Below are 57671 nucleotides of genomic sequence, written 5' to 3'. Positions count from 1 at the left end.
TACTGATCAATTCAATCACTCCTATTTTTAGTTTCGGATGTTTTATTCCTCATCTTAACAGAGAGTAAATTCCTTCTCCCTATAATAAAAGCCTCCCACAAATGATAGGAGGCTGTAAAGAAATATGTACTAAGAAAAATCTTTGATTGATTTTTTAGCTTTTAGAGAGATTTAAAAACGTATATTGCCTTCTGTAAACTCTATTTCAATTAATCATTTGGAAGATTAATTTGCCACGATACACCAAATTTATCATTCACCCAGCCAAACTTCTTACTAAAACCATAGTTGTCTAGTGGCATTAACGCTTCTCCATCTGCAAGTAGATTTTCATAAAGATATGTCAGCTCGTCTTCCGAATCACACGTAATGAAGATAGAGAATGAGGGTGTAAAAGTAAAATTGTGGACAGGCGCACTATCAATGCACATGAACTCCTGTCCCTTTAATGAAAATAATGCCTGCATCACGGTTCCCTCTTCCCCATTTTCGCCTGGGCCATACCGAACAATACTTTTAATGGAGGAATCCTCAATAAGTGAAGTGTAGTAATTCATTGCTTTCTCTGCTTTGCCACCTTGGAACATTAAGAATGGAGTTACCTTTTCCATTTAGATCAACCTCGCTTTGTAATTAGTTTCATACTGCTTAACCCCTATTGCTTCTTAAAAAGACAATAAGCTATCTTTCGCCACTATAAATAAAAAAACCTCCTATAAAAATATAGGAGGCTTTTAATAATCGTTCTATTATTTTTTCAAGTTATAGAATGATTTAATACCGTTGTATTGAGATGTACCAGCCAATTGATCTTCGATGCGAAGTAATTGGTTGTATTTCGCAACACGGTCTGTACGAGATGGTGCGCCTGTTTTGATTTGACCCGCATTTGTTGCTACAGCAATGTCAGCGATTGTTGTATCTTCAGATTCGCCTGAACGGTGAGAAATGATAGCTGTGTAGCCAGCACGTTTCGCCATTTCAATCGCATCTAAAGTTTCTGTCAATGTACCGATTTGGTTTACTTTGATTAGGATTGAGTTGCCTACGCCTTCTTCAATACCGCGAGACAATTTTTTCGTATTCGTAACGAATAGATCGTCACCTACTAATTGAACGCGGTTGCCGATGCGTTCAGTCAACATTTTGTGACCTTCCCAGTCGTTTTCATCAAGACCATCTTCAATTGAGATGATTGGATATTTAGATGTTAATTCTTCATACCATGCAACCATTTCTTCTGATGTTTTTGTCACACCTTCACCAGCTAAGTGATATTTGTTGTCTTCGTCTGAATATAGCTCAGATGATGCAACGTCCATCGCAAGCATTACTTCTTCGCCTGGTTTGTAGCCAGCGCGTTCAATCGCAGTCACGATTGTAGATAATGCTTCTTCATTTGAAGAAAGGTTTGGTGCAAAGCCGCCTTCATCACCTACGGATGTGCTGTAGTTTGATTCTTTCAAGACTGCTTTCAAGGAATGGAAGATTTCAGCACCCATGCGTAATGCGTGGCGGAATGATTCAGCGCCAACAGGCATAACCATGAATTCTTGAATATCCACATTATTGTCCGCGTGTTCTCCACCGTTTACAATGTTCATCATTGGTACTGGCAATTGTTTTGCATTCACGCCGCCGATGTATTGGTATAGAGGCATATCAAGGTAATCTGCTGCTGCGTGTGCTACAGCTAGAGACACGCCTAGGATTGCGTTCGCGCCTAATTTACCTTTGTTTTCTGTACCGTCTAAAGCGATCATGTGCTCATCCACAGATACTTGGTCAAGCACTGAATAATTACCGATTAGTTCTGGTGCAATGATGTTGTTTACGTTGTCTACAGCTTTTAAAACACCTTTGCCAAGGTAGCGGCTTTTGTCGCCATCGCGCAATTCTACTGCTTCATATTCCCCTGTAGATGCGCCAGATGGAACGATTGCACGTCCGAAGGCGCCTGATTCTGTAAATACTTCTACTTCTACTGTTGGGTTACCGCGTGAATCTAATACTTCACGAGCTTGTACGTCTGTAATAATTGGCATTTTTTTACTCTCCTTGGTTTTAAAATAATGGTTTTCCTGTCATCTCAAGTGGTTGGTCCACTCCTAGTAATTTTAACATGGTCGGAGCCAAATCTGCCAAAATTCCGCCACTTCTTACAACAATATTTTCTTTTGTCACAATCACAGGGACTGGATTTGTTGTGTGGGCTGTCATTGGCATGCCTTCTAGCGTTACCACTTCATCTGAATTACCGTGATCTGCTGTGATAATCGCAGCGCCACCTTTGGCAAGAAGTGCATCCACTACTCGTCCTAAGCATTCATCCACAGCTTCAATGGCTTTGATTGTCGGCTCAAGCATACCACTATGACCGACCATATCTGGATTGGCGAAATTCAAGATGATGCCGTCAAAACGATCCGCTTCAATTGCTTCTACCAATGCGTCTGTTACCTCATAAGCGCTCATTTCAGGTTTCAAATCATATGTCGCTACTTTTGGTGAGTTGATTAAAATCCGTTCTTCCAGGCCGAATTTCTCTTCTCGACCGCCGCTCATAAAGAATGTAACATGCGGATATTTCTCTGTTTCCGCAATACGCAGTTGGCGTAGGTTGTTGTTAGACAATACTTCACCAATCGTATTTTTCAAATCGATGCTATGGAATGCTACTTCAGCAAGTACTGTATCGCTATAATGCGTGAAAGAAACAAATTTCAAGTTTTCAGGATGATTTTTGCTTCGTTCAAAGCCGTCAAACAACGGATTTGTTAGCGCTGTTGAAAGCTCAATCGCACGGTCTGGACGGAAGTTAAAGAAAATCACCGCGTCATTGTCTTCAATGGTTGCGACAGGTTGTCCTTCTTTTTTAATCACGAATGGCACTACGAATTCATCTGTGACATCGTTTTTATAAGAAGCTTCTACACCTGCAACAGCAGATTCTGCTTCGACGCCTTCTCCATCCACTAATGCTTCGTAGACTTTTTCTTCACGGTCCCAGCGGTTGTCGCGGTCCATTGCATAATAACGACCACTAATCGTTGCGAACTCGCCGACACCGATTTCAGCCATTTGGCGTTCTGTTTCCATCACGTATGTGACAGCTGTTTTCGGGCCCACGTCACGGCCATCAAGGAAACCATGGACGTATACTTCATTGATCCCTTGGTCTTTGGCTAATTTCAGCAAAGCGAATAGATGTTCATAATGGCTGTGTACGCCGCCATCTGATAACAGTCCCATGAGATGGAGTTTAGATTGCTTTTCTTTTGCAAAACTTATCGCATCTAAAAGTGCACTGTTTTCAAAGAAGTCGCCTTCTCGGATTGACTTATCAATTCTTGTAAGACTTTGATAAACAATTCGACCTGCACCAATATTTAAATGGCCGACCTCAGAGTTCCCCATTTGTCCTGCAGGAAGACCCACTGCTTCACCTGAAGCTGTCAGCATATTATGCGGAAATTGATTCCAATAACGCTCAAAGTTTGGTTTTTTCGCTTGTGCCACGGCATTCCCGAATACTTCATCACGGAAGCCGAAGCCATCAAGAATAATTAATGCTACTGGTCTGTTAGGCATTTGCACCCGCCTCCAATAATTGCAAATAAGAATCTGGCTCTAAACTTGCACCGCCGACTAACGCACCGTCGATATGTTCCATTGAAAGCAATTCTTTGATGTTTGCAGGTTTTACACTACCACCATATTGAATGCGAACTGCTTCTGCAGCTTCTTCACCAGCGATGTCTGCAACTGTTTTACGGATTCCTTCACATACTGTGTTGGCATCTTCTGAAGTAGCTGTTTTACCTGTACCGATTGCCCAGATTGGTTCATACGCAATCACAGTTTTAGCGACTTGGTCTTTTGTAAGACCTTTTAATGCAGCTCCAACTTGTGATGACACTTTCACCATCGTATGGCTTTTTTCCCGGTCATCCAATGTTTCACCAACGCAAATGATTGGTGTCATGCCATGTTCAAATGCAGCATGCACTTTTTTATTGACGCTTTCATCTGTTTCATTATTGTATTCACGGCGCTCTGAGTGCCCTAAAATCACATAGTTTACTTTCAAATCTTCTAATTGGGCTGGACTAATTTCGCCTGTAAATGCACCTTCATTTTCAAAATGCATCGTTTGAGCACCAATCTCAAGTGCTGAACCCTCTGCCTCTTTTACAAGTGATGGCAAGAATAATGCTGGTGCGCAGATTACTGCGTCTACCTTTGTACTCTCAGGAATGGATGTTTTTACTTCTTGTACGAACTCCACAGCTTGCGATAAAGTTTTATACATCTTCCAGTTACCTGCAATAATTGGTTTTCTCACACTAATCGTCCTCCAATTTGTTTTTACTATTTATCATTTAGCGCTACAACGCCTGGCAATTCCTTGCCTTCCATAAATTCTAATGATGCACCGCCACCTGTTGAGATATGGTCCATCTGATCTGCTACATGGAATTTTTCAACAGCTGCAGCAGAATCACCGCCGCCGATAATTGTATAGCCGTTTGTCTCTGCCATAGCTTTGGCTACGCCTTTTGTGCCGTTTGCAAATTTGTCCATTTCAAAGACACCCATTGGCCCATTCCACATAATCAGCTTCGAATTTTTGATTACGTCTGCATATTCTTCAACTGTTTTCGGTCCAATATCTAGTCCCATCCAATCGCTTGGGATCTGGTCAATGTCGACAACCTTTGTTTCTGCATCCTTCGAAAATTCGTTTGCTACCACAGCATCTACAGGCATATGTAATTTCACACCTTTTTCAGCTGCTTTTTCGATAAATGATTTAGCTAACTCAATCTTATCTTCCTCTAACAATGAAGTGCCGATTTCATAGCCCTGTGCTTTGATGAATGTGTATGAAAGACCACCGCCAATAATTAAATGATCTACTTTTTCAAGAAGATTTTCAATTACGCCGATTTTATCTTTTACTTTCGCACCACCGATGATTGCTGTGAAAGGACGTTCAGGATTAGATAAAGCTTTGCCTAATACCTCTAATTCCTTCTCCATTAACAATCCGCTTACGGCTGGCAAGTATTTCGCAATACCTTCAGTAGATGCGTGTGCGCGGTGAGCAGCGCCGAATGCGTCATTCACATAAACATCTGCTAACTTCGCAAAGCTTTCTGCAAGTGCTGGATCATTCTTTTCTTCGCCTTTATGGAAGCGAACATTCTCAAGTAAGATAACGTCGCCATCTTGCATAGCTTCTACTGCTTTCTCAACAGTTTCGCCAATAGACTCATCTAATTTTTGAACGTTTTTGCCTAGTAATTCAGAAAGACGTTCGCCAACAGCTGTTAGACGGAATTCGTCTTTTACTTCGCCTTTTGGGCGACCCAAATGGCTTGCTAAAATAACTTTTGCACCTTTTTCTACTAAAGCTTGAATCGTTGGTAATGCTGCTTTAATACGTGTTTCATCTGTGATTTTACCGTCTTCCATTGGTACGTTGAAATCAACTCGGACAAATACGCGTTTCCCTTGTACTTCTACATCATTCATTGTCTTTTTTTGATTCATTTTGCCAATCCTCCAATTATCAAATGATTGAATAAAGCGCTTACTACATTCGCAAAAAAAGGAGAAGTCAGATAATACGCTTCTCCTTTTTTGCCATAATCCATTATAAGTGAAACTTGACACAAAGGGGATATTTTTTATCTCCTTGTCTTTCGTTTCGATAATTTGCACATATACGGGCAGTTGTCTCCCACTAGTTTTTCTTGTTTATCTATAAGTTTGTAGTGGTTATGCTGCCCGTTCATGCAGGATTACGCACAGTGTCATTTGACGATTAGTTTGACTTAGAAGCCTTGTTTAGCCATGTATTCCGCTAAGTCCACTACGCGTGTAGAATAACCAGATTCATTATCATACCAAGCAAGTACTTTTACTAGGTTGCCTTCAAGCACCATTGTAGATAGGCTATCTACTGTAGATGAAGAAGTATTGCCGTTGTAATCGATTGATACAAGTGGTAATTCAGAGTAAGCCATTACGCCTTTTAGTTCATTTTCTGATGCATTTTTCAATGCGCTGTTGATTGATTCAGGTGTAGCATCTTTTTCTAACTCAACAACTAAGTCAACTAGAGATACGTTTGGTGTTGGGACACGAATCGCCATACCATCTAATTTGCCTTTTAATTGTGGCAATACTTTTGCTACTGCAACAGCTGCACCAGTTGTTGTTGGAATCATAGATTGCGCTGCTGCACGTGCACGGCGGTAATCTTTGTGCGGTAAATCCAAGATACGTTGGTCATTTGTATAAGAGTGGACAGTTGTCATCATGCCACGTTTAATACCAAATTGTTCATCCAACACTTTTGCCACTGGAGATAGGCAGTTTGTTGTACATGAAGCGTTTGATACAACTACATCTTCTTTTGCATTGTATTGATCATTGTTTACGCCCATTACGTATGTCGGCATGTCTTTACCAGGTGCAGAAACGATGACTCTTTTAGCGCCTGCTTCCACATGTTTATGAGCTGAATCATAATCAGTGAAACGACCTGTAGATTCTACAACGATATCTACATTCAAATCACCCCATGGAAGTTTTGCAGGATCTGTTTCAGCGTAAACGCGAACTTTTTTGCCATTTACAACTAGATCATCGCCTTCAGCAGAAACTTCTGCATCTAAAATACCGTGTACAGAATCATATTTTAGAAGGTGTGCAAGCATAGCTGAATCTGTTAAGTCATTTACTGCTACGATTTCGATATCTTGTCGTTTAAACGCTTCGCGGAATACCAATCGGCCAATACGTCCAAAACCATTAATCGCTAATTTTAAAGTCATTTTTATTTCCTCCAGTTAAATTGTTATTTTAGTAAGTGAAGCATTTCCTTCGCTGCGGCAGAATCTGTGACGAGAATCGTCTGATTTGCTCCCTGTTTAAAGTATGAAAGAATCGCTGCTGCTTTATTCTTCCCACCTGCTACCGCAATAATACTTTTACACCTATTTACTTGTTCGCGTTGGATCCCTACAGTTTGAATCCTTTGTACAGCTTTACCCGATTCGTCGAAGTAATAACCAAAAGCTTCACTGACAGCGCCATGCTCGAGAAGGTTACTTTTCTCTGTTTCTGTGGAATTTCGCCTTGACGCCATTTCGATCGCCGACCCGATGCCGTGAATAACAACATCTGTCCGATCATATAAATCAATCATCTCTTTGACCATTGGTTCTTCAATGATTGCTTTATAAGCTGTCTCGCTTAAATGCTCTGGCAAGTACAACGTACGATAGGCATTACCTGAGTTGTGGGCAAATGTCGCTGCAATCGTGTTGGCTTGTAGTCTCATATCATCGACGCCCATGCCGCCTCTTGCTGCGATAAAAGTCAAATTGTTCGGCTGGTCAGACGGGGTTACACTGTCTGCGATTGCAGCTAATGTACTTCCACCTGTCACAGCGATGATTTCCTTCTCTTTCGCAACCTTGCTCAGCACTTTGGCCGCTTCTAATCCAAGAAGGATTTTAATAGAAGGCGTTTCATTGATATCACCATCTACAATAAGCACTCTTTGTATGCATAATTTTTGAGTCAGTTGTTTTTCCATTACAGAAATGCCTGACCATTCATAGACAAGAGGCTTTAGAATCTCTAATACTTCTTTACCCGATTCGGATATTCTCATGCCGGAATGGCTTGCAATAATCAAGCCTTGTTCTCGCAGCAAATCCGTTTCTTTGCGGGCTTCTCTTTCTCCAACAGAAAGATTCTCTGCAAGACCTCTTCGGCCTACAGGACCCAACATATCAATCATTTGTAAAAAACGATAACGCGTATGAAGAAGTTCAGACATTTCCGGCATTATTTTTAATTGAGCTTCAGATACTGTAATAATGTCCTTTCTCTCTCCTCTCATACTAACGGGACTAATTTTGTCCCAGCACTTTAAAAAATGTCCCACTTACTACAAAAAAATTTACTTCCTGAAATAAGTATACATTTTGTGAACGTTACTTGCAAATTTTTGAACTATATAATGATTTTTCACCAGAAGATGCTCTTGCAAGAAAAATGTACCTGTTGATTTCTGTTCCAGACGGATGGCAAGCCTTCTCACTTTTCCTCCGCAGTCTTCTCTTATATTTATATGCAGAAGTGGGAATAGCTGATCTTCCGCGGACGAGCGACGATTTTCCTCACTGAGAGGTCTCGTCTGTCTCGCTTTCCCGCAGAAGTCTTCGCTATTCCCATTTCAATTGAGTGACTTATTCTATTGTAAAATCATTTCGATACGCTTATTCCTGTATACCTTCACGCAATGTTACATAATCAAGCTGGCCATACTGAATGATTTCATTGTTTTTCATGACGACAGGGATCATTAGCATATATTTCTCATGAATTTCTTCATCTTCTTCAATATTAATTTCATTGAGTTGGAAGGGAAAATCTTCACATACTAGCTTTAACAGCAATTTCCCTTCTTCACAAAGACCACAATTGGGCCTGCTGTAATACGTGATTTCCATAGTTATCCTCACTACATTCATTTTTTAAACTGTGTTACCATTTGCGGCCTGCACCGCCGCCTGCGGATGAGCCTCCGCCAAATCCGCCGAAGCCACCACTGCTACCTCCACCGGATGAGCCATTTCCAAATCCGCCGAAGTTTCCAAAGCCTCCAGGGAAGCTACTGTCATCAAAGCGTCCTCTTCCACCAGGTCCACCTGGGCCGCCTCCTCCGTTTCCTTTGGAGAAGAAAGAGAAAATGATGAGGCCGACAATAACTAAAATAATAATCGTTGTCGTCGAAAGACCGCCTTCCTCTTCTTCCGGTTTTTGAGGGTTATCTAACTGCCCGTTCCAATCATATTCTTTGGCTATTTCGTTATATACTTTGATGAAGACGGAACGAAATGCTTCATCGTAATTATCCTGGGCTAAATAAGGATACATGTAGTCATCAAGTATTCGTCCAATTTTGCCGTCTGGTAATGCGCCTTCAAGGCCTTGGCCGACTGAAATGTATGCATCCCGTTCTCCCTTTTTTTGTGCAAAGCTTGCAAATATTAATACGCCATTGTTTTTCTGCTTACTGCCGATTCCCCATTTGCGGATTACCTTGGTGCCATACTCTGGCGCCTCGTAGCCATTCAAGGTATCTGTTGTAAGAATGACAATAGAGGCACCTGTTGCTTTATTTAGTTTTTCCGCCAACGTATTTAATTCCTGCTGTGTGTCATCGGACAATTTATGCTCGAAATCCTGCACATATGGTGTGTCATCATAATAATCCATTTCAGGCAGTTGTCCCTTAGCCTGAGAGGTTGCTGAAAAACTTAGTAAGGCGATTAGCGCACAGACTGCCCCTAAAAGGAATCTGCGCTTTTTCATTGATTATCGTCTCCAAAATCAACAGTTGGTGCATTTTGTGCATTGGCACTTGCTTTAAAGTATTCCCGTTTATCGAAATTAAACATGCCTGCGACTAGACTTCCTGGGAACTTGCGTACAAGACCATTGTATTCTTTGACGCCTTCATTATAATCTTCACGCGCAACAGCTAATCGATTTTCTGTGCCTGCAAGTTCATCCATTAACTGGCGATAGTTTTTATCCGCTTTTAGGTCTGGATACTTTTCACTGATAACAAGCAATCGATTCAAATTGCCGGTTAATTCATCATTGGCATTCGCTTGGTCTTGCGGTGTTTTGGCTGATGCCAATCTTGCGCGAGAATCAGCGATGCTTTTCATTATGCTTTCCTCATGTTTCGCATATCCTTTTACTGTATTCACTAAGTTTGGAATCAAATCTACCCTTCTTTGCAATTGGTTCTCTACTTGTGCATATTTGGAATCCACTTGCTCATCCATCGAGACAAGCTTGTTATATCGTGGCACTAGCATCGCAGCGATGAGTGCAATTACAGCAATAATGATAATAATAGGTGCTAAAAGTTTCTTCAATTCATTCCCTCCTGTCTTCTTACTATATTATTTCTCCTTAATAAAAATTATAAAACATTCTTCTGGTTAGGTGTACCGAAACGGTTGGCGATTTTGAATGTATGGAAGCATTGAAGCAGTCCATACTATTTCTGCGTGAGAGCGCGAAAAAAAGGAGGTACTAATTTGACAAACCAACAAAACCAATCAAACGAAATGTATCATGTGGATTCAGCAAAGTACAACCATGGCGCACATGAAGTAATGGACATGCATGAAACATTATCAACTGTAATCGGCGGGTTAGACCAATGCGTATTGCTACGCGATCAAATTCAAGATCCTGAGCTACGCAACATGATGGACCGTCAATATCAATTCTGTGTTGACGAATACAATACCCTGGTGGAATGCTTCAAAACAGGACGTGATCCATCACAACCAACAGGCCATTATGAAATGACTGAAAACAATAAATTTACTTATGGCATTAAACCAGGCCAACCGAAAAAGCCAATTACACAAGCTAGCGAACTCAATGACGAGATGATTTCAGGCTATTTATTGAGCTCACATAAAGCTACTGCAACAGCTAAATTAGCTGCCTCTCTCGAAACAACAAACCCTGTTGTACGCCGCGTGTTAGCAGATTCAATCCCTAACTGCATTGAAATGGCGTACGAAGTCTCCATTTACCAAAACCGCAAAGGCTACTACCAAGTACCTCAATTATCATCACAAGATACGGTGACAATTACAAATTGCTACGACACTACAAGTAGTCAATTGCAATAAGGTGAAACTTCACGGGAGATAGGGATTTTCTTCAATCATCCGTCTTTAGTGAGTTGAGCAAATGTTACTCCCATTATGCGGGATAAAAACAGCATACAAAAAGCGCTTTTGGTATCATCACCAAAAGCGCTTTTTTCATGCTTATTTTTGTTCCATTTCTGGTTTGTTTATTTTATCTACACGTACACGTTTTAGGAATATTGATAGCACAAGAGCTACAGCAGAAATGATGGTTGCAACCATAAATGTATAGTTGATACCATCTAACAATGCTGTTTGTGTAATTTGGGCTTTCAATTTTGCTAATTGTTCCGCTGTTGGAGAAGAAGGTGTAATTCCTGCTTCAGCCGCTTTTTTAGCAGCTTTTACAGCTTTTGCTTTCGCTTCAGCTGCTAGTTCTGTTGCACTTGATTTGATGTGGTTATTCATAACAGTTACTAAAATCGCTGTACCGATTGCACCAGAAACTTGTTGAACAGTATTGTTGATCGCTGTACCATGTGGGTTTTTCAACATTGGCAAGCTGTTCAAACCGTTTGTCATAATCGGCATCATTACCATAGACATACCGAACATGCGGACGGTATAAACAGTAATAATATAAGTGTAAGATGAATCTACTTCTAATTTAGTTAAGAAATACGTAGCCACAGTTGTAATCGTTAAACCAATGAAAGCTAATATCCGTGGACCAAATTTATCAAATAGCTTACCTGTAATCGGAGACATGAATGCCATCACAATTGCACCTGGAAGCATCATTAATCCAGCGTGGAATGGCGAAATGCCGCGAACTTGTTGTACATAAGCTGGTGTTAAAATCATACCAGAGAACATCGCTACAGATACTACTGCTGAGATGATTGATGCTAATGCAAACATTGGATATTTGTAAATACGAAGATCTAAAAGCGGTTCTTCCATGCGAAGTTGCTTAAAGATAAAGATAATAAGCGCAATCGCTCCGATTGTAATCGTACCGTAAACAAGTGGATCGCTCCAGCCTTTATCACCGGCAGAACTAAAGCCGTATAAAAGGCCACCAAATCCGATTGTTGAGAATACTAGAGATAGATAATCTAGTGATACTTTTCTTGTATCCATTACGTTTTTCAATTTCCAGATACCAAACAAAAGACTTAGTACTGCAAATGGAATAATCATTTCAAAAAGCATACGCCATGAATGATGCTCGACAATATAACCAGATAATGTCGGACCGATTGCTGGCGCTGCGATCATTACTAAACCGAAGATACCCATAGCAGAACCACGTTTTTCAGCTGGGAAGCTGACAAGCATTACATTCATAAGAAGTGGTGACATTGCAGCAGAACCTGCAGCCTGTACCATACGACCTGCGATTAAAACACTAAAGTTTGGCGCTGCAGCGGCGATAATTGTACCAATCGTAAAGATAGACATCGCTGCAATAAACAAATGGCGGTTCTTAAAGCGAACGACAAAAAATGCGGATGCCGGTATTAACACACCGCTCACAAGCATATATCCTGTTGACAACCATTGAACTTGCGAGTAAGTAACATCGAAGTCTGTCATGATGGTCGGCAAGGCAACGTTCATTAAAGTATTATTTAAAAAAGAAACAAAAGCACCAACAAATAGAATAGCTATCATTCCATAAGGTGGTTTTTGTTGATTACTCATATTTTCCCCTCACTCTTCTTTATATCTCATTTTTATTGGATGTTTATTATTTTATACCGCTAGTTCACTTTTTTCAACTAAAAATTATTAACCTCTCAAAAACATTGATATGAAAGCGTTTTTGGTATAGACTACTGGTATAATTTAAAATCATTTATGACGAAAAGGTGACTAAATGAATACGCGAAAAAGAAAAGTTCTTGATGTGGCGAGGCAGCTTTTTATTGAAAAAGGCTTCAAAGAAACTTCTATAATGGACATTATCCAGGGAGCCCAGATTTCTAAAGGAACCTTCTATAACTATTTCCCTTCAAAAAACGATTGCCTCATCGCCATCTTGCGTGAAAGCCGAGAAGAAACGAGTATCCGACGCCATGAATTAATCTTCGGCCAGGATATAAAGGATATTGACATACTGGCTAAACAAATAGCCGTCTTGATGCAGATTAATCGTGAGCAAAATTTAATGCGAATTTTTGAATCTGTTTCAAATTCACAGGATGAATCATTACGAATGGCCCTAATGAGCCACCATCTCCAAGAACTTGAATGGCTAGCCAAAAGACTTGTCGAAGTATATGGTGATGAAATCAGCATTATGAGCTATGAATGTGCCATCCAAGTATTTGCGATGATTCAGCATACTCTCCGTATTTTAATTTTTGCAGAAGACCGCTATGTAGAGCCAGAAGCTATCATCAAAATGTCCCTTCGCAATATCGATGCTATTATCCCCCGTATGCTTGAAACGAAAGAAGTCATTATCGGTATTGAGACTATACATTTTATAAAGAATAATGTAGAACATCATATCATGAGTCAGGAGATGGTAACACAACAGCTTGATGGTTTCATTAAGGGATTAGGACCATGTGATTCCAAAAAGGGTCTGGAATATGCAAGCTATTTGTTAAGCGAATTAAGCGAATCGAATCCTAAATACTTCATTATCGAGGCGCTTTTAACACCGTTTCGTAAAGCTTTCGCCAAAACAACTCATGCAGCGGAAGCAAGGGAAATCGCCAACTATATTTGGCGGCTTGTCCGAATTGAACAGAACGACGAACAATTTTGAAACCAAGCAGTTCATTCATTTACCATTGGATGAACTGCTTGGTTTTAGTATTGTCTAAATTTGCATTAGGTACACGTTTATTTAAAATCATGTACCTATTTTTCAAGCGAAATTCTAAAATGTTGTACATCCGCCCTGCCCTTCATTTTTTTTATGAATATGCAATATAAGAGGGGAGGTGGAATAGTTGTTTAAGAAAAATCGTGAGGAGTTATACAGCCTTTCAAATCAATTTATTGAAATATTCATAGCGGATATTTTTTCAAAGAACAAAGTCAATATGGATGAAATTAGGGAAAAGGTGTCAGATGAGCAGCGGGAAAAATTAAAAAGTACTGTGAATCAACTAAAAGAGCAGGTCGAGGAGTTCCTTCAGTCACAAAACACAAAAAAAATTACTGAAAAAGAGACTAAGGAAGAGCCCTCAAGCCCACTTAGAGAAAAACTCAAGAAGACTAAAACAGATAATGAAGATAAGGAAAAGTAAAATTTATTCCTTACCCATGTTCTTTGTCTATACAAGAACAGTCATAAAAGCATCTACTATAAAAGGATGAAAGGAGGGGTGAAAAATGAATGAATATGAAGCTTCTCATAACAAATGGACTGCACATGATCAAAACATGGACCATCCGTGTGATCCTTGCCGCGATAACAACGGAGACATAGATAATAATGCCGCTGAAATAGCGGATATTGATCAATCCTCAAATGAGATTATTATTATCCGTGACTCTTGTGATATTACTGTGGAAACAACTGATACACAGGTAGCTGTTTCGCTACAGGCAGCTTTACAAGTTGCTATAGCTATTGTAGTTAATATTACAATCGCAGATAGTTCGCGTGCAGAAACGGTGACACAAGAGTTATTACAAAGAGCACAAATTCGTCAAGCGAATCGCCAAAAACTTGTCATCGTTAACTCCCGTTCTGTAAATGTAACAACAACAGATACAGACGTTGCAATTTCCCTACAATTACTACTTCAAATTCTAGTAGCTCTGGTTGCACAATTGGATATTCTATAGATAAAACAACTCCATACTTCCTATACAAAATAAAAAGACTGCAACCAATAGTTTACCTATGGTTGCAGTCTCTCTTATTATTTTAGCTCGTTGCGTTCCATAATGTGGTCGATCAAGCCGTAATCTTTGGCTTGTTCAGCGCTCATGTAATTATCACGATCTGTATCGCGCGCAATAACCTCAATTGGTTGGCCAGTGCGTTCAGATAAGATTGCATTTAATTTTTCGCGTGTTTTAAGAATATGTTTCGCAGCAATTTCAATTTCAGTTGCTTGCCCTTGTGCTCCACCTAAAGGTTGGTGAATCATCACTTCGCAGTTTGGCAATGCATAGCGCTTGCCTTTAGCGCCTGCTGTTAGCAAGAATGAGCCCATAGATGCACACATACCCATACCAACTGTTTGGACATCTGGTTTGATGAATTGCATTGTGTCATAGATTGCCATGCCTGCAGTAACGCTTCCGCCTGGAGAGTTGATATAAAGGAAGATATCTTTCTCAGGGTCTTCAGCTTCTAAGAATAGCAATTGTGAAACGATTGAGTTTGACACATTGTCGTCGATTGCACTGCCTAGCATGATGATACGGTCTTTCAATAAACGTGAATAAATATCGTAGGCACGTTCACCGCGGTTTGTTTGTTCAATAACTGTAGGTATTAAGTTCATAAGAAATAGCCTCCTCAATTAAAAAATAGAATACATAATGACATTTGCTGAGCTTCTTCTTCAGCTGTACCATTATATTACACATTATGGTCAACAAAGGTCAAATGTTACGATTGTTTTTTTCCTCTATTGATATTTGTTTGTTTTATCTGTATAATAAAACAGTCGTTAAGTATATATGCCCTCGTAGTTTAACGGATAAAACATAAGATTCCGGTTCTTAGGCTGGGGGTTCGATTCCCTCCGAGGGCGTTATTGAAATCCTCTTAAGCGTTGCTGCCAACTTTGGCGGGCAGCGTTTTTTATTTCTCCACTTATGTCTATTGTAGCTAAAAAGGAAGAAACAAAAACAACGCACAAATCCAAGAAATGAGGATCTGTGCAATAAGGGAGAACTATACTATTTATACCCAATTCGGTATAAAAAAAATCACCTCTATTCAATTTTTGCGAATAGAGGCTTTTTTCAGTAGTTGATTGTGTTACTCTTCAACTTCAATAAGTTGGATTAGATTAGAAAGAGCTTGATCCTCATCATCTCCGCTTGCGCTTAAAATAACAGGTGTTCCGTGTGCTAGCGCCAAACTCATAATGCCCATTATACTTTTGGCATTTACTTTCTTATCGTCTTTTTGCAAGAAAATATCAGCTGCATGGCGGTTTGCTTCTTGAACAAATAAAGCGGCTTGCCTTGCTTGCAAACCTGATTTCAAATTTACTTTTGCCTGTTGTTCTACCATTCAATCATCCAATCCTTCCAGTAAGCTTATTTTATACTTTCGCTGTCTCGCCGCCTCTAAGTGAGTCTGCAATCGCATCAATCTTACGCAAACGATGATTGACACCTGATTTGCTGACTGTGCCTGTCGAGACCATTTCCCCTAGCTCTTTTAGTGTCACATCTTGATACTCTACTCGAAGCCTAGCAATCTCCTGAAGTTTTTCAGGCAATTGATCGATCCCGATTGCTTGATCAATAAAGCGTATGTTTTCCACTTGTCTAATAGCAGCGCCGATTGTTTTATTTAAATTGGCTGTTTCACAATTCACTAGACGATTCACGCTATTGCGCATGTCTCTAACAATCCGAACATCCTCAAATTTCAACATCGCTTGATGAGCTCCCACTAGACTTAGAAAATCGGAAATTTTCTCTGCTTCCTTCAAATATGTGACAAAGCCCTTTTTCCGTTCGATTGTCTTGGCATTCAGCTCGAAGACATTCATCAGTTCCATCAATGCATCACCGTGTTCTTTATAAAGAGAATACACCTCTAAATGATACGATGATGTCTCCGGATTATTAACAGAGCCCCCCGCTAAAAATGCGCCGCGCAAATAAGCTCTTTTTTCATCGGGTGTAGGAATGATTTTTTCTTCGATATCATGATGAAACAGAAAATTCCCTGTCACAATCTGCAGCTCTTCTAGCAATTCCTTTGCACCTTCGCGTACACGGCAAATGTAGACATTATTCTTTTTCAGCCTCATTTTTTTCCGCACCAAAAGCTCTATTCGATAGTTGTAAAATTTCTTGATGATTGTATACATCCTACGAGCAATAGCAGCATTTTCTGTTTGGACATCTAGGCTCAGTTGTCGATTGGCAAACGATAATGAACCGTTCATTCGAATGAGGGCAGAGAGCTCCGCTTTTAAACTGCTATCCTTTGCTTCCACTTGTGTAAGCTCTTTTTTCGTCTCAGAAGCAAATGACATAGCGATCCCTCCTTCCTTGTTATATTTTAGACGCTAATTCGCCGAAGATTGCTTTTTTTGTTGATAATTTGTTGCATATTCTACAATCCATGCTGCTACATTATTGGCATCATGCCGCACTACGCCATCATGAATGGATGCTATATCCTTTTTAATGACCTCTAGCCCCATTCCTTCAAGTCTTGGCACATCAAACCTGACAGGCTCCGCTAATTCTTTGCTGTATGCTTCTCGAATTGACAGTGGAAGCTCTTCTTTGTTAATCAAGATGGTATGAAGGAAGTTCGCACCCACATGATCGATTAGCGCTTGGACATGATCTGCGGCAGAATAATGAGAGGTTTCACCTGCTTGCGTCATCAGATTGCATATATAAATTTTATGGCCTTTTGCATTCAATACAGCTTCACGAATACCATTTACCAATAAATTAGGCAAGATGCTTGTATAAAGGCTACCAGGACCAATAATAATGATATCAGCACTCTCAATAGCGCTCACTGCTTCCTGCACCGGCAACACATCCGCCGGCGATAAAAATACACGCTGAATTCTTTGATTATACGAAGGGATTTTAGATTCCCCTTTGACAATCGTTCCATTTTCAAGCTCAGCCATAAGCGTGATTCTCTGATTGGCTGCAGGCAACACTTTGCCATGTACATTTAATACTCGGCTCATTTCGGCGATTGCATGCGAAAAATCACCCGTTATAGCAGTTAACGCTGTAAGCATCAAATTCCCTAGAGAATGGCCCCCTAGCTCTTCTTTTCCTTGAAAGCGATATTGGAACATTTCTTCTACCAGCGGTTCAACCTCTGATAACGCAGCGATTACTTGGCGAATGTCGCCGGGCGGTGGGATTTGAAAATCATCTCGGATTCTCCCTGAGCTACCGCCATCGTCTGCTACTGTTACGATTGCCGTTAAATCAATGGGACATTTTTTTAAGCCTCTAAGCAATGTAGATAATCCAGTGCCACCGCCGATAATAGCAACACGCGTAAGTGCTTTTTGCATAGCATTATTCCTTTCTCTTCGCTATATCGCGGTGGGTAATAACAGTTGGAGCCTGTTCGTCCAAAAGATGGCCAAAGTACTCTGCTAATGTAACCGAGCGATGTTGGCCGCCAGTACATCCAAACGCAATAACTAGCTGCGTTTTCCCTTCTTTTTGATAAAGCGGAATCATAAATTGGAACAAATCTGTTAGCTTTTGAATCAATGCTTTTGTATCGTCATATTTCAATACATATGAAGAAACATCTTCATCTAATCCAGTTTTTGGCCGAAGCCCTTCGATATAATAAGGATTTGGCAAAAAGCGTATATCAAACACGAGATCCGCATCAATTGGCATGCCATGTTTAAAGCCAAATGACATGACGTTCACTGTAAATTGACGTGAATTCACTTCTGAAAATTGGGCACGGATGCGTTCGCGAAGCTCTCTAGGCTTCATGCTCGTTGTATTATAAATATATTGCGCACGTTCTTTGACATCTGCCAAGAGATCCCTTTCACGTTGAATCCCCATCAATGGCAGTCCATTATCCGCTAAAGGATGGGTACGCCTTGTTTCTTTATAGCGTCTGACAAGCGACTCGTCATCCGCATCTAAAAACAGAATCTTTGTCGCAACTAAATCTTCTTTTTCAATCTGCTCTAGCGCTTCGTTCAATGCGGAGAAAAAATCACCGCCGCGTAAATCCATTACGGCTGCAATACGTGATATCTCCTTTTTGGATTCTTTCATTAGATTAAGGAATGTTGGCAATAAAGCAGGTGGCAAATTATCAATACAATAAAAACCCAGATCCTCAAAGCTTTGAATAGCCAAGGTTTTTCCTGCACCAGACATTCCTGTGATAATAATTAATTCGTTTACGGCGTTTTGATTAGACATGATCATCATTCCTTTCAGAGGACATTTGAATGCGCTCCTCCAGCAATTGGAAGTCTTCTGTATATGTAAACGTTCCATATTGAGTACCAGTCTGTTCAACAGCATAAAGCAAATTTGTACGGTCACCTTCTGCCATAGGCAATGTTTTTAATTCTTCAACGGGATGCCACTCAAGTATCCCTTCACGTGTTTCCTTATATGGGGCACCTTCTAAATCTTGAGCCACAAAGGTAAAGAGCATCCACTCATTCACGATCTCTTCATCTCGTTTAATGACCATTGTATATACACCTTTTAGATGGGGGTGAATGGCAGTAGCGCCTGTCTCTTCATAAAATTCTCTGCTCGCCGCTTCAAAAATCGACTCGCCGCCCTCTACTTTACCGCCCGGTGCTACATACCAGCCGCGTCGTGGCTTCTTTAATAATAGTACTTGATCGTCTTTCATCACTAATAAATTGGCGATTCTTTGCACACACGACACCTCGTTTCTCTTTGTCCATATAATTATATTATACAGGCTACTGCACCATGAGTACAAAGGAATTAACATCCGCTCAGTTTACCCCATCGGACAAAGCCTGTCTATAACTCTTCCTAGTAAAAATATCGAAAAAAAAGCTGACTCTTTCGCCTAAAAAAACGAAAAGAATCAGCCACAAGAAATATTAATCTTATAAGGGGTTATGCGAATATTATAGCCCTTTTATTTAACAGAGAGATGTCAACAATGTAGAGTTTATATTACAATTATTGAACCTCAAATTTTTCTTTTAATTCTTCTACATAATGTTGGACTGCTTGCGCAGCGATACTGCCATCGCCTGTCGCTGTTACGATTTGGCGCAATGATTTTTCTCTTACGTCACCTGCTGCATAAATGCCTTTAATAGAAGTTTCCATTAAGTCATTTGTTTCAATATAACCAGTTTTGTTTAAGATGCCTAAGTCTTCAAACGGTTTTGTTAAAGGCAGCATTCCGATATAAACGAATACACCATCAATTGGCATTTCTTGTTCTGTACCATCTACTGTAGATACAAGCGTTGCGCTGCCAACTTTTCCATCGTTTTCATGGATTTCTTTTACTGTATGGTTCCAAATGAAATCAATTTTTTCATTTGCAAATGCACGGTCTTGAATAATTTTTTGCGCGCGCAATTGATCACGGCGATGCACGATTGTCACTTTGTTCGCGAAACGTGTTAGATAGATTCCCTCTTCGACTGCAGAATCTCCGCCGCCAACTACAATCAAGTTTTTATTTTTAAAGAATGCTCCGTCACAAACAGCGCAATAGCTGACGCCACGGCCACCAAGCTCTTTCTCGCCAGGTACACCCATTTTTTTGTATTCAGCACCTGTAGAGATAATGATTGCACGTGTTTTGAATTCTTTAGAAGTTGTTTTGATTGTTTTATACTCTTCGCCATCAACGATTTCTGTTACGTCGCCGTAAGCATATTCTGCACCAAATTTTTTGGCGTGTTCAAACATTTTAGTCGATAATTCAGGTCCTAAAATGGAATCAAAACCAGGATAGTTTTCGACTTCCTCCGTATTCGCCATTTGTCCGCCTGGAATACCTCTTTCTAACATCAAAGTAGAAAGATTACCGCGTGATGTATAGACTGCTGCTGTCATTCCGGCAGGTCCTGCACCAATAATCACAACATCATAAATTTTTTCTTCTGACATGTTTGCTCCTCCTAGTTGGATCTATTTCATTAGTTCTAATCTTAGAGGATATCCTTTCATTATGACAAGATATCTGCTTGCAGCATGCCTCTATTGATCAAATAAAGGCAAATACTGAATAAGTTCATTCACATATTTCGTTAAAGTCTGTGAAGATATACCATAGTACTTAGCAATCTCTTTTTTTGTGATATCCTTCGTGCGCGACGATTTATACATATATTCAGTTGCCGCTGCAAGAGCTTTAGGATTTTTAAATAGATACTCTTTTTCCCATGCTCGTTCAAAAAGAACAAACCACATTTGGAATATAAATGTGTCGTGTAGCTTCAGTGGCTTGAATTCCTTATATAGAAGTTCTGCTACTTCAATAGCTTTCAAAAACACTTTTATACGTTCGCCGTCTCCTAAAAAGTCTTGATCTAGTGCATAAGCCAAAAATAATTTTTCGATAGTGGTGTATTCATCTACATTGATAATGCTAGGATGGCCGACGATTTCTTGCTGGTACGGCGATTTGCCAAGCAAAAATAAACCAAGCAGCCTCTCGCTACTATAGCCACTTTCTAATTTTTCAATAATGAAATTCCGATTGTTTTCAATAGCTTCTTCATCTTCCAGCGCATTATTGATCAGCCAAGGTTCAAACCCTTTCTTTTCTGGATCAATGGCAATCAGCTCATCCCATGTTTCTCTCGCTTCTTCTTCATGGCCAGTAAAATATGAGGCATGTGATAGCCAAAAGTAAAAGCCAGAGTCTCCTTGAAAGCCTTGCACTTTCATACTATGTAGCCAATGGTATGCTTCTTTATAACAGCCGATTAAAGCTAATGTCGCACCCAATTTATAGCGCTGTTCAAAGGAATATGGGCAAAGCTTCACAAGCAATGACTTTAATTCTTCGACCTCGCTATCATCTTTTTCATAATAGGCCATGACCGTTAGATTGCATAATGCAAACAAATTGCCATAATTCCCTTTCAACACTTGGTACAACAAGGCTCTTGCTTGTTCTGCATCACCTTTATAAAAGTAGGCAAGTGATAGATTGTTGTATGCAGGCCAGACATCTGGATGATCTGCAATAATTTCTTCTAATATGGTAATAGCTTCATCTAATTCGCCAGTTTCCATATACTTTCTGGCTTTTTCCTGCAAATAAGCAACCTCACGTTCCACTGGTTGAAGTGAAAAGCCGCTCTCTTCCATTGACGTAGCAAACTCAATAATATCAATGGCTTCTTCCGCATATTCACCCATTTCATCAAGGCGAAGATATTCTTCTGCATAATATTTGGCATCATCTGTAAAGCCAGCTTGCGCAGAAGCTTCTGCTAAAAAGAGGAGAATCTCGGGCTCATTGGGATCAATCTCATTTGCTTTTTTCAATAAATCTAAGGCATGGTCAAGCTGCCCCGCTTCCAATTCGAGAATAGCGTATTGCAATAAAATAAGAGAATCATCTGGGCTAAGCTCCACTGCCCTTTTTAAATATTTATGCGCTTTCCCTTCTTGATCTCGATTTAGTGCTTGTACAGCTTTTTTATAGTAAAATTCTCCGCTAGGAATAAAGGAAACAACATTTTTCCGCGTATTATGTTCACTTTTCATATCTTGAAATGATCCTCCGAAATAAAATAAGGAACGCTTTCATACGTTCCTTAAACATAGTATCCACCATTATATCATATAATTGTTCATTTCATACGTATAAAATCTTCCCTCATCTACTTAGCGAGAAGTTAATCGGAGCTCCAATCAGCGATACATTGTGTTGTCTCGTTGAGTGGAGCTCCCTCGCATCTCTACTTATTTAGTAGTATCTGGTCCATCAGAGGCTTTGTTTTCCTTTGGATAAATAATCCTCATTGGATTGCCACCTACAAATGCGCCTGCTGGCACATCTTTGTTTACAAGTGTCATAGCTGAGACAATCGCATCGTTGCCAATTTCAACTCCTGGAAGAATAGTCGTGTTGGCGCCAATCATAACACGATCCCCAATGATAACATCGCCTAAGCGATACTCATTAACTAAATACTCGTGAGCGAGGATGGTTGTATTAAAGCCAATAATGGTATCGCTGCCTACCTTTATCCGTTCAGGAAACATTGTGTCTGGTGTGACTTTCAATGCAAAAGAGGTTTTTTCTCCGACTTCCATTTTCAAGAAAGTCCGATACAACCAATTTTTCATAGAAAGGAAAGGGGTATAGCGAGCGATTTCAATCACGATAAAGCATTTGGCGACTTTCCAAAAAGAAACGGTTTTATAGATTTGCCAAAGAGAGGTAGACCCTGTAACAGGGTACCTCTCTGTTCTACGCATGCACAGACTCCTCTATTATAGCTAATAAGTCAGTGATGTGGTGTAGCATATAATCCGGATTGAAATTCATCAAGAATTCTTCTCCTTTTGCAGACCAGGCAACACCTGCCGTTTTGACACCTGCGTTTTTCCCACCTTCAATATCATGGGAGTTGTCTCCAATCATTATTACTTCATCTTTATTAAGGTTCATTTTGTTTAGGGCTAATAGGATTGGCTCGGGATCTGGCTTGGCATGTGTTACTTCATCTATGCTGACAATTACTTCAAACAAATGTTCAACCCCTAGCAAACGAAGACCCTTTAATAATGGATCTCTTCTTTTTGTTGAGACAATTGCTAGTCGAATTCCTTTCTCATAAAGCAATTCCAACGTTTCTTTTACACCATCAAATTCCTTTGCTAGCTCATCATGATGTTCTTCGTTCCAAACGCGGTATTTCAATATCCAATCTTCAGCCTTTTCAGCATCTATGGATGAAAATGACTCGATTAATGTCGGCCCGATAAAAGGAAGCATGTCGTCTCTTGTAAATTTCCCGGGAAATTCCGCATCTAACACATATAAAAATGTTTGGATTATCAGTTCATTCGTGTCTAGCAATGTTCCATCAAAGTCAAAAAGCAATCCTTTAAATTTTGTATCTGTCATTTTTTACATACCCCTTTTCCTGTCCAATAACTTCTCCTAATCCTTATAGCGCACGGGTTTTTTTATTGTTACCCTGCGGTAAATAATTAGGATGGCGCCCACGATTAAACCAATTAGCGATACAATTTGGGCCATTCTCAAATTACCGATCAACAAACTGTCTGTACGCATTCCTTCGATGAAGAAACGACCAAACGAATACCACATTATATATGTAAGGAATATTTCCCCACGCCGTAAGTTCACTTTACGAAGCAATAATAATAGAACCAATCCTACTAGATTCCATAACGATTCGTATAAAAATGTAGGATGATGATAGAAACCATTTACATTCATTTGTTCAATTAACCAATTTGGCAAATGCAAACTCTCTAAGAATGAACGGCTCACAACACCGCCATATGCCTCTTGGTTCATAAAGTTTCCCCAACGGCCAACGATTTGTCCGATAATAAGTGAAGGGGCCAAGATATCAGCTACCTTCCAGAAGCTAACGCCTCGTTTACGTGTGAAAATAATCGCCGTGATGAATGCACCGATTAATGCTCCATGGATGGCTATGCCTCCATGCCAAATTTGTATAATTTGATCTGGGTGTGAAGCATAATATGGCCATTCAAAAATGACATAGTAAATTCTCGCGCAAATTATAGAGATGGGCACTGCCCATATTAGTAAATCGGTTAGAAAATCTTCATTAAACCCTCTTTTGCGCATTTCGCGTTGTCCTACGATATAGGCTATTACAATACCTGTTGCAATAATGACTCCATACCATCTGACCGAAATAGGGCCGAGCTTAAGTGCCACAGGATCTATGGCTAATAAAATTGAATCAAACACATTTGTTGCTCCTTCCATTCCATCTGCTTTACTTTAATCCTGATTCATCTTTCTCTTCAATCACTCGATTTAATCTTTTAGAGAATTCTTCTGCTGCGTTAACGCCTAGCGTTTTCAAGCGGTGATTCATAGCAGCTACTTCAATAATATCAGATAAATTTCTTCCCGGCCTTACAGGGATTGTTAGCTTAGGTAATTCTGTATCAATAATTTTCAGTGTTTCGGTTTCAAGGCCTAGCCGATCGTAGGTTTTTTCAGAATCCCAAATTTCTAAATCGACAACGAGAGAAATACGTTTATGCTTGCGAACAGCGCTCGCCCCAAATAACGTCATAATATCGATAATACCTAGTCCACGAATTTCTAATAAATGATTGATTAAAGGAGGGGCACTTCCAATTAAGCTTTCTCCTTCTTGGCGAATTTCTACACAGTCATCCGCAACAAGACGATGCCCTTTTTTTATTAATTCCAGCGCTGTTTCACTTTTGCCCACACCACTTTTCCCTGTAAGCAGTACGCCAATGCCATAAATGTCGACCAGTACGCCATGCATAGCTGTAGAAGGCGCTAAACGACTTTCTAAATAATTGGTCAACTGGCTCGAAAAACGGGTTGTTGGCAGTTTTGTTGTTAACACTGGGACTTGATGTTTTTTAGAGGCTTCTACAAGAGCCTTTGGCACTTCCATATCATGTGAAACAATGATTGCGGGTGTCTCTTTTGAACAAAGCTTGTTCATTCGGTCAATTTGTATTTCCTCTGACAACAACTCATAGAAAGACAGCTCCGTTTTTCCTAATAGCTGTACGCGTTCTGCCGGATAATGCGTAAAATATCCCGCCATTTCTAGGCCTGGACGTGATATATCACTTGTTAAAATATGGCGGCCAATTCCTTCTTCACCGCTAATTAACGTCAGATGTAATGCTTCAATAATGTCCTTTGTACTCACTTGGTCTAATGCCATCTTTCTGACCACCTTTTCAAATCTCTATGCTATCAACATTCTAACATAAGTATATAGAAGAACATATCATGCAACTTTGCTTGGTTATGTATAGTATTTATTTAAACAACAAAAAAACTAGCTCCCTTAGATGAAAGCTAGTTTAAATCATTATTTTTTCTCAGATAGCCATTTTGCAACAGCATCTAGTTCATCGCCTTCTACTAGACCAGCTGGCATGTTGCCTTTACCGTTTTTCAAGACATCTTTAATTTGATCTTCAGATAGCTGTGAACCAATTTTTCTTAGGTCAGGACCGACTGCACCTTGTAATTCATTGCCGTGGCATGAAATACATTTTTGTTGTGTAACCGCTTCTGCATCAACTTTTGCTGTTGAGTTAGAAGTAGACTCGTCAGTCTTATTGTTGTCTGCGGTATTATCCGTCTTATTGTTTTCAGTTGTTGTAGTATCAGTAGCGGATTTGTCTTTATCGCTATCATTTCCGCCACCACAAGCACCTAGTACAAGCGCTGAACCGAACAACATTGCTAATAAAGCTTTTTTCATCATCATACCTCCTAGGGATTGGGATTAGTACGCTTACACAGTAAGTATACCAAAGACATTCACAAATTAAACATGGTGATATTATTTAATTGTGACGCTTTCATGCAATTAGAACTATAAAATAATAGCCCTTTATTTATACCCGTATTTTTTCTTTTTAAACAATAATAGTTCATTTTTTAGCAAATAGTATTAACCCACTTGGCAGAAGCTTTCGAAATAGAAACAATGGAATCATACGGGATCTCTAAATCGTCAGCTAATACACTGACTTGCTCTAAATGCATTCTCTCTATGGCGATGGCTAGCTGAAGAAACGGCTGCATATCCGTATCCCCACCGCAGATTGTCTCTGCTACTTCGTCCGTTAAAGGCATATGCTGAAGGATTGTATGGATAGGCCTTTGTAGTATGGCATCTATTAACGAAAACATACCTATCAAGAAATACTCAGACATATTCTTTTTTCTAGTATGTTTCGCTAATAACTCACATGTTTTAGCACGTACTAAAGAGGTTTTCATCAATTCATCAAATGTGCCACCTGTATTAAACTTTTGTGATTCACGATAAATTAAGATATACACCCATCTTTTCAGATCCTCTAGACCTAGGAGCAGTATCGCTTGTTTGATCGATCTGATTTTGGATTTTGTGCGTTTAGCGGAGGAATTGATTAACTGTAGAAGCTTGTACGATAATGCAATGTCATGTTCAATATTCTCGCTAATTTGGTTGATATCAGGCTCTTCCGCTCGTAATAATGCAATTACCTGATAATAATGCAATAAATTAGCAGGCACATCCTGTCCTTTAATAATTTGCGGTTGCATAAAGTAGTAGCCTTGAAACAGTTTGTATCCTTTTTTTAATGCTTTTTCATATTCTTCTCTTGTTTCAACCTTCTCTGCCAAAAGCGTGATATGTGGAAACTTTCGTTTGACCAGCATTTCAATTTTTTGCCGGTCCTCCTTTTTAGTATTCAAGAAGTCTACCTTAATGATATCTATATATGTAAATAATTCTTCGTAAGTCGCAGAGAAATCATGCAAAACAAAATCATCAAGCGCTATTCGGTAGCCCTTTACTTTTAATTCTTTTAAACGACGGATTAAAGACTTCGTTATAGGGATATCCTCCAGTATTTCGATAACAAACTGCACAGGATTTAAGTGGTCAAAAATATCGCTCATCAATAAATTTTCTGTAAAATTGATAAAACAAGGCTTTCCATTCGACAGGACATCCATCCCGATAGAGAAGAGCGAATTAACAATCACATCTACTGTTGCTAAATCAGCATCAATGGAAGGGAATCTATTACTCTCACTCCCGCTTCTATATAACAATTCATATGACTGAACTTGATCAAAGCCATTAAATATAGGCTGCCTACCAATAAAGACTTCCATTTTGACGCCCCTCCGCTTTACGCTACTTTTATCTCTTTTTAACTTGGTTTTGATCCCACCCATATGTAAATAAATTGATAAAATATTGGTGAGAATCCTTTGCCTTTAACGCCCGATTAGTCAACTAACACTCGGTAGAATTTCGTTTGAGCGAAGTTTCACTTTTATTCAATATTATAACATTTATTTCAATAATATCTGTAAAAAGTTATAAAAACCTTTTTAACCGACAGAAAGCATCCCTTATAAATATTTATCTTTTACAAGGGATGCTTTCTTATACTTTTATTTTTTTTTAAACCTCGGAGCGATCAAACCAATAATGGCTGGCAGAATTGAAACAAATACAATTCCTAAAATGAAAACAGAAAAGTTATCTTTCACAATTTTGATGTTTCCAAAGAAGTAACCACAAAAGACTGCGATTAGTACCCACAGCAATGCACCTGCCACGTTGTACATAATAAAGTATGGATAACGCATTTTGCTGGCTCCTGCCACAAATGGAATGAACGTACGAATTAATGGCATAAACCGAGCGATCATAACGGTTTTACCGCCATGTTTTTCAAAGAAGGCATGCGCTTGATCCAAATTTTCTTTTTTTATAAATCGACCAAAAAAGCGGTGGTTTGAAATAGCTCCGCCCACTTTCTTACCGATTTCATAGTTCAATGAATCGCCCAATACGGCTGCTACAAAGAATATGCCAAGAACAGTCCATAGGTTTAAACCACCAATGGCAGCCATGGCTCCAGCCGCAAATAGTAATGAATCGCCCGGCAAGAATGGCATAATAACAACACCAGTCTCCACGAATACGATTAAAAATAGTATTCCATATACCCACTTTGGATATTGGCTGACTATACTTTTTAAATGTTCGTCAATATGCATAATAAAATTAAATAACCCTACTATTAGATCAATCATTCTTTCACTCTCATTCTATAGTATCATCTTAACCATCATACATTTTTCTCGAAATGATGTCACTGTTTAGAAGTTTATATACAATACAAACGATTGCTTCAATAGAAGGTTTCGGAAAAATTTTATTAACATCAACGGACTACTTAACTTATATCTTTTATATAAAGATTGAAATACTTGAATTATGCCCTCTTATAAATATTTCTTAAACCAATCTAAGATTTGCTCTAGTCTTTGAATTCTTAAATTAGGCAATCCTGTGCGTGATAAGTTGTGTTCAGCTTTTGGAAAACGGACAAATTGTGTTGTTTTGCCCATCGACTTTAAAGTAATGTATAGCTGTTCTGCTTGCTCAATCGGACAGCGATCATCCTCTTCCCCGTGCAATATCAAAAGTGGTGTTTCGATGTTTTGACTGTATTTTAATGGTGAATGGTGCCAAAGTTTTTCTACATCCGTCATGTCAGCACCAATCTGCCATTCAGAGAAATAGTAGCCGATATCTGAAACGCCAAAGAAGCTTACCCAGTTTGAAATAGAACGTTGTGTGACTGCTGCCTTAAAACGATTTGTATGACCGACAATCCAATTGGTCATAAAGCCGCCATAACTGCCACCTGTCACGCCTAATCTGCTCGTATCAATCCAATTATAGTTAGCCAGGACATGGTCAAGTCCTGCCATTATATCTTCATAATCCCCTTCACCATAATGATTGCGACACCCATCAACGAACTGTTGACCATAACTATGGCTACCTCGTGGATTCACATATAACACTCCATAGCCTTGTGCTGCTAACAATTGCAGCTCATGGAAGAACGTATTGGCATACATAGTATGCGGTCCACCATGAACTTCGACAATGAGCGGATATTTCTCGCCTTCTTTAAAAGTAGCAGGCTTCATAATCCAGCCATTCACAGTCCAACCTTCATCACCCTCATAGCTTATTTTTTCCGGTTGTACAAGCGTTGTTTCTTCAAGCCATGCATCATTGTAATGTGTGATTTGTTCTCTTTTCCCAAGTGTAATCTCATACTTGAAAAGCTCTCCAGGAAACACAGGGTTGCTTACAGCCAGAATAGCGGTTTTTCCGTCTCTTGATACATCAAATCCATAGATATGCTCATCTTCAGGGCTTGCAGGATAAATCGCTCCTTCTAGAGTTGCATAATAAAGTCTTACATCGCCAAATGTGGATAAGACAAAGTACAAGTCATTATGCTCAGTCCACACTACTGTTTTGAGCTCTGCATTTTGCTGCACATCGCCAACTGATAAGTCACCTACTGGCAAATCAAGCGCTTGTGTTAAATTCCAAGAATGCTTGCTTTCTATATCATATATAAAGAGATTGGCTTGCGCTGCATTTTTATATGCAAAATCACTACCTGAATAGGCAATATACCGATCATCAAATGAAAAGGCAGCAGATCCGTAATATCCTTCCTCTTCAACTATGATTTCCTCTTCTTTGGTCTTTAGATCGATCAAAATAATAGGTGAACGCCAATCATTATCTGTGTTCTCTACGCGATTCACTGAAACAATTAAGCTCGACCCATCATGAGAAATATCTTGCAAGCTATAATCATATGTATCAGTAAATAATCGGTTGATTGTCTTACTATGAATATTAATTTGCCCAATTTGGCTATGTGTTTTTTGCGGAAGTAATCCTACGCCGTTGAGCTTATATTTCATTCCGTCTACTACATAAGCTTCGGGTAACTCTTCTTTTTTCTCTTCCTTTTTATCAGTAAATTCTTTTCCGTCTTCTACGCGTGCAGAAAACCAAATTTCTTCATTAGACGGGGCCCATAGAAATGAGTCGACACCCTTGTCGAACTCAGTCAATTGTTTTGCTTCTCCACCACCAACAGATAACACAAATAACTGGTTTTTTTCTTTTCTTGTCGACAAGAAAGCAATGGAACGTCCATCATTTGACCATTTAACAGAAGAAATACGCTCTTCTCCAAATGTCCATGGCACTACATCGTTCGTATCCAAATCGATATGGATTAAATACGAAAAATACTTATTCTTTTCTTTATCCATCTTTGTTTGTATCGCCACAGCCTCTTTCCCACTAGGTGATAAAACAGGTGCCCCTACTGAAGTCAATTGAAACAAGTCATGCGTTTGAATCGTTTTTTTCATATTTAACACTCCTTATTTTCAGATTATTTATACTATAACTTATTTCGTAATACTAAGGAAATGTTTTTATTGCTTTTTTACTTATATAGTAACAGAATTCAGATTATTCTTTTTTATCTAGTCCTTAATATGGTATGATGCTAGAGTAAATATTATTTTAAGGATTGAAGGAGTTTTACTTATGAGCAAAAAACCACATCTTCAACGTGGGTTGGAGTCCCGACATATCACCTTGATGTCGCTTGGCGCTGCTATTGGAGTTGGATTATTTCTAGGTTCAGCAGGCGCTATTCAGTTAGCTGGTCCCTCTATTTTAATCGCCTATGCTCTCGGAGGGATTGTCATTTTCATCATCATGCGAGCACTTGGTGAAATGGCTGTCGAAAATCCAGTCGCCGGTTCCTTTAGTCGTTATGCCCAGGATTATCTTGGACCAATGGCAGGATTTATTACTGGCTGGAACTATTGGTTTTTATGGATTGCCACTTGTATGGCGGAAATCACAGCAGTCGGCATTTATATGCAATTGTGGTTCCCTGATTCTCCGAAATGGGTCTGGGCGCTAGCAGCTTTAATTCTCATGACAATCATTAATTTAATTGCCGTTAGTGCATTTGGCGAATTTGAATTTTGGTTTGCCTTCATTAAAATATTTGCTATTGTCGCAATGATTGTATTGGGCCTAGGTGTTATCCTATTTGGAATTGGCAATGGCGGAATTGCAGTCGGCATTAGCAATCTCTGGAGTCACGGCGGTTTTATGCCTCACGGTGTAAAAGGAATATTCTATTCGCTCCCAATCGTCATGTTTGCATTCCTAGGCGTGGAAATGATTGGCGTTACAGCAGGTGAAGCTAAAAATCCGAAAAAAGTGATTCCTAAAGCGATTGACACTGTTTTATGGCGAATTTTGCTCTTCTATATTGGTGCGTTGACTGTTATCATGTCGATTTATCCATGGAACGAGATAGATACCAATAATAGCCCATTTGTATTGATGTTCGATCAAATAGGATTACGCTATGCAGCAGGGATTATCAATTTTGTGGTTTTGACAGCTGCTCTATCTAGTTGCAATAGTGGTATTTTTAGTACAGGCCGTATGTTGTTCAATCTAGCTGAACAAAACCAGGCACCTGCCCTATTTAAGAAGGTAAGCAAAGGCGGTGTTCCGTCAGTTGCAATCATCGCTTCAGCATTCGTTTTGCTGATTGGTGTACTTCTAAACTATGTGGTAGCAGAAAAAGTTTTCGTTTGGGTGACAAGCATCTCTACGTTTGGCGCTGTATGGACATGGATTGTCATATTGATTAGTCAAATGAAATTCCGTAAATCCTTATCCGAAACTCAAGTTTCTAAATTGAGCTATAAAGCGTTTTTATATCCATTCAGCTCATACCTTGCTATTGCTTTTTTAGTGTTAGTCGTATGCTTAATGGCTGTGTTCCCAGATACACGCGTCGCACTTATAGTCGGTCCGATTTGGATCGTTTTCTTAGTCGTTTTATATCTCGTAAAATACAAAAAAGCATAAGAGGCATAAAAAAGATGGTTTTGGGAGACAACCCCAAACCATCTTTTTGTATTCCTTATGCACGAGACAATGCTTGGCTTTTTAAATTTCTACGCAGTATTTTACCTGTTGTATTTTTTGGTAGCTCTTCTAATAGTATAATTTCTTTTGGACATTTGTATTTTGCTAGATGCTCTTTACAATAGGTATGCAATTCATCTTCCGTAATTGAAGGGTCCTTCAATACAACATATGCTAATACTTCTTCTCCTAAGTTAGGGTCTGGAATGCCCACTACTGCTGCTTCCAGAACTCCAGGATGGCCATAGAATACTTCTTCTACTTCCCTCGGATAGACGTTATAGCCACCGACAATAATCATATCTTTTTTACGATCGACAATATAGAAGTATCCTTCTTCATCCATTCGCGCCAAATCTCCGGTATACAGCCAACCATCACGAATGGCCACAGCTGTTTCTTCTGGCATTTTATAATATCCTTTCATTACATTCGGTCCTTTTACAACAAGCTCTCCGACTTCTCCGACCGGCACTTCTTCTCCTAACTCATTGAACACTTTATTTTCAACATTTACGATATTCGTACCAATAGAACCTGCCTTGCGTTCCCGATCTAGTGGGTTAAAACAAGTAACTGGTGAAGCTTCCGATAATCCGTAGCCTTCAGAAACGCGAACATTGAATTTCTCTTCGAAGTTATGAAGCAACGCGACCGGCATAGAAGAACCCCCGGAGATTGCGAGTCGCAGGGATTTTAAATCCTCTGGGTTTCCTTCTGGATATTGATAAAGGAAGTTGTACATAGTTGGAACACCAGCAAAAATAGTTGGCTTGAATTCTCTTCCAATACGGAAGATTTCTTTTGGACTGAAAGTAGGTGTTATGATCAACTCGGCTGATGTTAATAATGGTGCATTTACTACAACGGAAAGCGCGAAAACATGAAATACAGGTAATGTAGTGATCACGCGGTCTTCCGCAGTGAATGTTAAATAGTCTGCAATGTCCCGAGCATTTGAATAAAGATTACCATGCGTCAACATCGCACCTTTTGGGCGCCCTGTTGTACCCGACGTGTATAAAATAACAGCCGTGTCATCACTATCAATCTCCATCGGCTTTACAGAAGGTGAAGATTCTTTCATAATTTGTCCAAATGAATGGACTCTTTCTTTTATATTTGGCGGTAATGCTTTCAGTTTTTCGATTGTATTTTCATTTGTTTCACAGACAATATATGTTTCTACTTCTGGGAAAGCCTTTAAGCCAGCCTCTACGAGCGGAAGCAAAGCATCTAACGCGATGATCGCTTTCGCATCTCCATTTCGAACAATATATGTAATCTCATCCGGCGTATACAGTGGATTCACTGGAATGGCTGTAGCTCCAATACGCATTGTGGCATATAAAGAGATAATAAAATGCGGTGTATTTCCTAATAAGAAAACCACATGATCCCCTTTTTCTACCCCTAAATCCTTTAATGCAGTAGCAAGCTTCGAAACGGACTCTTCAAACTCCCCATATGTCGTATCTTTTCCCCCAAAATGATACGCAATCTTGTCGGCTTGCTTTAAAGATGTGTTATAAATCTCTGACACTAAATTCATATTCCCACCCCTTTTTGTTAGAATAAAATGAATAGTCATTCATTTTTACTCTCCTCTATTATATAGAAATCAGAATAATAAAACAATAGACAGCTATTTCTAGTGTCTATTGTTTTTGATTAAGCTCTTATATGTGCAAGGTAACGCCAGCGAATCAAATAAAAGTAACAAATTTGGATAGCCGTAATTCCTGCCAACACGATGATCGTTTCTTTTATGATAGAGAGATCTGCTATGCCTTTCCAGAATACTTGCAACGCCATAAAGGCAAATGTGCTATGGAGCATTGCCAATCCCCATGGTAAGAAGAATTGCGTAATTAATTGGCTATCGACAATTTTTCTTAGTTCTTTATGTGTCACGCCCATTCGACGGAGTGTATCGAATTGTTTTTTGTCTTCTTCAAGACCTGTATATAACTTGAAGTATATAAAGCTGCCAGAAGCAAGGAAGAAGACAGTTGATGCCAACAGGCCGATAAATAACAATAACGCAAAAGTAGAACGGAAAAATGAATAGTCTAAACCCGGATTTTCAAAGTAGAAAGGCAGCTGATCCTGCTTATTGGCCACATAGGCGTTCGAAACCATTACATCTAAATCTGTTCCAATATCTTTCGTCTCAGTCCACTGTGGCACATAGAATACAAAGATATGGGTTGTTGATTGTCTTGTTTCTGCTCCTTGAATAGGATCTATAATCATGTGAAAGTCAATGTCATTAACGATAATCACATTCGTACCTAATTCAGTCGGTGAAAATAGCACCTTCGGGTAGACCTTATCAATGGAAAGCGAAACGTTATTTTCCTCAAGGACCGTATTTACTTTTTTCGTCTTTAACTCATTAATAGAATCGAGTGAATACGGCAAAAACATCGCCTCACCAGGTCTTAAATTGACGACTGGATAGCCAAAAACAATGGCCAATCGATTGATATCCGACTGCTTCATAATCTTGACAGACCTTTTTGTATAGGAGGAAGTTTGACGTTTGATATCAAATTTATTTAAGTGATAACTTAGCCCCTTCTCCTCTAATTCATTAATCAACCCTGTAATATGCTCTCGTTCATAGGGATTTCCATATTTACTAGAATAGACAAGGCCTAACGGATTGAGCTGATGATACTGATGCGTAAATGTAGACATAGAGCTCAGCGTTCCAACAGCTAAAAAGGCTAATGTCGATACCATACATGTGATAAAAAACATTCTTGCATTTTCCCTCATGATAGCAGATATCTTTGCAAGCGATATGATATGGTACTTCTTCCAGTACCATTTCTTATGTGCCCGTAAGCGTGATAATAAAAAAGGTACGGAGTCTGTAAAAAACCAATACGTTCCCAGCACGGCAAAAGGCGGAGTCAATATTGTAAAGATGACTAGATACTGTTTTTGTATTTGGCTTGCCATTATATAGGCTGCCAACAGCAACAGCATACCGAGGAGCCCTCTCCAAACGGAAAACTTCGATAACTGCTCATTCCGCCAATAACCTCTCAACAAGCTGACTAAATGAACATCTTTTATAAACATTACGCTAATAAAAGAAATGATGACAAATAGGCTTGTAAAAATACTAATGGTCAGCGCGAATGGTTTCCAAGAAAAATATAACGGAAGGCTATCAATCTGCAAAATCTCTCGAACAATCATAAAGAAAAATTTTGCAAAGGCATAGCCAAAAAGAATGCCCACAATAATCGCTGCCATACCGATAATCATTGTCTCAAATAAAATCAGTTTATTTAGCTTTCTCTTTTCCATCCCTAACTGAAGCAATAAGCCAAATTCCGTTAGGCGTGCCTCCAAAAAGGCTCTCATCGAGTACAGCAAAAAGAACAACATAAATAAAACAAGAATTACTTCTGCTATGACCATCCCTTGAAAAGCAATTTCCTGCAGAAATTCATTTTCGAGTTTGGGATGAAACATCAGCATTGAGTAAATAAAGAAAACCATAACAGAGGCAACACTTGAGAGAAAGAAAGCTGCATAGACTCGACGATTTCTGATTACGTTACGGAATGCGAATTGTCGAAAAGTCACCGACATGCCCTCCTAATAAGCTCAACACATTTAAAATCGCCTGGAAGAAGGTTTGACGATGGTTGTCTTTATAAATTTCGTTAAAATACTCGCCATCCTTTATAAAAAGTACACGGTCACAATAGCTTGCTGCAATCGGGTCATGCGTTACCATCACGATGGTTGTATTTTCCTCTTTATTAATACGGCCAAGCAATTGCAGCACATCTCCTGAAGCCTTGGAATCCAGATTTCCTGTAGGCTCATCAGCCAACAGAAGGGATGGCTTATGAATGATGGCCCGTCCGATTGCTGTCCGTTGAGCTTGGCCACCTGATATCTCATTTGGCCTTTTTTGCAGAATATCTTCTATGCCCAATTGTTTGGCAACCAGCTGCACCCTTTCCTGCATCATGGAAGGATCTTGGTCATCCAGTGACAAAGGCAGCACCATATTTTCCTCAACCGTTAGCATTTGTAAAAGATTGAAGTCTTGAAAAACAAAACCTAGCTGCCTTCTTCGAAAGTAAGCCAGATCATTCTTCTTAAGCTCAGTGGGTTTAATCCCGTTTATTACGATGTCGCCAGATGTTTGTGTATCTATAGTTGAAATCATATTAAGCAATGTGGTTTTTCCGCTTCCTGATGGACCCATAACAGCCAAGAATTCGCCTTTTTCAACTTCAAAGCTTAACTGATTGATTGCACGGTGCGTTACTTTTCCTTCATATACTTTTGTCACGTCTTGTATATTCAATAATGCCATATGAATTCCTCGCTTTTATCATTTTCTAGAAGGCTTTCTTTCACATAAACGGGTAGACAAAGCTAGGGAAACAGAATTTTTGTAGGTCTAGTCAAATTCATTCGTGGAAGTGACACTTAAAAGAAATGCGCACTGTTGTACCTTCCCCGACTGCTGAATCAATCTCCATATGATGGCCAAGTTTCTCACATACTTCTTTTGCCAAATATAGTCCCATACCGGTCGATTCGGCTGTTTTCCGGCCATTCTCTCCTGTGAAAAAGGCTTTGGTTACACGTTTTAAATCAGAAGGCGGGATTCCAATGCCTTCATCTTTAATGGTAAGGATGACGTGCCCATGGTCATGAGAGGATGATATATATACTTTTTTTCCTTTTTCAAACGTATATTTCACCGCATTGGTAATGAATTGCCCAACGATAAACTTAAACCATTTTGCATCTGTCGCTACTATACAATCTTCGTCCACTTTAATTTGAGGATATACCTGATTTTTAATAAATAAACGTTTGTTTTCATTAATAACCGAGCTGACCAATGGTAATAATGCTACCTGTTCAATTTTCATATCCTCTTCAAAAGTATCTAGACGCGCATTCATCAAAACGGTTTCTAAACCTCGCCTTAATCGCTCAACTTCTTCTCGCACACTTTCTCGGTCCAGTTCAGTTTCATCTTGCAGCAACAGCTCCAAAACGCTGATGGGCGTTTTCATTTGATGTACCCATTGATTCATAAACTGCATTTGCCTTTTTTGATGAGCGTATAGGGCTTGAGCTTCTAATTCATATAACCGGTATAGCTCGTGTATATACTTTTCAGTGGCTATATTTTCCGGCATTTTAGCATTTTTCTGCAAAGCCTCTTCCATCTTTAAAGGTTTTTGCAGTATTTTCCCATAGAAGGACTGTCTCATAACATAGCGTGTGAATAGGAAAGTAATAGTCAAAATGATTGAAATGATTACTGTATATATGGCTGTATCTGTATTTCTAAAGCCATCTAGCCAATAGAGCAAAAGAATAAATAAAACTAGGAGCAGATTAAAGATTAAAAAACCAATATGATCCTTTATAAATAATTTGATAGAATCCATTGTTATTGTTCCTCTTCACATAATACAAATCGATAACCAGCGCCCCGAACTGTTTCGATAGAAGATTGGATGGAGTAATCGGAGAGTTTTTTTCGTACGCGAGCCATATTCACATTAAGCGTATTCTCATCTACAAATGATTGATCATCCCATAGCTCTTCTAAAAGCTGTTCACGCGTCACGACTTTTGGAGTCGAGCCCATTAATAATTCCAGAATGACACATTCTTTTTTCTGCAGAGGTATAATTTCGTTCTTGCTGTGGAGCTCCATTCTTTCTATATAAAGCTGAAATTGCCCAAGTTTAATGACTCTTTCTTTTTGGGTTGCCGCATATTCCCCGTATGTTCTTCTTAAATGGCTTTTAATCTTAGCTAGAACAATTTCGTAATTAAATGGCTTTGTTATAAAATCATCTCCGCCATTCTCCAATGCAAAGATTTGATCCATTTCGCCTGAGCGAGCCGAAATAAATATAATGGGGCATGTCGTCACTTGTCTTAACTGGCGACACCAATAATAACCGTCATATGAAGGCAAATTGATATCTAACAGGACAATATGAGGGCTGAACATTTGAAACTCTTCCAAAATGTTTTCAAAGGATTCTACTGCCTTTACATCATAATGATACCTTCTGAGCGTTTCCGCCAACAGAGATGCTATTTTTAAGTCATCTTCTACAATAAGGATCCGATGTGTAGCCATTAAACTCCCCCCTTTCAATAAGTGTTCGTTTCTATTGGATTCCTACACAGACAGCCGATTAGTGTGACTGCCTGTACAGAAACAACTTTTTTGTTCGTTTAGTATATAAGCTTTAGGAATTCTTCTTTCGATACACCGCCAAAATAAGTCGGGATGTCGATTCCTTCAAGAGCTTCTCCTATTGCATCCAAGCTATATCTTTTTCCTTTTAAAGCTTCTTCGATATCTTTCATTTCCCCTACGCCAAAGAAATCGCCGAAGATATGCACATCCTCCATCAAGCCTTTGTTGACTTCTAAGCGCAAGTCAATAAAACCGGATGGGAATTTACTAGAGCGTTGAATATTGAATTTCGGTGATTGGCCATAGTTCCAATCCCACTGTTGATATCGCTCCTCTGATAGTTTATGAATGTTTGCCCAATCTTCATCGGTGAATTCATAGTATTGAATATTTTCTTCTCCGCCAAATATCGATTTTAAGATTTCCATTCGGAACTCTTCAACTGTGATTGGTTTGTCCATAAAGTCCACAATATTAGCTACACGAGAACGGACAGATTTGATCCCTTTTGATTCAATTTTTTCTTTTCTCACTTTTAATGCATTTACGACTTCATCAATATTTGTATCAAACAAAAGGGTACCATGGCTAAATAGGCGGCCTTTTGTAGAAAACATAGCGTTCCCTGAAATTTTGCGTCCTTCAGCCAGAATATCATTGCGGCCAGACAGCTCCGATTGGATACCTAGGTTTTTCATCGCATCCACAACAGGCTGCGTAAACTTCTTAAAGTTTTGGAACGATTCGCCATCATCTTTTGTGATAAAGCTGTAATTTAAATTGCCCAGATCATGATAGACTGCGCCGCCGCCTGATAAGCGTCTCACAACAATAATATTCTGATCTTCCACGTAATCTGTATTAATTTCTTCAATTGTGTTTTGATTTCTTCCAATAATGATAGATGGTTGATTTATATAAAAAAGCAAATAAGATTCGTCTTCCACATTTAACGTTTTCAGTGCATATTCTTCAATAGCCAAATTAATACGTGGATCTGTGATTCCTTTATTATCTATAAAATACATTGAATACACTCCTCAGTTACAATACTACGTTTATTTTACAATATATTTGGGTTTTTGTATTGACATTTCTCCACCTGTTATAATACAATACATTATAACAAAGCAGTAATATAACAGATATGTTAAGGAGGAGAATTCAATGTTAGAAAACGTTGTAGAATTTTTCAAAAACTTACCTGATAAACACTGTGTAGAATGTGGCGAAAAAATCGATGAACAAAGTGAGTGCTATGCAAACACTTGTGAACATTGCAATACCTTATAACATCCATATTACTTGCTCTTGTGCTCATTCCTTAGAGAATGAACCTATAAGTAATTTGCTTACAACATTTGCTTACAACAAAATCGCAGAAAAAGGATTGTGAATCTCATTCACAATCCTTTTTCTATTAGATACATAGAAAAGACCAGAGAATACAATTCTCTGGTCTTTTCTTTTTAATTATTCAGCTGCTGCTTCTCTTGAAAAACGTTTTTTGTAACGTAAAACGAAATAGCCGCAAGTAATGATTAAGAATACAACCATGCAGGAAATTAATACAACTGCATTAAAGGCAAAGAAGCTCATATCGCCTGTGGAGATGGCTGCTCTAAACCCTTGGATTGAATACGTCATCGGTAAGAATTTATTAAATACTTGTAATGGTTTTGACACTAATTCTAATGGGAATGTACCCGCACTTGTTGTTAATTGCAATACCAAGATAATGATCGCAATAAAACGGCCTGGATTATCTAGGATGGAAACAAGCATTTGAATTAGTGCTAAGAATGTGTAGCTTGCCAAAACAGTCATGAATATAAACGCTGGTACATTGACTACCTCTATTTTTAGGAAAAATAAAGCGATAATGACAACTAGTGTCGATTGAACCAATCCAACAACAGCTAAAACGGATACTTTACTTAAGAACCAAGAAAAGCCGTTTTTCGGTCTGATTGCTGCGTCTACAAATGGATAAATAATCGACAGCATGAGGGCTCCAACGAATAAGCCGAGAGAAAGCATAAATGGAGCAAAACCTGTACCATAGGTTGGTACTTTATTTACTTCTTGTTTCTCTACTTCGACCGGTTCGCCGACCATATCATACGTTTTTTGATTTGCTTTAATTTTAGAAGCTTGGTCATGGGCATCTGCTAGTTTACCTTGCAGTTTATCCGCACCGTCCTGCAATTCGCCTGCACCTGATGCAAGCTGGCTAGAACCATCAGATAGCTGTGCTGATCCGCTGACTAATGATTTGGTACCGTTGCTTAATGTATCTAAACCTGTTGCCAGCTGACCTGAGCCTGTTTGCAATTGACCCATGCCGCCAACTAATGATTTGGTACCGTTACTTAATGTACCTAATCCTGTTGATAATTGACCTGAACCTGCTTGCAATTGACCAATACCGCCAACTAATGATTTGGTACCATTGCTTAATGTACCTAATCCTGTCGTTAATTGAGTAGAACCATTTTGTAGTTTACCCATACCATTGGCAAGTGAGTTTGTGCCATTGCTGAGTGTACCAAGGCCTGAAGTTAATTTACCTGAACCTGTTTGCAAGTGGCCTAATCCATTATCAAGCGAAGAAATACCTGTGTTTAACTGACCAGCACCTGCATCTAATTTTTTCGCACCCTCAATTGAACTGTTCCATTTGTCTGCAAGCTGGCTTGTGCCGTCTGCCAAATCTTTTGTTCCTGGGGCAAGTTCATTTGAGACAGATTGATTCATTTTATCTAGACCACTCGATACATCTATTGCGCCTTGTTTTAGTTTAGATAAGTCGTCTCCCGTACTTGGTGCATTAATGTTGCTTACACTTTGGTTTACTTGTGAAGTAACTTTACTTAGTTCTCCAGCTTCTGTATTCACAGTTGTCGCATCTTTATCTACTGCATTAGCGGTCTGAAGCAATGCTTGTTTTTGCTCTGCCGGAATATCCATATTATTAATTTGTTCAATTAACTTTTTCGTATTGTTAGATAAAGATGAGCTATTAGCTGTCAGGTTGGTTGCTTTGCCATTTATATCTGCAACACCTGTTTTTAATGACTGGACTTGATTAGGCAATTCACCAATAAGATTCACCAGTTTTGTCACACCGTTTGAAACATACGCAGCTCCGGGCACTAATTGAGACAAGCTACCGCTTAATGTTGCCACGCCGTTATTTACTAATTGTGCACCTTTATTTAAAGCCTGAATATTAGCTGTATTGCCTTCTAACCCTGAAACAAGGCTCTCTGTTCCTTTTTTCAAGTCAGATGAACCTGTCTGCAATTGAGTGGAACCACTCTTAGCTGAGTTGATACCATTCTGCAATTCTTTCGAGCCATTGATAGCGGATTGGGCACCGTCATTTACCTTATTCGCACCGTCTGCTGCTGAGTTAATACCATTTTCTAAATCCTTTGCACCAGTGGTTGCCGAATTAGCACCATCATTTAATTTATTCGCGCCATCTGCTGCTGAGTTAATACCATTTTCTAAATCCTTTGCACCAGTGGCTGCTGAACTGGCACCGTCATTTAGCTTATTCGCACCGTTCGCTGCTGAATCCACGCCATTTTTTAAGTCGTAGGCGCCATTTTTGGCTGATTGTGCTCCGTTATTCAGTTTTGTGGAGCCTTCTTTTGCAGATTGAACACCTTCATTGAGCTGATTTGCGCCTTTATCCAGCTTGCCGGCACCTGTTGCTAGTTTGCCAGCACCATTGGCTGCATCGCCAAATCCATTGCCCATTTTCTTTATATTAGCAAATAATGTTTTTGCATAAGTTGCTGATACTTGTTTATTGACTTCTTTACGAACCAATTCGATTGCTGAATTCCCGATTTGGCTTCCCAAGAAGTTATACCCTTCATTTGGCCGGTATATGATCTTCATTTGTTCGGGATCATCTTCTAATAAAGAACCTGCATTTTTAGTGAAATCTTTTGGAATAAGAATTTCTAAATAATAATCGCGATTCTTCAAACCATCTTTTCCGGCTGAATCGGAGACTTCCTTAAACTTAAATTTATTACTGTCGATTAACCTTTCGACGAGGTCATTCCCTAGGTTTTGTTTTTTGCCATCCAATTTTGCTCCAGTATCATCATTTACAATAGCTACTGGGAGCTCATCCAAGTGTGAGTATGGATCCCAATATGCCCATAAATATGTACCCGCGTAAATAATAGGAACAAATAAAATGGCGATGATAGCAACTAAAACCTTTTTAGAATGAAAAATTGCACTCCATTCTGCTTTAATCACGCTTTTAGTCCTCCTTAATACCAACTGACCCAATTGTTCAATTGGTCAATTTTATTCAAAAAGAATTAGGGCAAAAGCCCACGAAAAATAGTGTTTTGAAACAATGAAGCGATTTGGTCTTCGGTTAACTCTTTTTCATGTGTTTGACCCCAGTCGGCTACAAAAGCAATATATGCTTTATATAACAAATATGCAACAAGCTCAGAATCACATTCACGCAATTCCTTTTTTCCTATCGCAATATCAAATTTTTCAGCAATATAGGATACTATCTCACTTTCTACCCGTTCGAGCATAATTTTAACCGCTGGTGTTCGAAGTTCTTTTTCTTCCTCTACCAGCTTCGCATAAAGTTGATGTACCTCACGGAATTGCAGGATTTTCATCAATACACGGTGTGCATTATCTCTAAAAGGCAATGTAGGATCTATTTCAACCTCTACTTCGGCTTTCATTTCTAGTATCATTTTTAATACAATTTCCTGAAGCAGGATTTCTTTATTGGCGAAGAAAGTATAAATAGTTCCTTTCCCAACATTCGCTAATTTAGCGACTTGTTCCATTGTAGTCGCTTTGTACCCAAACAGTGAAAAAGACTTGGAGGCCGCTTCTAGAATCTCTTGCTTACGATCCATCTTGTTTCTCACCTACTTCCCTCAAAAATAAAATTGACCAGAAAACATTTTCAGTCATCTGGTCAATAATACTACATCATATTTTTAGAATGTGCAACTATTTTTTTCAGCTATTAATGGTCGTCTTCATCCTTTTTAGAATGGTCCATATCCATCATATTCATATCCATTTTTCCATCATCTTTATCTTCTTTGACTTTGCTGAGGTCTGGTTTGCCTACAGTTATTTTTTTCTTTGGCATTACATGCAGGCCGCGTGCAGTAGTATGTGCATACATATAGTAAACACCATCATGGCTAAATTTAGTTGTTGCTTTATACACACCGTCTTTTTCGAGTTCACCCATTAAAATTTCACTTTTATCACGGTGGCCTGATTCCCATACTTCAAATTTCACTTCGTCTGCATCGTCCACAGCTTTATCCGCTTGTGTAACGTGTGCCACTAATTCTATATCTTTCTTCGCCTTTACATGATCAGGTGTTTGGATATCCACCTTCACCTCTATAGCAGATTGGCTTGCATTTTTAGAGGTATCATCATTCTTAGATGTATCTGCATTATTGCATCCTGCTAGAACACCAGCAATGATCGCAACACTAATAAAAGCTTTTTTCATTTCTTATCTCCTTTTAGAAAGAGTGTTCTCTTAGTAAAAACTCTATCCCTTAAGAGATAGAGTTAAGTTGTTGTTTAGGCATTCGCCAATGTTTTTTGTACAACATCTGCTAACGCGTCAATGAATAACGGGTTGTCGTTTGGCATTTTAGGGCGATGATAGTTAGCACCTAATTCTTCGCAAACTGTTTTACATTCATAGTCATTGTCATATAGCACTTCTAAGTGTTCAGCTACAAATCCAACTGGTGTATACACAAATGAACGGTATCCTTTGTTATTGTATAAATCACGAGTTAAATCTTGAACATCAGGTCCAAGCCAAGGATCTTTTGTTTGGCCTGCTGATTGCCATCCAAATTCCATATTCTTTACGCCAGTCCGTTGTTGCAGAATTTCAGCTGTTTCATGCAATTGATCTGCATATGGGTCACCCATTGCGATAATTTTTTCTGGAAGTGAGTGTGCACAAACGATTAAGCATGCTGTTTCACGTTCTTCATCAGACATTGCATCGAACTCTGCATTAATTTTTTCTGTCCAATATTGCAGGAATTTTTCTTCTTTATACCAGCTGTCAATCGTATGAATTTTTAGATTGCCAAGTTCAGCAGCTTTGTCTAAAGCTCTTGAGTTGTAAGACTTGGTAGAGAAAGATGAAAAATGCGGTGCAAGTACGATTGATACAGCTTCTGTAATGCCGTCATTGTGCATTTGTTCTACTGCATCTTCAATGAATGGTGCAATATGTTTTAGACCGATATACAATTTGAATTCTGCGTCATCTTGGATCTCATTTAAGCGTGCTTCTAACGCTTTACCTTGTTTTCTTGTTGTTTCTGCTAAAGGTGAGATGCCGCCGATTGCTTGATAACGGCTACGCAGGTCTTCAATATGCTCATCGCTTGGACGGTGACCGTGACGAATATGCGTATAGTAAGGAATTAAATCCTCTTCGCTATTTGGCGTTCCATATGCCATTACTAATAGTCCGATTTGTTTTTTCATAGTTAAGACACCTCATTTATATTTTTCTTATGCTCAAATATAAAGGGATATAACAGTTTTCTTTCCCTTTAAATGCTTAGACGTTATTTTGCAGTGCTTGCGTTTGCTTTTACTATTTGTGCGCTGTATTCATGAATAAACGCTGTTAAACGCTTTAAGACGTCCGGATTTACAGATGGGAATACACCGTGGCCTAAGTTGAAGATATGCCCAGGTACTTGTAATCCTTGGTCAATAATTTCCTTCGTACGATTTTCTAGTACTGACCAGTCAGCTAATAGCAATGTAGGATCTAAATTACCTTGTACCGGTTTAGTAATGCCCATTTGGCGTGCCTCTTTAATTGGCAAACGCCAATCTAAACCGACTACATCTACTGGAAGGTCATGCCACTCCATAGCTAGGTGGCTTGCACCAACACCAAACATAATCATTGGCACACCTTCGTCTTTCATTTCGTTAAAGATTTTTTCCATCACAGGCTTGATGAAGATGGAATAATCTTGTTGGCTTAATGCGCCTACCCAGGAGTCGAAAATTTGGAACGCTTTCGCGCCTGCTTTGATTTGAGCTTTTAGATAAGTAACAATCATATCAGCCAATTTATCCATCAAGACAAACCACGCTTTTGGTTCTGATACCATAAAGGACTTTGTTAACGCATAGTTTTTAGAAGGGCCCCCTTCAATCATGTAGCTTGCTAGTGTAAATGGTGCACCGGCAAAGCCAATTAAAGGAACATCCAGCTGTTCTTCTGTTAAAAGTTTAATCGTTTCAAGCACATATGGTACATGTTCTTCAGGATGGAACTCTTGTAGCTTGCTGACATCGTTTGCAGTCCTGATTGGATTGGTAATAACCGGTCCGACTCCTTCTTTAATCTTCACGTCTATTCCCATTCCAGGAAGCGGTGTAACAATATCTTTATACAAAATGGCAGCGTCTACATTATAGTTTTCCACTGGCAAACGTGTTACATAAGCGCATAGCTCCGGTTGGTGAGTAATCTCCTCTAGTGAATACTTTTCTTTAATCTTGCGATATTCCGGCTGCGAACGACCCGCTTGCCTCATATACCAAACTGGCGTGTACGCCGTTCTTTCTCCTCTCGCCGCGCGCAGGAGCGTATCATTAAATGTTCCCATGGCAAGTAATCTTCCTTTCATAATTAGTAAATTAGTTTGACTCGACATTCATATCCAATTTTATGATAGACGTTTATTTCAGACTTGTATAGTTCAACGTGCAATTTGTCAAAAAAACGTAGGAATTTGCGACATTATTTTGACAATGCCTTGCAATCAGCAATAGTCTAGTGAACTTTGGCTTCCATTTCAGTCCTTTCTCACTTATACCCTTTAGTAACTGTTTCTATTATTAACTCACCTAGCAAACGTTTATACTTAAAGCTATTAGGGAATACATATAATAAAGTAAAGGTTTTCTCCAGCGCTTATTTTTTACTTTCATTAGGAGGAATAAATTATGTACGTATATTTAACATCAGGCACACCAGAATTTATGGAAAGCATTCAACAAAAGCATAGCAATGAAAATATGATTTTACTTTATGGGGCCGACAAAACTGTCCTGCTTCATGAATCTGAGAAGAAAAGCGTCTTCGCTACGCCTAAAAGCTACGAGATTGTCCATCAAGTAGGTCAACTCGAACAAAATGGATTCTACGCGTTAAACTATATTCCTGTAAAAGAAGAAAGCCATCTTGTATTTGAAGATAACTTCTTAAAAGTAATTGAAAAACTGAAACAGGAGCCAGGCTTTATTTCATATCGACTATTACGACCACGTCCTTTCCAAGATGAAGCTTATATCTCATTGACTGTCTGGAATGGTCCACATTCATTTGAAGCGTGGAAAGCAAGCCAAACCTACAAAGAAACCTTCGAACATCCCAAAAAGAATATCAATGGAGTGGATACAGGTAACATCTTTGTCAGCCATCCATACGTAAAAACATACACCACAACCAAACTAGAAGAAGAAGAAGAGGAACAAGAATAAAAAAAGAAGATGGAAGGTGCTATTACGCATTCCATCTTCTTTTATTCTATTTACTTGCTCAAACGAAGGGTCATCTCCCCTACAACCCATACAATCAATGCTTGAATATAGAAGTAAGGTGTCATGATTCCCGCAAGCCCAACAATGAGACCTTGGACAATGATGGTATAACGGACAATTTTTACGCTTGCTAATTGACGTGAATTGTCTGGTAAAGGAAACAGCATGTCCATTCGAAAATCGTTAGACGATGTGAGCGCTTGTTTCAGCTGAATAGCTGTAGCGAAGGCCATTGCACCAACAATTACGCCAATCACAATCGGCATATGAACAAATGCGGCTACTAAAGCGGCTATCGCAGTTAATCTTACCCATAGATAAAAGTGGTCATCTGTTCGAATAAATGTACGGAAAACTAAATATTCCTGCGTATTCTTTTTAGCATAAGGAATAACCCCGTAAAGGAAATCCAACCATGCTCTACGTTTAATACTGCCATGAATATGTGGTACATCCGTGAAATAATTGGCAAATCGATAGATACCCATCATGCGATTTTCTTCCAATTTAACAAAATGCTCATATGGGAATGGCAATTCTTTCATTTTGTTACGCCAGTTAATTGGATACACTACTAGAATCACTACCAGCACAACAATCGGTATGATTTGCACTGATAGAATCGAACTGATGAGGACACCAGAAATAATCATGCGTACAAGACGGTCTACCCAGGCATAATGGCCTTTGTATGCCCATCTATACATAAACTCGCTGTGTACATTCCAGTATTTTATTAAGAGTGCTACTACTAATCCAACAAATATGAGAGATGGCTTTAATCCTGCCACTTGTCGCAGCATCGGCCAAGTTACTAGATAAAGAGCCAGCACCAAGATTATTTGGGAACTGAACGTATATTTGAGCGCCTTTTTAAAATACAAAGGCAACTTTGTTTCAAGTGGCAATAAATAGACTTCATCAGGCTTTCGTATTAAGGTAACTGGACGGCTTAAACCGACCACTAGACCAATAATAGCACCTGTCAGCCAAATGGCAGGAAAATCGCTAGAAGCTGTTTTAAGCCATTCACTGTATTTGTAGCCACCCGCTCCAAGAACGAACATTATGACAATCGCCAAATGTCCGGTGAAAACGTATCGCATGTATTTTTGGATTTCGCCCATATAATGGCCAAATCGCACGCGCCACACATCAAGCAAATTATTCATAATGCTGCTCCTTTGTCATCGCGATGTATAAATCATCGAGCGTAGCATGAGGCATATTGAATGCTTGGCGCAAATCATCCATTGTGCCATGAGCCCGCAGATTGCCGTTATGCAACAACAAAATCTTATCGCAATATTTCTCAGCAGTCGCCAGTACATGCGTAGACATTAAAATAGAAGCTCCCTCTTTTTTCTTTTCGTCCATTTGGTCAAGCAATGATTGGATTGCTAATGGATCCAAGCCAACAAACGGCTCATCGATAATATATAGTGATGGATCTACTAAAAAGGCGCACATTATCATCACCTTTTGCCGCATCCCTTTTGAAAAATGAGATGGGAACCAGTTCAGTCTTTTTTCCATTCTAAATTCTTTTAATAGCGGTTCTACACGCTTGTCCCTTGTTTCAGCGTCAATTCCGTATGCCATTGCCGTTAATTCAAGATGCTCTTTCAATGTTAGCTCATCATAAAGAACGGGGGTTTCTGGAATATAGGAGAATGATGAACGATAGGTTTCTATATCATCCTTAATGGAAACGCCATTAAGCAATATTTCACCCTTTTGCGGCGTCATCAAGCCAATAATATGCTTAATTGTTGTACTTTTACCCGCACCATTAAGACCGATCAATCCAACTAACTCTCCTGGTTCAATTGCAAAAGATAAATCATGAATTACAGGCTTTCTTGTATAGCCGCCCGTTACTGACTGTAATTGTAATACCGTCATTTCTACGTCACTCCTATTCTTCTTCTAGTTTAGCAAAAATTCTTCTATCTATATAGAACAAACTAAGGGCTTTTCAACGAATACGCTGCTATTTTCAATCTAAATAACGCATTCTACGGAGCGACAAATCTAATTATAGGCCGCTTCTCTTCCCACTGGAAGATCTCTAACCCAATTTTACTTCATTCTATATAAGAGTTCCAAATATGGTAAAATGAAAAGCAAATTAGTGAAAGGTGTGTTATTATGAGCGATTGTTTATTTTGCAAAATCATTGACGGCTCTATTCCAAGTACAAAGATTTATGAGGACGAATATGTCTATGCCTTTATGGATATCATGCCATTAACAAAAGGCCATACATTGCTTATCCCAAAAGAACATGTGAAAAATGTGTATGAAATGTCTGCAGAAACTGCAGCCAATCTTTTTAAAGTAGCACCGCGTATAGCAAATGCTATCAAAGATAGTTTCCAGCCTGCAGGGATGAATTTATTGAACAACTGCGAAGAAGCGGCCGGTCAAAGCGTCTTCCATTTCCATCTGCACTTTATACCAAGATATGATGAAACGGATGGATTTAAAACAACTTGGATTACAAAAGAAGATGAGTTTGCTCCAGAAATGTTAAAAACATTAGCAGACGAAGTAATCGCGAACTTGAATAAATAAATCTTTCAAGGATACCCCCTTGCCTTTTAACGATGGCAATTGTAAAATCAATATAAGTTTTCGCTTTCGATCAGGAGGATACGAAAGGAGAACGAGAGTTGAGTTTAGTCAATAGAATAGGAGAGATGAGAGTTGAAGACAAAAAATCTTGTGTTAATGGCATTGCTTGTAGGGATCGGTGCCGCATTGTATGTGGTGATTCCAGGCTTTAATGGAGGCATGAAGCCAGATTTCATGCTGACAATGATGTTAATCGGAATATTATTGTTCCCCCGTCCAAAAGAAGTATTTCTGCTTGCCATTGCAACAGGTGTCATTTCGGGGTTATTTTCTACTTTCCCTGGAGGTTTTGTACCGAATATTATCGATAAAATTGTCACAGCCTTTATTATTTATGCGGCAGTGGCTTTACTGAAAAAGGCAGCCCATAAGCTCCCTGTATCAACGATTCTAGTGGGAGTTGGCACAATTGTATCTGGTAGCGTGTTCCTTAGCACTGCTATTTTCCTTATAGGTGCAAAGGTTCCATTTACACTGCTTTTCCTAACAGTTGTATTGCCGGCTACAGCGATGAATATAATCGCTTTTATCATCATCTATCCAATTATCGTGAACTTAGTGAAGCGATCTAATTTTATAACAGCTATAACGAAAGCATAAAAAAGAGCTAACCCAAATGGGTTAGCTCTTTTTTATAAGAATTATAGTTTTGATGTCGTCTCAGTTTCCTGCAGCAACCATTTAAACCACTTGCCATGTCCTTCTGTTTCAGCAATTGTCTCTTGGTGTTCTACTCCGTTCAAGTAGTAATCGAGGTGTAAATTGCGGTCTTGAATATTGTTGTAGATATGAAAAACATCCCGTTCTTGACCAATGGATTTTACAATACTTAATAGTTGTTCTTTTATCTCCTGTGGCATTTGGTTAGCTACATGTGTATGAAATAAACAGACCGTACTATTTGTTGGAAGTTGGCTCACAAGATCTCTCAATAGCGAAACGCCATCCCCTTCCACCAATTGCACAGGACATTCTTCAATATAACTGGCAGCGCTCACAAACATCGCAAGTCTATCTTTGTGCTCTGGCCATATGAGCGATTTCAGCCATATATATTCTTCCTCATCCATTAAATCGACTGTATTTAAATCAATTCCTACTCTTGATGACACAGGGGGAGGTGTTGAGGAGACATGAGGAGCCATCTCTCCTTTTAAGGTGGAGGTGATATGTAACCTTGACTCTGTATTTCCAAAAACTTCATCTTCTTTATAGGAATAGGCGTACTGATCCCAGAGAAGTTGCAAACCGGCACTTGTACCGATTTCAATAAGCGCTAAGGGTTTTTGTGACTTTGCATAAATAAAGCTAAACACAGGATAAAGATAAGCGCATCTTCGCACTTCATTCGTTTGTACCAGTTTCGTTTGCAGTAGATGAATAATGTCATTTTTATGTTGCACACAAAACTCTTTAAAGTAATCGAATGCTTCATTAGGTAATTTCGCTTCAACCACAATGCTAGGATAAAACTCTTTTAGTTTATGTTCGGTCCCTTTTAATAAAAGATAATGGACAGCTCCAAATAATAAATTAGGAACAGGCTGTCCACTACGCGCAACTGTACACAATTCTAGGAGTTCATCATCATTTGCAATGGCCAATGAAAGTGTTTCATATAATTCACTGGAGTCCTTACATTCTGTTTCTGCAAAAGTGATAAAGTTTTGAGATAATCTTTTTAACATATCGTTATTTTGCATAAATAATTCCCCTTTAATAAAACTATTATTTTGCAATCACTTTTGGCTAACCCCATTTGCTTTCTTTATAACTTCTTGAATAAATGGCTCTTTTGCTTTCGTATAGGCAGGTCTATCATACTTATATTTTTCCGCTAGCACTTTCTTCAATCGAGCGTATTGTGAAAGTTCTGCCGGATGGGTTCTTAAATAATCCCGAAAGAGAATTTTGTTATTCCACTCACCGCTATTGTACTTATAGACATGTAGATGATGTGTCCCCGCTCTCCGTGCCCCTTTTCTAAAAAACCTACGATTCGGAAATTCCTTATGTTCAACATATTCATAGCCTAATTTCTCTAACGGCCGTATATACTTATCTACCTCTTCCAAGTCTCTTACGGCAACCATTATATCCAATATTGGTTTTGCTTTTAATCCTTTGATAGAAGTACTGCCGAAATGTTCGATTACAACGTTTTTATCGTTGAATACTTTTATTAAATCTATCTTTTCCTGTTCATACATTCTTGGCCAATCGGCATTATATTCTTCGATTACTACTTGTTCATCCATGAAAAATTCTCCTTATTTTCATTTAATGAGAAACTAGCTTTTCATTACATTCAGCGGTAAGAATAGAATCTTCATTTCTAAAAATGCAAATTATCAATGGACGTATTATTCTTTTTTCATCTAAATCCCACATTTCTACTTACCCCTAGAGGTTAGCTCGTTTGACAAACTTTCTTATAATAGATAAGAGTTGTACGATTATTTATTTTTTTGCTGAACCCCGTTTGCTTATAGCCCATCTTTTCGTATAAGTAACAGTTCCTCTTCTCCTCTACTATCGTTGCTAACTCCCAACTAACAGCCTGAGGGTACATTTCTTCAACTAAATGAATAACCTTCTGAGCAATTCCTTTTCCATGATATGTAGGTAAGATGAACATAGGGCTAAGCCAAAATTGTGTTTTTTCTTTCCACGAAATACATATAGCCCCTACCAGCTTATTGCCAGCTAAGATTTTAAAAAAGCTACCATCCTTTCTATTAATTCTTTTTAATACTTTTTCAATGCTTTCATTCGCTGGATTGATTTCATCGTCTTTGTATTTCTCTAGCAATGGTTTAAATGCTGCTACTTGCATATCTAAAATAGCTTGGGCATCATTATCTTTTGCCTTTACTAGGCTGATCTCCATCCTATCACCCACTTATCAATTTATTAACTTTCATTCACTATGACTGTGTCAATAAGTCTCTATTAAATAAAGCAGTTGAATAAAAATTTCGATTGATGACATTCTTCGTTATTTGTCTGATCACTTTCGCATTCCTTAATGAACCATCAGTCATAGCTAAAATGTCCCTTGAATGGACCCATTTATAATTAGTAATCGCTTCTTCACGTAAGCTCACTTCTCCGCTAACAATTCCTCCTATAAAGTGGAATAAAATAACCTGATCACTTGAATCACTTGTAAAGTTATAAACGCCAGTTGTAAGAAGTAATTCTACATCTAATCCCGTTTCTTCTTTGACTTCTCTAATGGCAGCGGCCATAATATCTTCATTTTTTTCTATTCTCCCCGATGGAAAATTCCATTTAACGATTCCAGAATCTCTTTTTTCTTCAATCATTAATAATTCCTTATCTTTTGTAATCGATACACTAACAACTAAAATCATATATTTCTCATCTCATTTATATTTTAGTTTTAACACTTCACCTTTAAATTCCTTTGTTAGTACGTAATTCCACAATCGTTCCTTCAGGTGCTTTCACCTTACATAAGGATCCATTTTCGACATGATAGATAATTTTTCCATCCTTCAAAATAAAATGGGATTTCAATTCTTTTAATCGTTCGACTTCTAGTGGAAGGTTTTCCACCCATAAACAGAAATGAACTAGTCCTTCACTATTTGAATTTGCCTCGACTAGCTTTTCACCAAACTTGCCTGTTTGTAATTCGATATAAAAGTCACCTAACTTCAACCAAGTATTAAATGCTCGTCCATGAAATTTTGGTGTTTCCTCAACCACTTCAAACCCTAATGCCTTTGTATAAAATTCTAAGCTTTCTTTATATGTATTAGTTTGTATACACAAATGGTGTATATAACGTTTAAGCATGAAATCTTACTCCTTTTTCTTGTCTAATCAAGACTGAAAGGGCTAAAAAATTAGCCCTGTCTATTTATAATTTAATACGCTTGTTTCTTAGTATTGAATAGTCCCATTAGAGTGCCGATCCATGTTCCTGCAAGAATACTTACAGCAGTAAATAAGTAACCCAATCCATCCCACCCACGAACAAAATATATACTATAAATTACTAAACCGATACATATTAAACTCAATATAATTGACACTGAATATAAAGTTTTTCTAGATACCTTGTGGGCAATAAAGTAAACAACCATAAGAAATAGAATCCCTAGAACCAAAATAGGCGTCCATCCCGCCAGCATTAATGTACTCATTTTTTATCACCTCCATTATTATTCTATTCTGTTATCCTGTTAAACGAACCTAGCGTAGAGATTGAGGAATTGGCTAAGTGCAGATCAAAGAACACTTTTACTCTTTGCCACGCATCAAATTGTGCATGTGCATTATCTGTTGGATTTCCGCCAAACAACAATTGCATTCCGTTCCCATAAGGGAGAACCAATTGAGTGGTTGGTAAACCAGGAGGGCCAAAAGAGTGTCCTGCTTCTGGATAATTGATATGCTCATAATCATAAGGATGATTGTGTTCTTTCAATCTGATTATCACTTTTTCTGATAACACATCTGAAGGCCATAGCTGGTCATCCCCACCTGAAATCAAAAGAACTGGTCCCTTAATATTTTCTACTTCTATTTCTGCCTCTTTCTCACCTACTGCCCAAAAGTGGTAGGTTTTGCGCCATGATATAGGCTTTCCTGATTGTTTTGCCTGTTGAATTTCTTCGCCAACTTCCTTTGGCACCTCACCATAAGCAAAGGGAAATGATTTCCCTTTAAATTGCCATGAAGGAACGCCAATGGCTGATTGCCCGATCCCTGGATAAATAACGCCACTTGGCACAAAGCCTACAACTGCCTTGATAGACGGAAAAATGGAAGCACTTAACAGGGCTAGTTCACCACCCCTAGAAGTTCCCATTAACCCAATTCTTGTATCGTCTACCTTTGGATGATCAGTCAACCAATCAATGGCTTTCTCAATGTAATCCAAAGGGATGTCTATTAGCTCTTTTGGTAAATCTTCCATACCAAAATACGCCAAAGCTAATGTATTAAATCCATAGGAAGCTAACAATGCGGCATTACTTTCTCGCAACCCACCCTCTGATCCACCTAATACAATGATGGTAGGGAGTGGACCGCTCTTTGAATGACAAAAGAATGTACCAATCAGCCCTCGTTCACGTAATGGAATTCTATCCACTGCTGGAGAAACTACATGACGCGTAACAGAATGAGTGGCTAAGATTTCATGTTCCTTCATGACCGTTATTTTTGTTTCCAATGGCTGTAGAGGCGTTTTTCTCTTTGGCTCATGAGTCAGCGGAATCATTGACCAAAAAAGTCCCATAGTATCAGACGCAGAATACGTACCTGATAGCGGCTGTGCTTTCGCCAAGTTAATTTCTCCTTTAGAATCAGACTTAAATTCTGCAAACGATTGCCAGCTAGTTCCAAGGTTATCCCGCATTTTTGCTTGGACTGTTACAACCTGATGGGGTGGAAGGTTTGAAATTTGGATTTCTAGAGATGTATCTAGTAATGGACTATTTTGTGCAACATGTATTACTGGATTCATTGCTTTCCTCCTATGTAAATTTCGTTAGCCGTCATGATCCACTAGTTTTTATGTGCTCCTATCATATGTCTCGTATCAAATAATAATGAAATCAATGACTCGTGATATGGAATAAATTGGCCCTCCGAAATTAAATGAAAAATGGCGTCTTTAGCTGCCCACTTTACTTGGCTTACTTCTTCAGTTGGCAGTGGCAGTTTCCGGAGGTCTACATCTATCTCACTCACATAGTAATCATCAAATCCATACTCAAAGTTAACTGTTACAGAAGGGCGCAGTTTTTGAAGATTAAGCACAAGACCAATCTCCTCTTCCACTTCTCTTTCTGCAGCCTGTTGGCTCGTTTCTCCTGCTAATGCACTGCCGCCCACCGTAAGATCCCACATGTTCTGCCAATGATCCTTATTCGGCTGCCGCTGTTGAATCAGCATTTCACCTTGCTGATTAAAAAGACACACATGTATAACTAAATGAAAGTCCCCCTGCTCAAAAGCATCACCGCGTCTCATCTGTTTACCTGTCAGCTTTCTGTCTTTGTCGTAAACATCCCACATTTCCATGCAGATTCCCCCGTCCGATTGTAATTGGTACAATTTTATACAGGTTCTCCATTAAATACCTTTGGACTTTTCAGATTAATCTTCTTACGTCTGATTTGTAAGAGAAGACATTTCATACTTTATAGAATTCCGGAGGCTTTCGGCACTTAGCAGCTTGTTCAAAAGCAAAAGCTAGTTTGATTAAGACATCTTCACTAAAGGCTGTACCTGCAAAAGTTATACCAAAGGGTCTTCCACTTTCCATATATCCCGCAGGTATAGCTATGGATGGATAACCCGCTTTAGCACTTATGGTTGATCCAATATATGAAGGGAAGACAATAGCATCCAATTCATATTTTTTCAACGCATGGTCAATTCCTTGTTCTTGAGAAAAATATATATCTTCTATTTTCGACAATAAATATTCAGGATCCCTTAACGTGTTAGAGATTTCTTCTCTTTGTTCCAATTTATCCTGACCATATTTCAATGCTTTTTCTTTGATACTCTTATTAAATTGTATTAATTCAGATATTGAGTGAACAGGAATATAAGCTGGTAATTTAGCGAGATAATTGTTTAAACTATGCTTTAATTCATACATTGAGACACCCCAATTCCATTCTCTATAAAAAGAGGGAATTTCTATATTCTCAATAATTTCAGCTCCTTGTTCAATCATTAACTGAATAGAATTATTAAATAATCGTTCATCATATTCCTCTGACTCTTTGTAGTTTTCAGAAATGTTATTAAATATACCGATTCTAGCACCGAATAATCCTTTTGAATCTAAGCATCCTGTATAATCTTGTGGTGATTTCCCTTCACTTTTATAGGTGGCAATATCATTTTCATCTGTCCCTATTAAGGTACCAAGTAAAATGGCCGCATCTGTAACAGTTCTTGCGAATGGCCCCGCCGTATCCTGTGAGTATGTAAAAGGCATAATGCCACTTCGACTAATTAAACCGACAGTTGGTTTAATACCAACTACTGAGTTTTGAATAGCCGGGCTAAGGATGGAGGTATCAGTTTCTGTTCCTACCGATAACATTGAAAAGTTCGAGGCAACTGCCACTGCAGATCCTGAACTAGATCCCCCAACAAATAGTTTGGGGTCACCATAAGGATTTAATGTTTGTCCCCCTCTTGAACTGTATCCTGCCCACATATCACTCGACACGGCATTGGCTAGCTCTGTCATATTTGTTTTACCTAAAATAACAGCACCTGCTTCACGGAGCTTCTTCACCAGAAATGCATCCTGCCTAGCTAAATGATTTTCTAAGGCAATTGTTCCTGCACTCGTATGCATGGAATCTTTTGTTTCAATATTATCTTTGATGACAACTGGAATACCATGTAATGGTCCCCTAGCACCCTTTAGCTTTCTTTCATTATCTAACGCTTCAGCTATAAATATGGCTTCTGGGTTTATTTCAAGCATAGAATTGATGGTTGGCCCGCTTTGGTCATACTTAGCTATTCGATATAAATAGTACATTACGAGCTCTTTTGAAGTTATTTTATCTTCACTCATTGCTTCTTGAATTTCATTGATAGTGAGTTCTTCTTTTAAAAAACTTTTAAACCTTATATCCATGCTAGTTCTTCAATCCCTAAGTTTTTGTACCACTTCATCGACATTCTCCCATTCATAAATCAATTCATTCAACATTTTCCCGCCAATTTGAATTTGGACTTTTCTGATTAATCTAGCGCCATAATGTTCATAAAATAGGCGAGTCTTATTTTCTTCTAGGACCTCTACAAAAATTCTTTCATAACCCATTTGGTTAAAATGTTTGAATAGTTCCTTCATCAGCAACTTCCCCATGCCTTTTCCTTGGTACTCCTCTAGGATATAAATGGAGGTCAGATCACATGTGTTTTCCACCAGGTTGTCTTCTCTCTTCCATCCGTCCGCAAATCCAACAATTTGACCCTCATTATTGACCGCAACAATGGCATACTTATCTTCACTAGCAATGTTTTTCTCCCATAACTCAGTACGTTTCGCATACGACAAATTATTTAAAAAGTCCTCTGGAATAATGTCTTTATAAGTTGTTCGCCAGCTATCCACGTGAACTTTTGCAATTCCTGATGCATCATTCGATTGTGCCCTTCTTATTTCCATGACTCTACCTCGATTCATATAGAATTACGACTGACCTT

General features: G+C 38.8%; 60 protein-coding genes and 1 tRNA gene (1 of these 61 only partly in view). 10 read left to right on the top strand and 51 right to left on the bottom strand.

The features are described 5' to 3' along the window. The 11 genes from RST01_RS09695 to RST01_RS09645 all read right to left on the bottom strand — a co-directional run. A protein-coding gene (locus tag RST01_RS09695) for a DUF3219 family protein (protein ID WP_147196319.1) crosses the window boundary here: on the bottom strand, window positions 1–10 show its start. It extends 275 nt beyond the left edge of the window; 10 of the gene's 285 nt are visible here — the first part of the coding sequence; it begins with the start codon at window positions 8–10; its stop codon lies off the left edge, out of view. Window positions 11–209: 199 nt separating this feature from the next. After that, complete coding sequence (locus RST01_RS09690) at window positions 210–611, bottom strand: VOC family protein (RefSeq protein WP_147196317.1); 402 nt, start codon at window positions 609–611, stop codon at window positions 210–212. A gap of 138 nt (window positions 612–749) precedes the next feature. Continuing rightward, window positions 750–2045, bottom strand: coding sequence for a phosphopyruvate hydratase (eno, locus tag RST01_RS09685; RefSeq protein WP_147196315.1), 1296 nt, complete (start codon window positions 2043–2045; stop codon window positions 750–752). Between the two features lie 19 nt (window positions 2046–2064). Next, window positions 2065–3591, bottom strand: coding sequence for a 2,3-bisphosphoglycerate-independent phosphoglycerate mutase (gene gpmI / locus RST01_RS09680; protein ID WP_147196313.1), 1527 nt, complete (start codon window positions 3589–3591; stop codon window positions 2065–2067). After that, window positions 3584–4345 carry a triose-phosphate isomerase gene (tpiA, locus tag RST01_RS09675; RefSeq protein WP_066789460.1) on the bottom strand — a complete coding sequence of 254 codons (762 nt, stop codon included), beginning with the start codon at window positions 4343–4345 and terminating at the stop codon, window positions 3584–3586. Before tpiA ends, gpmI begins: the two co-directional genes overlap by 8 nt. Before the next feature lie 26 nt (window positions 4346–4371). After that, window positions 4372–5556, bottom strand: a complete 1185-nt coding sequence (locus RST01_RS09670) for a phosphoglycerate kinase (RefSeq protein ID WP_147196311.1) — start codon at window positions 5554–5556, stop codon at window positions 4372–4374. A 284-nt stretch (window positions 5557–5840) separates the two neighbouring features. Then, entirely contained in the window at window positions 5841–6845 is a 1005-nt protein-coding gene (gap, locus tag RST01_RS09665; RefSeq protein WP_066789465.1) for a type I glyceraldehyde-3-phosphate dehydrogenase, read from the bottom strand. Window positions 6846–6868: 23 nt separating this feature from the next. Further along, entirely contained in the window at window positions 6869–7921 is a 1053-nt protein-coding gene (locus RST01_RS09660) for a sugar-binding transcriptional regulator (protein ID WP_221297998.1), read from the bottom strand. A gap of 379 nt (window positions 7922–8300) precedes the next feature. After that, window positions 8301–8534, bottom strand: coding sequence for a glutaredoxin family protein (locus RST01_RS09655; RefSeq protein ID WP_147196309.1), 234 nt, complete (start codon window positions 8532–8534; stop codon window positions 8301–8303). A 34-nt stretch (window positions 8535–8568) separates the two neighbouring features. Next, window positions 8569–9399 carry a TPM domain-containing protein gene (locus RST01_RS16265; RefSeq protein WP_256467865.1) on the bottom strand — a complete coding sequence of 277 codons (831 nt, stop codon included), beginning with the start codon at window positions 9397–9399 and terminating at the stop codon, window positions 8569–8571. After that, a complete protein-coding gene (locus tag RST01_RS09645; protein ID WP_066789473.1) occupies window positions 9396–9974 on the bottom strand; it encodes a LemA family protein in 579 nt (192 codons plus the stop codon). Before RST01_RS09645 ends, RST01_RS16265 begins: the two co-directional genes overlap by 4 nt. Window positions 9975–10139: 165 nt before the next feature. Here RST01_RS09645 and RST01_RS09640 point away from each other — a divergent pair, with 165 nt between their 5' ends. Next, a complete protein-coding gene (locus RST01_RS09640; protein ID WP_371859441.1) occupies window positions 10140–10748 on the top strand; it encodes a spore coat protein in 609 nt (202 codons plus the stop codon). A gap of 141 nt (window positions 10749–10889) precedes the next feature. Here the strand turns inward: RST01_RS09640 and RST01_RS09635 are convergent, their stop codons facing one another. Continuing rightward, window positions 10890–12416: a DHA2 family efflux MFS transporter permease subunit gene (locus tag RST01_RS09635; protein WP_147196307.1), complete on the bottom strand. Its 1527-nt coding sequence runs from the start codon at window positions 12414–12416 to the stop codon at window positions 10890–10892. A gap of 175 nt (window positions 12417–12591) precedes the next feature. On the opposite strand from RST01_RS09635, the gene RST01_RS09630 reads away from it, so the two are divergent. The 3 genes from RST01_RS09630 (at window position 12592) to RST01_RS09620 (ending at window position 14522) form a co-directional block, all read left to right on the top strand. Beyond that, a complete protein-coding gene (locus RST01_RS09630; protein WP_066789477.1) occupies window positions 12592–13491 on the top strand; it encodes a TetR/AcrR family transcriptional regulator in 900 nt (299 codons plus the stop codon). A 187-nt stretch (window positions 13492–13678) separates the two neighbouring features. Next, window positions 13679–13978, top strand: coding sequence for a hypothetical protein (locus RST01_RS09625; protein ID WP_147196305.1), 300 nt, complete (start codon window positions 13679–13681; stop codon window positions 13976–13978). 85 nt (window positions 13979–14063) lie between these two features. After that, window positions 14064–14522 carry a spore coat protein gene (locus RST01_RS09620; protein ID WP_147196303.1) on the top strand — a complete coding sequence of 153 codons (459 nt, stop codon included), beginning with the start codon at window positions 14064–14066 and terminating at the stop codon, window positions 14520–14522. A gap of 77 nt (window positions 14523–14599) precedes the next feature. Here the strand turns inward: RST01_RS09620 and clpP are convergent, their stop codons facing one another. Continuing rightward, window positions 14600–15190: an ATP-dependent Clp endopeptidase proteolytic subunit ClpP gene (gene clpP, locus RST01_RS09615; RefSeq protein WP_066789483.1), complete on the bottom strand. Its 591-nt coding sequence runs from the start codon at window positions 15188–15190 to the stop codon at window positions 14600–14602. Window positions 15191–15370: 180 nt separating this feature from the next. On the opposite strand from clpP, the gene RST01_RS09610 reads away from it, so the two are divergent. Further along, window positions 15371–15442 (top strand) — tRNA-Arg (locus RST01_RS09610). 230 nt (window positions 15443–15672) lie between these two features. Here RST01_RS09610 and RST01_RS09605 read toward each other — a convergent pair. From RST01_RS09605 to RST01_RS09535, 15 genes are all read right to left on the bottom strand, one after another. Further along, window positions 15673–15930: an HPr family phosphocarrier protein gene (locus tag RST01_RS09605; RefSeq protein WP_147196301.1), complete on the bottom strand. Its 258-nt coding sequence runs from the start codon at window positions 15928–15930 to the stop codon at window positions 15673–15675. Between the two features lie 31 nt (window positions 15931–15961). Further along, window positions 15962–16909: a DNA-binding protein WhiA gene (gene whiA, locus RST01_RS09600; RefSeq protein WP_147196299.1), complete on the bottom strand. Its 948-nt coding sequence runs from the start codon at window positions 16907–16909 to the stop codon at window positions 15962–15964. A gap of 33 nt (window positions 16910–16942) precedes the next feature. Next, window positions 16943–17929, bottom strand: a complete 987-nt coding sequence (gene mgfK / locus RST01_RS09595) for a gluconeogenesis morphogenetic factor MgfK (RefSeq protein ID WP_147196297.1) — start codon at window positions 17927–17929, stop codon at window positions 16943–16945. A gap of 4 nt (window positions 17930–17933) precedes the next feature. Further along, the gene (rapZ, locus tag RST01_RS09590) at window positions 17934–18821 is read right to left on the bottom strand and encodes an RNase adapter RapZ (RefSeq protein WP_066789497.1); all 888 of its coding nucleotides are present in this window, start codon (window positions 18819–18821) and stop codon (window positions 17934–17936) included. After that, window positions 18808–19290, bottom strand: coding sequence for an NUDIX hydrolase (locus RST01_RS09585; protein WP_147196295.1), 483 nt, complete (start codon window positions 19288–19290; stop codon window positions 18808–18810). The genes rapZ and RST01_RS09585 overlap by 14 nt, the downstream gene beginning before the upstream one ends. A gap of 275 nt (window positions 19291–19565) precedes the next feature. Then, window positions 19566–20513, bottom strand: a complete 948-nt coding sequence (gene trxB / locus RST01_RS09580; RefSeq protein ID WP_147196293.1) for a thioredoxin-disulfide reductase — start codon at window positions 20511–20513, stop codon at window positions 19566–19568. A gap of 90 nt (window positions 20514–20603) precedes the next feature. After that, window positions 20604–22124, bottom strand: coding sequence for a tetratricopeptide repeat protein (locus RST01_RS09575; protein WP_147196291.1), 1521 nt, complete (start codon window positions 22122–22124; stop codon window positions 20604–20606). A gap of 198 nt (window positions 22125–22322) precedes the next feature. Then, window positions 22323–22841 carry an acyltransferase gene (locus RST01_RS09570; protein WP_147196290.1) on the bottom strand — a complete coding sequence of 173 codons (519 nt, stop codon included), beginning with the start codon at window positions 22839–22841 and terminating at the stop codon, window positions 22323–22325. Continuing rightward, on the bottom strand, window positions 22834–23493 hold the full coding sequence (gene ppaX, locus RST01_RS09565) for a pyrophosphatase PpaX (protein ID WP_147196288.1): 660 nt from the start codon (window positions 23491–23493) through the stop codon (window positions 22834–22836). The genes RST01_RS09570 and ppaX overlap by 8 nt, the downstream gene beginning before the upstream one ends. A 36-nt stretch (window positions 23494–23529) precedes the next feature. Further along, complete coding sequence (gene lgt, locus RST01_RS09560) at window positions 23530–24339, bottom strand: prolipoprotein diacylglyceryl transferase (protein WP_066789516.1); 810 nt, start codon at window positions 24337–24339, stop codon at window positions 23530–23532. Between the two features lie 28 nt (window positions 24340–24367). Next, the gene (gene hprK, locus RST01_RS09555) at window positions 24368–25309 is read right to left on the bottom strand and encodes an HPr(Ser) kinase/phosphatase (protein WP_147196284.1); all 942 of its coding nucleotides are present in this window, start codon (window positions 25307–25309) and stop codon (window positions 24368–24370) included. Between the two features lie 150 nt (window positions 25310–25459). Beyond that, a complete protein-coding gene (gene cccB, locus RST01_RS09550; RefSeq protein ID WP_066789520.1) occupies window positions 25460–25858 on the bottom strand; it encodes a cytochrome c551 in 399 nt (132 codons plus the stop codon). Between the two features lie 179 nt (window positions 25859–26037). After that, entirely contained in the window at window positions 26038–27270 is a 1233-nt protein-coding gene (locus RST01_RS09545; RefSeq protein ID WP_147196282.1) for an EAL and HDOD domain-containing protein, read from the bottom strand. A gap of 285 nt (window positions 27271–27555) precedes the next feature. Continuing rightward, window positions 27556–28200, bottom strand: coding sequence for a DedA family protein (locus RST01_RS09540; RefSeq protein ID WP_244946695.1), 645 nt, complete (start codon window positions 28198–28200; stop codon window positions 27556–27558). A 195-nt stretch (window positions 28201–28395) separates the two neighbouring features. After that, window positions 28396–30369, bottom strand: coding sequence for a S9 family peptidase (locus RST01_RS09535; protein WP_147196278.1), 1974 nt, complete (start codon window positions 30367–30369; stop codon window positions 28396–28398). A gap of 181 nt (window positions 30370–30550) precedes the next feature. On the opposite strand from RST01_RS09535, the gene RST01_RS09530 reads away from it, so the two are divergent. Beyond that, window positions 30551–31903 (top strand): amino acid permease, encoded by a 1353-nt coding sequence (locus RST01_RS09530; protein ID WP_147196276.1) that lies wholly within the window; start codon window positions 30551–30553, stop codon window positions 31901–31903. Between the two features lie 55 nt (window positions 31904–31958). Here the strand turns inward: RST01_RS09530 and RST01_RS09525 are convergent, their stop codons facing one another. From RST01_RS09525 to lplA, 6 genes are all read right to left on the bottom strand, one after another. Further along, window positions 31959–33515, bottom strand: coding sequence for a fatty acid--CoA ligase family protein (locus RST01_RS09525; RefSeq protein ID WP_147196274.1), 1557 nt, complete (start codon window positions 33513–33515; stop codon window positions 31959–31961). Window positions 33516–33634: 119 nt separating this feature from the next. Further along, entirely contained in the window at window positions 33635–35575 is a 1941-nt protein-coding gene (locus RST01_RS09520) for an FtsX-like permease family protein (RefSeq protein WP_221298000.1), read from the bottom strand. Beyond that, the gene (locus RST01_RS09515; RefSeq protein ID WP_147196270.1) at window positions 35541–36314 is read right to left on the bottom strand and encodes an ABC transporter ATP-binding protein; all 774 of its coding nucleotides are present in this window, start codon (window positions 36312–36314) and stop codon (window positions 35541–35543) included. Before RST01_RS09515 ends, RST01_RS09520 begins: the two co-directional genes overlap by 35 nt. A 97-nt stretch (window positions 36315–36411) precedes the next feature. Next, window positions 36412–37410, bottom strand: coding sequence for a sensor histidine kinase (locus RST01_RS09510; protein WP_147196267.1), 999 nt, complete (start codon window positions 37408–37410; stop codon window positions 36412–36414). A gap of 2 nt (window positions 37411–37412) precedes the next feature. Continuing rightward, the gene (locus tag RST01_RS09505) at window positions 37413–38117 is read right to left on the bottom strand and encodes a response regulator transcription factor (RefSeq protein WP_066789539.1); all 705 of its coding nucleotides are present in this window, start codon (window positions 38115–38117) and stop codon (window positions 37413–37415) included. 98 nt (window positions 38118–38215) lie between these two features. Beyond that, complete coding sequence (gene lplA / locus RST01_RS09500; RefSeq protein ID WP_147196265.1) at window positions 38216–39208, bottom strand: lipoate--protein ligase; 993 nt, start codon at window positions 39206–39208, stop codon at window positions 38216–38218. A 139-nt stretch (window positions 39209–39347) separates the two neighbouring features. Here lplA and yhfH point away from each other — a divergent pair, with 139 nt between their 5' ends. Further along, window positions 39348–39473, top strand: a complete 126-nt coding sequence (gene yhfH, locus RST01_RS09495) for a protein YhfH (RefSeq protein WP_084246941.1) — start codon at window positions 39348–39350, stop codon at window positions 39471–39473. A gap of 180 nt (window positions 39474–39653) precedes the next feature. Here yhfH and RST01_RS09490 read toward each other — a convergent pair whose 3' ends face one another. From RST01_RS09490 to hemE, 5 genes are all read right to left on the bottom strand, one after another. Then, window positions 39654–42464, bottom strand: a complete 2811-nt coding sequence (locus tag RST01_RS09490; protein WP_147196263.1) for a YhgE/Pip domain-containing protein — start codon at window positions 42462–42464, stop codon at window positions 39654–39656. A gap of 65 nt (window positions 42465–42529) precedes the next feature. After that, window positions 42530–43099: a TetR/AcrR family transcriptional regulator gene (locus RST01_RS09485; RefSeq protein WP_147196261.1), complete on the bottom strand. Its 570-nt coding sequence runs from the start codon at window positions 43097–43099 to the stop codon at window positions 42530–42532. A gap of 113 nt (window positions 43100–43212) precedes the next feature. Continuing rightward, window positions 43213–43719, bottom strand: a complete 507-nt coding sequence (locus RST01_RS09480) for a FixH family protein (protein ID WP_147196259.1) — start codon at window positions 43717–43719, stop codon at window positions 43213–43215. Window positions 43720–43793: 74 nt separating this feature from the next. Continuing rightward, window positions 43794–44726 (bottom strand): ferrochelatase, encoded by a 933-nt coding sequence (gene hemH, locus RST01_RS09475; RefSeq protein WP_147196257.1) that lies wholly within the window; start codon window positions 44724–44726, stop codon window positions 43794–43796. Between the two features lie 83 nt (window positions 44727–44809). Further along, a complete protein-coding gene (gene hemE, locus RST01_RS09470) occupies window positions 44810–45871 on the bottom strand; it encodes a uroporphyrinogen decarboxylase (RefSeq protein WP_066789551.1) in 1062 nt (353 codons plus the stop codon). Between the two features lie 340 nt (window positions 45872–46211). Between hemE and RST01_RS09465 the strand changes: the two genes are divergently transcribed. Then, window positions 46212–46748 carry an antibiotic biosynthesis monooxygenase family protein gene (locus RST01_RS09465; protein WP_147196255.1) on the top strand — a complete coding sequence of 179 codons (537 nt, stop codon included), beginning with the start codon at window positions 46212–46214 and terminating at the stop codon, window positions 46746–46748. Window positions 46749–46798: 50 nt separating this feature from the next. On the opposite strand, the gene RST01_RS09460 is transcribed toward RST01_RS09465, so the two are convergent. Both RST01_RS09460 and RST01_RS09455 read right to left on the bottom strand, forming a co-directional pair. Further along, window positions 46799–47980, bottom strand: coding sequence for an ABC transporter permease (locus RST01_RS09460; RefSeq protein WP_147196253.1), 1182 nt, complete (start codon window positions 47978–47980; stop codon window positions 46799–46801). Then, the gene (locus RST01_RS09455; protein ID WP_066789558.1) at window positions 47973–48713 is read right to left on the bottom strand and encodes an ABC transporter ATP-binding protein; all 741 of its coding nucleotides are present in this window, start codon (window positions 48711–48713) and stop codon (window positions 47973–47975) included. Before RST01_RS09455 ends, RST01_RS09460 begins: the two co-directional genes overlap by 8 nt. A gap of 246 nt (window positions 48714–48959) precedes the next feature. Here RST01_RS09455 and RST01_RS09450 point away from each other — a divergent pair, with 246 nt between their 5' ends. Together RST01_RS09450 and RST01_RS09445 are read left to right on the top strand one after the other, a co-directional pair. Continuing rightward, a complete protein-coding gene (locus RST01_RS09450; protein WP_147196251.1) occupies window positions 48960–49385 on the top strand; it encodes an HIT family protein in 426 nt (141 codons plus the stop codon). Window positions 49386–49517: 132 nt separating this feature from the next. After that, complete coding sequence (locus RST01_RS09445; RefSeq protein WP_147196249.1) at window positions 49518–50045, top strand: tryptophan transporter; 528 nt, start codon at window positions 49518–49520, stop codon at window positions 50043–50045. A 41-nt stretch (window positions 50046–50086) separates the two neighbouring features. Here RST01_RS09445 and RST01_RS09440 read toward each other — a convergent pair whose 3' ends face one another. From RST01_RS09440 to RST01_RS09395, 10 genes are all read right to left on the bottom strand, one after another. After that, window positions 50087–51148 carry a DUF2332 domain-containing protein gene (locus RST01_RS09440; RefSeq protein ID WP_184117584.1) on the bottom strand — a complete coding sequence of 354 codons (1062 nt, stop codon included), beginning with the start codon at window positions 51146–51148 and terminating at the stop codon, window positions 50087–50089. Window positions 51149–51184: 36 nt separating this feature from the next. Then, entirely contained in the window at window positions 51185–51703 is a 519-nt protein-coding gene (locus tag RST01_RS09435) for a GrpB family protein (RefSeq protein WP_147196247.1), read from the bottom strand. Between the two features lie 152 nt (window positions 51704–51855). Next, window positions 51856–52335 carry a GNAT family N-acetyltransferase gene (locus tag RST01_RS09430; protein WP_147196245.1) on the bottom strand — a complete coding sequence of 160 codons (480 nt, stop codon included), beginning with the start codon at window positions 52333–52335 and terminating at the stop codon, window positions 51856–51858. Window positions 52336–52372: 37 nt separating this feature from the next. After that, entirely contained in the window at window positions 52373–52822 is a 450-nt protein-coding gene (locus RST01_RS09425; protein ID WP_147196243.1) for an NUDIX hydrolase, read from the bottom strand. Window positions 52823–52865: 43 nt separating this feature from the next. Beyond that, window positions 52866–53270 carry a VOC family protein gene (locus RST01_RS09420; protein ID WP_147196241.1) on the bottom strand — a complete coding sequence of 135 codons (405 nt, stop codon included), beginning with the start codon at window positions 53268–53270 and terminating at the stop codon, window positions 52866–52868. Between the two features lie 71 nt (window positions 53271–53341). Continuing rightward, window positions 53342–53620 (bottom strand): YesK family protein, encoded by a 279-nt coding sequence (locus tag RST01_RS09415; protein WP_147196239.1) that lies wholly within the window; start codon window positions 53618–53620, stop codon window positions 53342–53344. A 23-nt stretch (window positions 53621–53643) separates the two neighbouring features. Then, on the bottom strand, window positions 53644–54948 hold the full coding sequence (locus RST01_RS09410) for an acyl-CoA thioesterase/bile acid-CoA:amino acid N-acyltransferase family protein (RefSeq protein WP_147196237.1): 1305 nt from the start codon (window positions 54946–54948) through the stop codon (window positions 53644–53646). A 41-nt stretch (window positions 54949–54989) separates the two neighbouring features. Further along, a complete protein-coding gene (locus RST01_RS09405; protein WP_147196235.1) occupies window positions 54990–55508 on the bottom strand; it encodes an NUDIX hydrolase in 519 nt (172 codons plus the stop codon). Window positions 55509–55620: 112 nt separating this feature from the next. Then, window positions 55621–57096 carry an amidase family protein gene (locus tag RST01_RS09400; RefSeq protein ID WP_147196233.1) on the bottom strand — a complete coding sequence of 492 codons (1476 nt, stop codon included), beginning with the start codon at window positions 57094–57096 and terminating at the stop codon, window positions 55621–55623. A 9-nt stretch (window positions 57097–57105) separates the two neighbouring features. After that, complete coding sequence (locus RST01_RS09395; RefSeq protein ID WP_147196231.1) at window positions 57106–57633, bottom strand: GNAT family N-acetyltransferase; 528 nt, start codon at window positions 57631–57633, stop codon at window positions 57106–57108. Window positions 57634–57671: the final 38 nt, after the last annotated feature.

The organism is Rummeliibacillus stabekisii, assembly GCF_007988965.1.
GTDB classification, from domain to species: Bacteria; Bacillota; Bacilli; order Bacillales_A; family Planococcaceae; genus Rummeliibacillus; species Rummeliibacillus stabekisii.
The sequence above is the reverse complement of the archived record's forward strand: the minus strand, read 5'-3'. Positions and strand labels throughout refer to the sequence as shown.

Coding starts and splice junctions, on each gene's coding strand:
- RST01_RS09690 (WP_147196317.1), bottom strand. CDS start 611: ATGGAAAAGGTAACTCCATTCTTAATGTTCCAAGGTGGCAAAGCAGAG.
- eno (WP_147196315.1), bottom strand. CDS start 2,045: ATGCCAATTATTACAGACGTACAAGCTCGTGAAGTATTAGATTCACGC.
- gpmI (WP_147196313.1), bottom strand. CDS start 3,591: ATGCCTAACAGACCAGTAGCATTAATTATTCTTGATGGCTTCGGCTTC.
- RST01_RS09670 (WP_147196311.1), bottom strand. CDS start 5,556: ATGAATCAAAAAAAGACAATGAATGATGTAGAAGTACAAGGGAAACGC.
- gap (WP_066789465.1), bottom strand. CDS start 6,845: ATGACTTTAAAATTAGCGATTAATGGTTTTGGACGTATTGGCCGATTG.
- RST01_RS09660 (WP_221297998.1), bottom strand. CDS start 7,921: ATGAGAGGAGAGAGAAAGGACATTATTACAGTATCTGAAGCTCAATTA.
- RST01_RS09655 (WP_147196309.1), bottom strand. CDS start 8,534: ATGGAAATCACGTATTACAGCAGGCCCAATTGTGGTCTTTGTGAAGAA.
- RST01_RS16265 (WP_256467865.1), bottom strand. CDS start 9,399: ATGAAAAAGCGCAGATTCCTTTTAGGGGCAGTCTGTGCGCTAATCGCC.
- RST01_RS09635 (WP_147196307.1), bottom strand. CDS start 12,416: ATGAGTAATCAACAAAAACCACCTTATGGAATGATAGCTATTCTATTT.
- RST01_RS09630 (WP_066789477.1), top strand. CDS start 12,592: ATGAATACGCGAAAAAGAAAAGTTCTTGATGTGGCGAGGCAGCTTTTT.
- RST01_RS09620 (WP_147196303.1), top strand. CDS start 14,064: ATGAATGAATATGAAGCTTCTCATAACAAATGGACTGCACATGATCAA.
- clpP (WP_066789483.1), bottom strand. CDS start 15,190: ATGAACTTAATACCTACAGTTATTGAACAAACAAACCGCGGTGAACGT.
- RST01_RS09605 (WP_147196301.1), bottom strand. CDS start 15,930: ATGGTAGAACAACAGGCAAAAGTAAATTTGAAATCAGGTTTGCAAGCA.
- whiA (WP_147196299.1), bottom strand. CDS start 16,909: ATGTCATTTGCTTCTGAGACGAAAAAAGAGCTTACACAAGTGGAAGCA.
- mgfK (WP_147196297.1), bottom strand. CDS start 17,929: ATGCAAAAAGCACTTACGCGTGTTGCTATTATCGGCGGTGGCACTGGA.
- rapZ (WP_066789497.1), bottom strand. CDS start 18,821: ATGATCATGTCTAATCAAAACGCCGTAAACGAATTAATTATTATCACA.
- trxB (WP_147196293.1), bottom strand. CDS start 20,513: ATGTCAGAAGAAAAAATTTATGATGTTGTGATTATTGGTGCAGGACCT.
- RST01_RS09575 (WP_147196291.1), bottom strand. CDS start 22,124: ATGAAAAGTGAACATAATACGCGGAAAAATGTTGTTTCCTTTATTCCT.
- RST01_RS09570 (WP_147196290.1), bottom strand. CDS start 22,841: ATGCGTAGAACAGAGAGGTACCCTGTTACAGGGTCTACCTCTCTTTGG.
- ppaX (WP_147196288.1), bottom strand. CDS start 23,493: ATGACAGATACAAAATTTAAAGGATTGCTTTTTGACTTTGATGGAACA.
- hprK (WP_147196284.1), bottom strand. CDS start 25,309: ATGGCATTAGACCAAGTGAGTACAAAGGACATTATTGAAGCATTACAT.
- cccB (WP_066789520.1), bottom strand. CDS start 25,858: ATGAAAAAAGCTTTATTAGCAATGTTGTTCGGTTCAGCGCTTGTACTA.
- RST01_RS09545 (WP_147196282.1), bottom strand. CDS start 27,270: ATGGAAGTCTTTATTGGTAGGCAGCCTATATTTAATGGCTTTGATCAA.
- RST01_RS09535 (WP_147196278.1), bottom strand. CDS start 30,369: ATGAAAAAAACGATTCAAACGCATGACTTGTTTCAATTGACTTCAGTA.
- RST01_RS09530 (WP_147196276.1), top strand. CDS start 30,551: ATGAGCAAAAAACCACATCTTCAACGTGGGTTGGAGTCCCGACATATC.
- RST01_RS09525 (WP_147196274.1), bottom strand. CDS start 33,515: ATGAATTTAGTGTCAGAGATTTATAACACATCTTTAAAGCAAGCCGAC.
- RST01_RS09520 (WP_221298000.1), bottom strand. CDS start 35,575: ATGTCGGTGACTTTTCGACAATTCGCATTCCGTAACGTAATCAGAAAT.
- RST01_RS09515 (WP_147196270.1), bottom strand. CDS start 36,314: ATGGCATTATTGAATATACAAGACGTGACAAAAGTATATGAAGGAAAA.
- RST01_RS09510 (WP_147196267.1), bottom strand. CDS start 37,410: ATGGATTCTATCAAATTATTTATAAAGGATCATATTGGTTTTTTAATC.
- RST01_RS09505 (WP_066789539.1), bottom strand. CDS start 38,117: ATGGCTACACATCGGATCCTTATTGTAGAAGATGACTTAAAAATAGCA.
- lplA (WP_147196265.1), bottom strand. CDS start 39,208: ATGTATTTTATAGATAATAAAGGAATCACAGATCCACGTATTAATTTG.
- yhfH (WP_084246941.1), top strand. CDS start 39,348: ATGTTAGAAAACGTTGTAGAATTTTTCAAAAACTTACCTGATAAACAC.
- RST01_RS09485 (WP_147196261.1), bottom strand. CDS start 43,099: ATGGATCGTAAGCAAGAGATTCTAGAAGCGGCCTCCAAGTCTTTTTCA.
- RST01_RS09480 (WP_147196259.1), bottom strand. CDS start 43,719: ATGAAAAAAGCTTTTATTAGTGTTGCGATCATTGCTGGTGTTCTAGCA.
- hemH (WP_147196257.1), bottom strand. CDS start 44,726: ATGAAAAAACAAATCGGACTATTAGTAATGGCATATGGAACGCCAAAT.
- hemE (WP_066789551.1), bottom strand. CDS start 45,871: ATGGGAACATTTAATGATACGCTCCTGCGCGCGGCGAGAGGAGAAAGA.
- RST01_RS09465 (WP_147196255.1), top strand. CDS start 46,212: ATGTACGTATATTTAACATCAGGCACACCAGAATTTATGGAAAGCATT.
- RST01_RS09460 (WP_147196253.1), bottom strand. CDS start 47,980: ATGAATAATTTGCTTGATGTGTGGCGCGTGCGATTTGGCCATTATATG.
- RST01_RS09455 (WP_066789558.1), bottom strand. CDS start 48,713: ATGACGGTATTACAATTACAGTCAGTAACGGGCGGCTATACAAGAAAG.
- RST01_RS09450 (WP_147196251.1), top strand. CDS start 48,960: ATGAGCGATTGTTTATTTTGCAAAATCATTGACGGCTCTATTCCAAGT.
- RST01_RS09440 (WP_184117584.1), bottom strand. CDS start 51,148: ATGCAAAATAACGATATGTTAAAAAGATTATCTCAAAACTTTATCACT.
- RST01_RS09435 (WP_147196247.1), bottom strand. CDS start 51,703: ATGGATGAACAAGTAGTAATCGAAGAATATAATGCCGATTGGCCAAGA.
- RST01_RS09430 (WP_147196245.1), bottom strand. CDS start 52,335: ATGGAGATCAGCCTAGTAAAGGCAAAAGATAATGATGCCCAAGCTATT.
- RST01_RS09425 (WP_147196243.1), bottom strand. CDS start 52,822: ATGATTTTAGTTGTTAGTGTATCGATTACAAAAGATAAGGAATTATTA.
- RST01_RS09420 (WP_147196241.1), bottom strand. CDS start 53,270: ATGCTTAAACGTTATATACACCATTTGTGTATACAAACTAATACATAT.
- RST01_RS09415 (WP_147196239.1), bottom strand. CDS start 53,620: ATGAGTACATTAATGCTGGCGGGATGGACGCCTATTTTGGTTCTAGGG.
- RST01_RS09410 (WP_147196237.1), bottom strand. CDS start 54,948: ATGAATCCAGTAATACATGTTGCACAAAATAGTCCATTACTAGATACA.
- RST01_RS09405 (WP_147196235.1), bottom strand. CDS start 55,508: ATGGAAATGTGGGATGTTTACGACAAAGACAGAAAGCTGACAGGTAAA.
- RST01_RS09400 (WP_147196233.1), bottom strand. CDS start 57,096: ATGGATATAAGGTTTAAAAGTTTTTTAAAAGAAGAACTCACTATCAAT.
- RST01_RS09395 (WP_147196231.1), bottom strand. CDS start 57,633: ATGGAAATAAGAAGGGCACAATCGAATGATGCATCAGGAATTGCAAAA.